51 protein-coding genes (1 of these 51 only partly in view) are annotated in these 55,581 nt (G+C 64.0%); 21 read left to right on the top strand and 30 right to left on the bottom strand.

Translation table 11 applies throughout. The features are described from left to right. The 6 genes from lpxK to AC0ZT5_RS33200 form a co-directional block, all read right to left on the bottom strand. Positions 1 to 749, bottom strand: partial view of a tetraacyldisaccharide 4'-kinase gene (gene lpxK / locus AC0ZT5_RS33225; RefSeq protein WP_488499880.1) — the 5' portion only. It extends 277 nt beyond the left edge of the window; only the first 749 of its 1,026 coding nucleotides appear in the window; its start codon is at positions 747 to 749; its stop codon lies off the left edge, out of view. 1 nt (position 750) lies between these two features. After that, entirely contained in the window at positions 751 to 2,067 is a 1,317-nt protein-coding gene (gene waaA, locus AC0ZT5_RS33220; protein ID WP_488499879.1) for a lipid IV(A) 3-deoxy-D-manno-octulosonic acid transferase, read from the bottom strand. Then, positions 2,064 to 2,855: a lysophospholipid acyltransferase family protein gene (locus AC0ZT5_RS33215; protein ID WP_477290928.1), complete on the bottom strand. Its 792-nt coding sequence runs from the start codon at positions 2,853 to 2,855 to the stop codon at positions 2,064 to 2,066. The genes waaA and AC0ZT5_RS33215 overlap by 4 nt, the downstream gene beginning before the upstream one ends. A 5-nt stretch (positions 2,856 to 2,860) precedes the next feature. After that, positions 2,861 to 3,106 carry a DUF4170 domain-containing protein gene (locus AC0ZT5_RS33210; RefSeq protein WP_457151737.1) on the bottom strand — a complete coding sequence of 82 codons (246 nt, stop codon included), beginning with the start codon at positions 3,104 to 3,106 and terminating at the stop codon, positions 2,861 to 2,863. A 76-nt stretch (positions 3,107 to 3,182) separates the two neighbouring features. Then, positions 3,183 to 3,986, bottom strand: coding sequence for a 3'(2'),5'-bisphosphate nucleotidase CysQ (locus AC0ZT5_RS33205; protein WP_488499878.1), 804 nt, complete (start codon positions 3,984 to 3,986; stop codon positions 3,183 to 3,185). Beyond that, complete coding sequence (locus AC0ZT5_RS33200; protein ID WP_488499877.1) at positions 3,973 to 5,316, bottom strand: TldD/PmbA family protein; 1,344 nt, start codon at positions 5,314 to 5,316, stop codon at positions 3,973 to 3,975. The genes AC0ZT5_RS33205 and AC0ZT5_RS33200 overlap by 14 nt, the downstream gene beginning before the upstream one ends. 165 nt (positions 5,317 to 5,481) lie before the next feature. On the opposite strand from AC0ZT5_RS33200, the gene AC0ZT5_RS33195 reads away from it, so the two are divergent. Beyond that, complete coding sequence (locus AC0ZT5_RS33195) at positions 5,482 to 5,898, top strand: VOC family protein (protein WP_488499876.1); 417 nt, start codon at positions 5,482 to 5,484, stop codon at positions 5,896 to 5,898. A gap of 33 nt (positions 5,899 to 5,931) precedes the next feature. Here the strand turns inward: AC0ZT5_RS33195 and AC0ZT5_RS33190 are convergent, their stop codons facing one another. After that, positions 5,932 to 7,185 (bottom strand): NAD(P)/FAD-dependent oxidoreductase, encoded by a 1,254-nt coding sequence (locus AC0ZT5_RS33190; protein WP_488499875.1) that lies wholly within the window; start codon positions 7,183 to 7,185, stop codon positions 5,932 to 5,934. 10 nt (positions 7,186 to 7,195) lie between these two features. After that, positions 7,196 to 8,584, bottom strand: coding sequence for an aminotransferase-like domain-containing protein (locus tag AC0ZT5_RS33185; RefSeq protein ID WP_488499874.1), 1,389 nt, complete (start codon positions 8,582 to 8,584; stop codon positions 7,196 to 7,198). A 309-nt stretch (positions 8,585 to 8,893) separates the two neighbouring features. Here AC0ZT5_RS33185 and AC0ZT5_RS33180 point away from each other — a divergent pair, with 309 nt between their 5' ends. From AC0ZT5_RS33180 to AC0ZT5_RS33165, 4 genes are read left to right on the top strand one after another with little or no spacing between them, the layout of a single operon-like run. After that, on the top strand, positions 8,894 to 10,057 hold the full coding sequence (locus tag AC0ZT5_RS33180; RefSeq protein WP_488499873.1) for an ABC transporter ATP-binding protein: 1,164 nt from the start codon (positions 8,894 to 8,896) through the stop codon (positions 10,055 to 10,057). A 6-nt stretch (positions 10,058 to 10,063) separates the two neighbouring features. Next, positions 10,064 to 11,116 carry an ABC transporter substrate-binding protein gene (locus AC0ZT5_RS33175; RefSeq protein WP_488499872.1) on the top strand — a complete coding sequence of 351 codons (1,053 nt, stop codon included), beginning with the start codon at positions 10,064 to 10,066 and terminating at the stop codon, positions 11,114 to 11,116. A 2-nt stretch (positions 11,117 to 11,118) separates the two neighbouring features. Beyond that, positions 11,119 to 12,399: an ABC transporter permease gene (locus tag AC0ZT5_RS33170; RefSeq protein WP_488499871.1), complete on the top strand. Its 1,281-nt coding sequence runs from the start codon at positions 11,119 to 11,121 to the stop codon at positions 12,397 to 12,399. A 2-nt stretch (positions 12,400 to 12,401) separates the two neighbouring features. After that, positions 12,402 to 13,229, top strand: coding sequence for an ABC transporter permease (locus tag AC0ZT5_RS33165; protein WP_488499870.1), 828 nt, complete (start codon positions 12,402 to 12,404; stop codon positions 13,227 to 13,229). Here AC0ZT5_RS33165 and epmA read toward each other — a convergent pair. Continuing rightward, complete coding sequence (gene epmA, locus AC0ZT5_RS33160) at positions 13,226 to 14,293, bottom strand: EF-P lysine aminoacylase EpmA (RefSeq protein ID WP_488499869.1); 1,068 nt, start codon at positions 14,291 to 14,293, stop codon at positions 13,226 to 13,228. The two genes, AC0ZT5_RS33165 and epmA, sit on opposite strands and share 4 nt — an antisense overlap. Positions 14,294 to 14,406: 113 nt before the next feature. Here epmA and efp point away from each other — a divergent pair, with 113 nt between their 5' ends. Further along, positions 14,407 to 14,976, top strand: coding sequence for an elongation factor P (gene efp, locus AC0ZT5_RS33155; RefSeq protein WP_095085972.1), 570 nt, complete (start codon positions 14,407 to 14,409; stop codon positions 14,974 to 14,976). Between the two features lie 36 nt (positions 14,977 to 15,012). Here efp and AC0ZT5_RS33150 read toward each other — a convergent pair whose 3' ends face one another. After that, positions 15,013 to 15,915 carry an HNH endonuclease gene (locus AC0ZT5_RS33150; RefSeq protein ID WP_488499868.1) on the bottom strand — a complete coding sequence of 301 codons (903 nt, stop codon included), beginning with the start codon at positions 15,913 to 15,915 and terminating at the stop codon, positions 15,013 to 15,015. A 220-nt stretch (positions 15,916 to 16,135) separates the two neighbouring features. Here AC0ZT5_RS33150 and AC0ZT5_RS33145 point away from each other — a divergent pair, with 220 nt between their 5' ends. Beyond that, positions 16,136 to 16,678 carry a dihydrofolate reductase family protein gene (locus AC0ZT5_RS33145; RefSeq protein WP_488499867.1) on the top strand — a complete coding sequence of 181 codons (543 nt, stop codon included), beginning with the start codon at positions 16,136 to 16,138 and terminating at the stop codon, positions 16,676 to 16,678. Between the two features lie 125 nt (positions 16,679 to 16,803). On the opposite strand, the gene AC0ZT5_RS33140 is transcribed toward AC0ZT5_RS33145, so the two are convergent. From AC0ZT5_RS33140 to AC0ZT5_RS33120, 5 genes are all read right to left on the bottom strand, one after another. Further along, the gene (locus AC0ZT5_RS33140) at positions 16,804 to 17,673 is read right to left on the bottom strand and encodes a patatin-like phospholipase family protein (RefSeq protein ID WP_488499866.1); all 870 of its coding nucleotides are present in this window, start codon (positions 17,671 to 17,673) and stop codon (positions 16,804 to 16,806) included. Next, positions 17,670 to 18,920, bottom strand: a complete 1,251-nt coding sequence (locus AC0ZT5_RS33135) for a M16 family metallopeptidase (protein WP_488499865.1) — start codon at positions 18,918 to 18,920, stop codon at positions 17,670 to 17,672. Before AC0ZT5_RS33135 ends, AC0ZT5_RS33140 begins: the two co-directional genes overlap by 4 nt. A gap of 298 nt (positions 18,921 to 19,218) precedes the next feature. After that, positions 19,219 to 20,607 carry a M16 family metallopeptidase gene (locus AC0ZT5_RS33130; RefSeq protein ID WP_488499864.1) on the bottom strand — a complete coding sequence of 463 codons (1,389 nt, stop codon included), beginning with the start codon at positions 20,605 to 20,607 and terminating at the stop codon, positions 19,219 to 19,221. Between the two features lie 119 nt (positions 20,608 to 20,726). Then, positions 20,727 to 21,281, bottom strand: coding sequence for a 16S rRNA (guanine(966)-N(2))-methyltransferase RsmD (rsmD, locus tag AC0ZT5_RS33125; RefSeq protein WP_095085986.1), 555 nt, complete (start codon positions 21,279 to 21,281; stop codon positions 20,727 to 20,729). Positions 21,282 to 21,311: 30 nt separating this feature from the next. Further along, positions 21,312 to 23,438, bottom strand: coding sequence for a pseudouridine synthase (locus tag AC0ZT5_RS33120; protein ID WP_488499863.1), 2,127 nt, complete (start codon positions 23,436 to 23,438; stop codon positions 21,312 to 21,314). Positions 23,439 to 23,718: 280 nt separating this feature from the next. Between AC0ZT5_RS33120 and AC0ZT5_RS33115 the strand changes: the two genes are divergently transcribed. Then, positions 23,719 to 24,168 (top strand): nucleoside deaminase, encoded by a 450-nt coding sequence (locus AC0ZT5_RS33115; RefSeq protein WP_477290895.1) that lies wholly within the window; start codon positions 23,719 to 23,721, stop codon positions 24,166 to 24,168. 39 nt (positions 24,169 to 24,207) lie between these two features. Here the strand turns inward: AC0ZT5_RS33115 and AC0ZT5_RS33110 are convergent, their stop codons facing one another. The 3 genes from AC0ZT5_RS33110 to AC0ZT5_RS33100 form a co-directional block, all read right to left on the bottom strand. Next, complete coding sequence (locus AC0ZT5_RS33110) at positions 24,208 to 24,888, bottom strand: hypothetical protein (protein WP_488499862.1); 681 nt, start codon at positions 24,886 to 24,888, stop codon at positions 24,208 to 24,210. A gap of 216 nt (positions 24,889 to 25,104) precedes the next feature. Next, on the bottom strand, positions 25,105 to 28,077 hold the full coding sequence (gene ileS, locus AC0ZT5_RS33105) for an isoleucine--tRNA ligase (RefSeq protein ID WP_488499861.1): 2,973 nt from the start codon (positions 28,075 to 28,077) through the stop codon (positions 25,105 to 25,107). A 292-nt stretch (positions 28,078 to 28,369) separates the two neighbouring features. Beyond that, entirely contained in the window at positions 28,370 to 29,176 is an 807-nt protein-coding gene (locus tag AC0ZT5_RS33100; protein ID WP_488499860.1) for a MipA/OmpV family protein, read from the bottom strand. Positions 29,177 to 29,372: 196 nt separating this feature from the next. Here AC0ZT5_RS33100 and AC0ZT5_RS33095 point away from each other — a divergent pair, with 196 nt between their 5' ends. After that, positions 29,373 to 29,927, top strand: a complete 555-nt coding sequence (locus AC0ZT5_RS33095; RefSeq protein ID WP_488499859.1) for an HdeD family acid-resistance protein — start codon at positions 29,373 to 29,375, stop codon at positions 29,925 to 29,927. 56 nt (positions 29,928 to 29,983) lie between these two features. On the opposite strand, the gene AC0ZT5_RS33090 is transcribed toward AC0ZT5_RS33095, so the two are convergent. Both AC0ZT5_RS33090 and AC0ZT5_RS33085 read right to left on the bottom strand, forming a co-directional pair. Then, complete coding sequence (locus AC0ZT5_RS33090) at positions 29,984 to 30,964, bottom strand: bifunctional riboflavin kinase/FAD synthetase (protein WP_488499858.1); 981 nt, start codon at positions 30,962 to 30,964, stop codon at positions 29,984 to 29,986. Positions 30,965 to 30,970: 6 nt separating this feature from the next. Beyond that, on the bottom strand, positions 30,971 to 31,831 hold the full coding sequence (locus AC0ZT5_RS33085; protein WP_488499857.1) for a TIGR01459 family HAD-type hydrolase: 861 nt from the start codon (positions 31,829 to 31,831) through the stop codon (positions 30,971 to 30,973). Between the two features lie 234 nt (positions 31,832 to 32,065). Between AC0ZT5_RS33085 and AC0ZT5_RS33080 the strand changes: the two genes are divergently transcribed. Together AC0ZT5_RS33080 and AC0ZT5_RS33075 are read left to right on the top strand one after the other, a co-directional pair. Further along, positions 32,066 to 34,051, top strand: a complete 1,986-nt coding sequence (locus AC0ZT5_RS33080; RefSeq protein ID WP_488499856.1) for a TadE/TadG family type IV pilus assembly protein — start codon at positions 32,066 to 32,068, stop codon at positions 34,049 to 34,051. A 123-nt stretch (positions 34,052 to 34,174) separates the two neighbouring features. Further along, positions 34,175 to 34,807: a LysE family translocator gene (locus AC0ZT5_RS33075; protein WP_488499855.1), complete on the top strand. Its 633-nt coding sequence runs from the start codon at positions 34,175 to 34,177 to the stop codon at positions 34,805 to 34,807. A 30-nt stretch (positions 34,808 to 34,837) separates the two neighbouring features. Here AC0ZT5_RS33075 and AC0ZT5_RS33070 read toward each other — a convergent pair whose 3' ends face one another. Together AC0ZT5_RS33070 and AC0ZT5_RS33065 are read right to left on the bottom strand one after the other, a co-directional pair. Continuing rightward, positions 34,838 to 35,704, bottom strand: coding sequence for a dienelactone hydrolase family protein (locus AC0ZT5_RS33070; protein WP_488499854.1), 867 nt, complete (start codon positions 35,702 to 35,704; stop codon positions 34,838 to 34,840). Between the two features lie 92 nt (positions 35,705 to 35,796). Beyond that, positions 35,797 to 36,621: a DUF2189 domain-containing protein gene (locus AC0ZT5_RS33065; RefSeq protein ID WP_488499853.1), complete on the bottom strand. Its 825-nt coding sequence runs from the start codon at positions 36,619 to 36,621 to the stop codon at positions 35,797 to 35,799. 295 nt (positions 36,622 to 36,916) lie between these two features. Here AC0ZT5_RS33065 and AC0ZT5_RS33060 point away from each other — a divergent pair, with 295 nt between their 5' ends. Next, positions 36,917 to 38,140: a TadE/TadG family type IV pilus assembly protein gene (locus tag AC0ZT5_RS33060; protein ID WP_488499852.1), complete on the top strand. Its 1,224-nt coding sequence runs from the start codon at positions 36,917 to 36,919 to the stop codon at positions 38,138 to 38,140. Positions 38,141 to 38,219: 79 nt separating this feature from the next. After that, positions 38,220 to 38,735, top strand: coding sequence for a CAP domain-containing protein (locus tag AC0ZT5_RS33055; RefSeq protein ID WP_488499851.1), 516 nt, complete (start codon positions 38,220 to 38,222; stop codon positions 38,733 to 38,735). A 51-nt stretch (positions 38,736 to 38,786) separates the two neighbouring features. Here the strand turns inward: AC0ZT5_RS33055 and AC0ZT5_RS33050 are convergent, their stop codons facing one another. The 3 genes from AC0ZT5_RS33050 to AC0ZT5_RS33040 form a co-directional block, all read right to left on the bottom strand. After that, entirely contained in the window at positions 38,787 to 40,319 is a 1,533-nt protein-coding gene (locus tag AC0ZT5_RS33050) for a DHA2 family efflux MFS transporter permease subunit (RefSeq protein WP_457151775.1), read from the bottom strand. A gap of 320 nt (positions 40,320 to 40,639) precedes the next feature. Continuing rightward, positions 40,640 to 41,809 (bottom strand): HlyD family secretion protein, encoded by a 1,170-nt coding sequence (locus AC0ZT5_RS33045; protein WP_488499850.1) that lies wholly within the window; start codon positions 41,807 to 41,809, stop codon positions 40,640 to 40,642. Continuing rightward, positions 41,806 to 42,285 (bottom strand): MarR family winged helix-turn-helix transcriptional regulator, encoded by a 480-nt coding sequence (locus AC0ZT5_RS33040; protein WP_457151787.1) that lies wholly within the window; start codon positions 42,283 to 42,285, stop codon positions 41,806 to 41,808. Before AC0ZT5_RS33040 ends, AC0ZT5_RS33045 begins: the two co-directional genes overlap by 4 nt. A gap of 253 nt (positions 42,286 to 42,538) precedes the next feature. On the opposite strand from AC0ZT5_RS33040, the gene AC0ZT5_RS33035 reads away from it, so the two are divergent. From AC0ZT5_RS33035 to AC0ZT5_RS33005, 7 genes are all read left to right on the top strand, one after another. Continuing rightward, complete coding sequence (locus tag AC0ZT5_RS33035; protein WP_488499849.1) at positions 42,539 to 43,144, top strand: CDP-alcohol phosphatidyltransferase family protein; 606 nt, start codon at positions 42,539 to 42,541, stop codon at positions 43,142 to 43,144. A gap of 37 nt (positions 43,145 to 43,181) precedes the next feature. After that, entirely contained in the window at positions 43,182 to 44,960 is a 1,779-nt protein-coding gene (locus AC0ZT5_RS33030; protein ID WP_488499848.1) for a bifunctional alpha/beta hydrolase/class I SAM-dependent methyltransferase, read from the top strand. Between the two features lie 5 nt (positions 44,961 to 44,965). Then, a complete protein-coding gene (locus tag AC0ZT5_RS33025; RefSeq protein ID WP_488499847.1) occupies positions 44,966 to 46,291 on the top strand; it encodes a phosphatase PAP2/dual specificity phosphatase family protein in 1,326 nt (441 codons plus the stop codon). Then, on the top strand, positions 46,288 to 46,731 hold the full coding sequence (locus AC0ZT5_RS33020) for a hypothetical protein (protein ID WP_488499846.1): 444 nt from the start codon (positions 46,288 to 46,290) through the stop codon (positions 46,729 to 46,731). Before AC0ZT5_RS33025 ends, AC0ZT5_RS33020 begins: the two co-directional genes overlap by 4 nt. Continuing rightward, positions 46,728 to 47,390: a lysophospholipid acyltransferase family protein gene (locus AC0ZT5_RS33015; protein ID WP_488499845.1), complete on the top strand. Its 663-nt coding sequence runs from the start codon at positions 46,728 to 46,730 to the stop codon at positions 47,388 to 47,390. Before AC0ZT5_RS33020 ends, AC0ZT5_RS33015 begins: the two co-directional genes overlap by 4 nt. Continuing rightward, on the top strand, positions 47,390 to 48,325 hold the full coding sequence (locus AC0ZT5_RS33010) for a phosphatidate cytidylyltransferase (RefSeq protein WP_457151782.1): 936 nt from the start codon (positions 47,390 to 47,392) through the stop codon (positions 48,323 to 48,325). Before AC0ZT5_RS33015 ends, AC0ZT5_RS33010 begins: the two co-directional genes overlap by 1 nt. Before the next feature lie 108 nt (positions 48,326 to 48,433). Next, a complete protein-coding gene (locus tag AC0ZT5_RS33005) occupies positions 48,434 to 49,408 on the top strand; it encodes a nucleoside hydrolase (RefSeq protein ID WP_488499844.1) in 975 nt (324 codons plus the stop codon). 186 nt (positions 49,409 to 49,594) lie between these two features. Here AC0ZT5_RS33005 and AC0ZT5_RS33000 read toward each other — a convergent pair whose 3' ends face one another. The 5 genes from AC0ZT5_RS33000 to AC0ZT5_RS32980 form a co-directional block, all read right to left on the bottom strand. Then, positions 49,595 to 50,578 (bottom strand): substrate-binding domain-containing protein, encoded by a 984-nt coding sequence (locus tag AC0ZT5_RS33000; protein ID WP_488499843.1) that lies wholly within the window; start codon positions 50,576 to 50,578, stop codon positions 49,595 to 49,597. Positions 50,579 to 50,645: 67 nt separating this feature from the next. Beyond that, entirely contained in the window at positions 50,646 to 51,695 is a 1,050-nt protein-coding gene (locus tag AC0ZT5_RS32995) for an ABC transporter permease (RefSeq protein WP_488499842.1), read from the bottom strand. Next, on the bottom strand, positions 51,695 to 53,212 hold the full coding sequence (locus AC0ZT5_RS32990; protein WP_488499841.1) for a sugar ABC transporter ATP-binding protein: 1,518 nt from the start codon (positions 53,210 to 53,212) through the stop codon (positions 51,695 to 51,697). Before AC0ZT5_RS32990 ends, AC0ZT5_RS32995 begins: the two co-directional genes overlap by 1 nt. Further along, complete coding sequence (locus AC0ZT5_RS32985; RefSeq protein ID WP_488499840.1) at positions 53,209 to 54,207, bottom strand: LacI family DNA-binding transcriptional regulator; 999 nt, start codon at positions 54,205 to 54,207, stop codon at positions 53,209 to 53,211. The genes AC0ZT5_RS32990 and AC0ZT5_RS32985 overlap by 4 nt, the downstream gene beginning before the upstream one ends. Beyond that, positions 54,191 to 54,493, bottom strand: a complete 303-nt coding sequence (locus AC0ZT5_RS32980) for a hypothetical protein (protein WP_488499839.1) — start codon at positions 54,491 to 54,493, stop codon at positions 54,191 to 54,193. Before AC0ZT5_RS32980 ends, AC0ZT5_RS32985 begins: the two co-directional genes overlap by 17 nt. Before the next feature lie 197 nt (positions 54,494 to 54,690). Here AC0ZT5_RS32980 and AC0ZT5_RS32975 point away from each other — a divergent pair. Beyond that, a partial coding sequence (locus AC0ZT5_RS32975; RefSeq protein ID WP_488499838.1) for an FAD-dependent monooxygenase occupies positions 54,691 to 55,581 on the top strand: 891 nt, incomplete at its 3' end.

Below are 55,581 nucleotides of genomic sequence, written 5' to 3'. Positions count from 1 at the left end.
TCGCGCACCGTGTCGAAGAATTTTTCGGGATGGCCGATGCCGGCGAAAGCGAGGAACCGCTTGCCGGCAAGCCCCTGCTTGCTGCTCGGTTCGGTGTGTGCCTCGAAGATCGGCCGGGCGGCGCGTGCCGCCTGGCGGACCACGGCGTCGGCGGCAGTGCCCTCGCCCATCTTCAACAACCCGCTGGTGAAGACCAGTTGGTCGACGATCTTGGCCCTTAGCGGACCACCCGGAATGACGCGGCCATTGCCGATGCCGTAGCGGGTATCGACGACCACCAGCGCATAATCGATATGGATGCGCGCGCTCTGGAAGCCGTCGTCCATGATCAGGAAATCGCAGCCGTGCCTTTCCAGCAGGAGCCGGGCGCCGGCGGCACGGTTCGGCGTCACCGCCACCGGGGCGTGTTCTGCCAGGAGCAGCGGCTCGTCGCCGACATGCCTGGCGCTGTCATGATGGGCGTCGACGACATGCGGCTCGGCGAACGACCCGCCATGGCCGCGCGACAGGAAACCGGGTTTGAGCTGCATGCGCTTGGCCTGTTCGGCCAAGGCGATCGCCACCGGCGTCTTGCCGGTGCCGCCAACGGTGAAATTGCCGATGCACAGAACCGGCGCCTCGATCTTCTCGCGCCGGGCGCGCCGCATGCCGCGGCCGGCGACGAGCGCATAGATGGCCGACAGCGGCGACAGTGCCAGGACCCGCCAGTCCGGCTTTTCCCACCAGAATGGTGGTGCTTCGGAAGCCACCTTAGCGCCCGTCCGCGCCCTTCAGGCGCGACTTGATGACCAGAGGCTGGATGTAGGGTTCAAGCGATTTCAGCGTGCGCGCCAGCGCGCCGCGCATCTCGTCGACGGTCGCCACGCCAGCCGCCATCATCTCGTGACGCGCCACTTCATTGGTCAGCAGGAAATTGACGGCGCCGGCCAGCATGTCGCGATCGCGCACCAGCTTGGCGCCGCCGCTGTCGAGCAGGCGCTGGTAGGCCTCACGAAAATTCTGCACATTGCGCCCGGCAAGAACCGCCGTATCGAGCATGGCCGGCTCGAGCGGGTTCTGGCCACCCTCCGAGGTCAGCGAGCGGCCGACAAAGGCGATTTCGGTCAGCCGGAGATAGAGCCCCATCTCGCCGATCGTGTCGCCGAGCAGGATATCGGTGTCGGCGGCGATCCTGTCACCCGTGCTGCGCCGCGCGACCGTCAGGCCCATGCCCGAAATCTGTGCCGCAAGCGCCTCGGCGCGATCGGGATGGCGCGGAACGACGATGGTCAGAAGACCATGATGGCGTTTGTGCAGCGTCGCATGGACCTCGGCGGCGACCACCTCTTCGCCATCATGGGTCGAGATCGCCGCCCAGGTCGGGCGGGCGCCGATCTGACGCCGCAGGGTCGCCAGCACCCGTTCGTCGACGGGCGGTGGCAAGGTATCGACCTTGAGGTTGCCCGACACGGTCACCGGGCGGGCGCCGAGCGCAAGGAAGCGCTCACCATCGACATCGGACTGGGCAACGACATGGGCGAGATTCTCGAACAGCGCCTCGGCGATGTTGGCGCGTTTCTTCCACGAGGTGAACGAACGGTCGGACAGCCTGCCGTTGACCAGCACCTGCGGCACGCGGCGCGCGCCAAGCTCAAGAATGGTCATCGGCCAGATCTCGGATTCAGCGATGATCGCCAGATCCGGCTGCCAGTGATCGAGAAACCGGCTGACCGCCGGCTTGAGGTCGAGCGGGACATATTGGTGGATGATGCGATCGCCGAGGCGCTCGTCGACGACCTGCGCCGAGGTCACCGTGCCGGTCGTCAGCACGATGTTGACGCCGTAATCGAGAATGCTTTCGACCAGCGGCACGACGGCCAGGGTCTCACCGACGCTCGCCGCATGGATCCAGATCATCGGCCCCTCGGGGCGCGGTCGGCCGGCGACGCCGTAGCGCTCCCGGCGGCGGCTGCGGTCTTCCTTGCCGCGCGAGGTGCGCCAGGCGACATAGGGCCCAACCAGCGGATAGGCGGCGGCACCGGCGAAACGGTATGCCGTCAACATGGTTCGCGCCCAGCGACCGCTCATCGCGGACCATCCACGAGACGGTAGGCCTCGGCGGTCGCCGCGTTGAGCGCGACCGTGATTTCCTGGCGCTTGCGCTCCATTTCGGCTTCGTCGGCGCCGGTCGGCACGAAGATCGGCGCGCCGATGACGATCGACGAGCGGCCGAACGGCAGGTTGATGGTGGTCTTGTCCCAGCTCTTCTCCAGCACCTTACGGCGGCTGGTGGTGATGGCGACGGGCAGCAGAGGCCGGCCGGAGAGGCGTGCCAGGAGAACGATACCAAGCCCCGCGTCACGCGGCGTGCCGTGGGGAATGTCGGCGATCATGGCGACGTTCTTGCCGGCGGCGAGCGACTTTTTCAGGGCGATGAGCGCCTTTGCCCCGCCCTTGTCGAGATGTCTGGCATTTTCACGCCCGCCCGAACCGCGCACCGCCTCGATGCCGAATTTCCCCAGCATCAGCGCGTTGAGCTCGGCATCGGCGCTGCGCGAGACCATGGCGACCAGCGGCTTGCGCCTGGGATAGTAGGCTGGGGTCAACAGGTGCTGGCCGTGCCACAGGGCGATGATGCCGGGCTCGAATTCGGCATAGGCGCTGCTCGAAAACCGCGCCGACCCATCGACGACGCGATTGGTCAGGCGCACCAACCGCACAAACTGGGCGAACAGGCTGGCGATGGCGTTCTTGACGAATCGCGACTGCGCCAGCGGTTCGCGAATCCTGCGCCAGAAGGCCTTGGTCGTGCGGCTGCGCCCCCTGCGCGCGGGCGTGGGTTCAGTGGCTGGCTCTTTCGCCAGGTCTTGCTCCATCGAGGTCAACCGACAGCCTTGTTGTCGGGGTCCAGCAGCCGGTGCAGATGAACGACGAAATAACGCATGTGGGCATTGTCCACGCTGGCTTGCGCCTTGGCTTTCCACGCCGTGTGCGCGGATTGATAGTCCGGATAGATGCCGACGATGTCGAGCCCGTCGAGATCGCGGAACTCGGAGCCGCCAAGCTTCGTCAGCTCGCCACCAAACACCAGGTGCAAAAGCTGCTTTTTTCCGTCTTCCGCGGCCATGTCGGTCCTTCACATATCGTGAGTTTGTGACAGGTCTAGACCAAAGCCGTCGACTTTGGAACCTTCGAAAACGCTTTCACCCATCCAGCCCGGCAATGACGGCGGCGAGCACGGCCAGCAGTTCACCGCTGCCGGCGGCGAGCGCGCCGTGGCGGGTCACCTCGCCGGCATAGAGCGGCGAGCGGCCATGCCGGTCGAGCAACTGGCCGCCGGCCTCGCGCAAAATGAGATCGGCGGCGGCAATATCCCAGTCATGCGCGTTCGGCTTGACGAAAGTGGCATCCAGCGCGCCATTGGCGATCATGGCCAGCCGATAGGCGAGCGACGGGCTGTAGGGCGCCCGCTTCAGTCGCGCCTGCCAGTCGGCAGGCATCAGGTCGGTCAACTGCTTCAGCCCGGAAATCTCGGCCGTATCCGCCAGCTTGCGCACCGCGATGCGCTTGCCGTTGCGGAAAGCGCCCTCTCCGGGCAGCGCCCAATAGGTCTCATCCATCGCCGGGCATTCCAGCACGCCGGCAAGCGTGCGGCCACGCTCGACGACGGCAACGCTGACGCACCAGGTGCGCTGGCCTTCCAGGAAGCCACGCGTGCCGTCGATCGGGTCGACGACGAAGGTGCGGCGCGCCGAAAGCCGAACCGGATCGTCGGCCGTTTCTTCCGACAGCCAGCCATAGTCGGGCCGCGCCGCAAGCAGCGTCTGGCGCAAATAGGCGTCGGCGGCATGGTCGGCCTCGCTGACCGGCGATGTGCCGCCCTTCATCCAGACTTGCGGGTTGTTGCCGAAGTAGCGCATGGCGATGATCCCGGCCTCGCGGGCGGCATCGCGCAGCAACGGCAAATCCTCGGTAGCACTGGCAGAGATCAGGTCATGCTCCGGCAAGGGTCATGCCTTCGATCAGGAGCGTTGGGGCGGCGGTGCCGAAATTGCGGTCGAGGTCATCAGCCGCCACCATGTTGAGGAACATGGTCTTCAGGTTCGAGGCGATGGTGACCTCGGCGACGGGATAGGCCAGCGCACCATTTTCGATCCAGAAGCCGGAGGCGCCACGACTGTATTCGCCGGTGACCATGTCGACGCCCTGGCCGAACACCTCGGTGACGTAGAAGCCGGTCTTGAGCGATTTGATCAAATCCTCGGGCGACCGTTCGCCCGGTTCGATGGCGAGATTGGTCGAGGACGGCGAGACGGACGAGCCGCCGCGCGAACCGCGCCCATTGGTGACGAGACCAAGCTCGCGCGCGGCCGATGTCGACAGGAACCAGTGGTTGAGAACGCCTTTTTCGACCATGAACAGCTTCTCACCCTCGATGCCTTCGCCATCGAACGGACGCGAGGCCTGGCCACGCTGCCTGAGCGGCTCGTCAGTGACGGTGATCGCGGAGGCGGCCACCTGCTTGCCCATCATGTCGCGCAGGAACGACGTCTTGCGCGCGACGGAGGCGCCGTTGATGGCGCCGGCAAGATGGCCAGCGATGCCGCGCGCGACGCGCGGGTCGAACACAACGTCGATCGGCCCGGTCGCCGCCTTGCGCGCGCCGATGCGGCGCACGGCACGTTCGCCGGCCTTGCGGCCGATGTCTTCAGGCGCATCGAGATCGGCAAAATGCTGGCGCGAGGAGAATTCATAGTCGCGCTCCATGCCGGTGCCTTCGCCGGCAATGACGCTGGCCGAGCGCGAGAAACGCGACCCGACATAGTGGCCGAGGAAGCCGTGCGAGGTGGCCAGCACTAAGCCGCCGAGACCGGCACCGGCACTGGCTCCGGCCGAATTGGTCACGCCCTTGACGGCAAGGGCCGCCGCTTCCGCCGCAAGTGCTGCATCCTTCATTTGATCGGCCGACACCTCGGTGGCGTCGAACAGGTCGAGATCGCGCGTCTGTTTCACCAGCAATGCCGGGTCGGCCAGCCCCTGATAGGGGTCCTGCGGCGACACTTTCGCCATCGCCACTGCACGCCCGGCCAGGCTTGCCGGATCGGATGCCGCGGTTGCCGAGACGCTGGCCACCCGCCCATCGACGAAGACGCGCAGCGAGACATCCTCGCTCTCGGCCGATTCGGTACCCTCGACCTTGCCGAGCCGCACCGACACACCGGTCGAGCGGCTGCGCACGGCGACCGCGTCGGCGGCATCGGCGCCAGCCTTCTTGGCAGCTTCGACCAAAGCCGCGACGCGATCGGTCAATTTTGCTGCATCTGTAATATCGGTCATGCGCGTGATCCTGCTGGCGCGGCGAGCTTTGGCCGCAGCCACCATCTATTGTTCCGGTCCGGCTTGTGCAATGGCATGGGCTTCAATCAAAATGCATCGGTTCACGGTTCACATCGCCAACCGAGGCATGGTAACCCGGCCCGCAGCCCGCTCGGAGCATTTTCGATGACGCCTTTCCATCTCGCCTTCCCGGTCCGTGATCTCGATGAAACCCGAGTTTTCTATGGCGAGGTGCTGGGCTGCGCGATCGGCCGCTCATCGGCGACCTGGGTCGATTTCGACCTTTTCGGCCACCAGATGTCGGCGCATCTGCGGCCACAGGCCACGCCAGCCACCAGCGACGGCAAGGTCGATGGCATCGTCGTGCCGATCCCGCATTTCGGCGCCGTGCTCTTGATGGACGACTGGCAGCGACTGGCGACGCGGCTGGAGGCGCGCGACGATATCGACTGGCTGGAACGGCCAATGGTCCGCTTCAGGGGCGAGCCCGGCGAACAGGCGACGCTGTTCATCCGCGATCCCTCCGGCAATGCGCTGGAATTCAAGGGCTTTCGCTCGCTGGAGCAGGTTTTCGCACACTAGCAGGAACCAGCAGCCGGATTCTGATCCGGTCGATCAGCGGCCGAAACGATCCGCCGCAAAGGGCGCCAAATGCGCCGGGTCGCCGCGTCCGCCGATCAACTGAGCGACCAGGCGCGCCGTGATCGGGGCGAGCGTCAAGCCGAGATGGCCATGGCCGAACGCATGGATCACGAGCGGGCTGTTCCGCGAAGAGCCGATGACTGGCCGGGAATCCGGCAGCGACGGGCGAAAGCCGAGCCATTCCGAGGAAGGTGAGCCTAGCTTGGGAAAGAATTGCCTGACGCCGCGATCGAGCAGTGCCAGCCGGCGTGGATTTGGCGGCGCGGCAAGCCCGCCGAGTTCGACGGTTCCGGCGATCCGCAGCCGGCCGGCCATCGGCGTCATGTAGAAACCGAGATCGACGGGACAGACAGGCCGGGTCAGCAACTGTGCGTCGGTCCGGAATTCCAAGTGATAGCCACGCTCGGTCTCGAGCGGGACATCGTTGCCCGCCAGAGCGGCCAGGGCGCGCGACCGTGCTCCGGCGGCGATCACCACCGTACCCGCCTTGATGCTGAAGCCGGCACCGCTGAGCCGGACAGCACCGGTCTCGACCTGCAAACCAGTAATTGTCGCTTGTGTTACCGATGCACCGCGGGCGATTGCTGCACCGAACAGCCGCTGCATCACCGCCTTCGGATCGGTGACGTTCGTGGAATCCGGGAAGAACAAGCCACGCGTCCCGCTTGCCGGCAGCCCGGGCTCGAGTGCCGCCACTTCATCTGGCGTCAGAATCTCCTGGTGGACACCAAATCCGGCGCGCATTGCCCGGCCGCCAGCCCCAGCGGCAAAATCGCTTTCGCGGCGATAGAGGTAAAGGCAGCCATTGCGGCGCAAGAGGTCCTGCAGACCGGCCTCCGTCACCATTTCTTCCCAGGCCGGCAAGGCGTCGGCGAGCAATCCAGCGAGCGCCTGCGCATTGGCACGGGTGGTCGCCGGCAGCGATTGTCTGACAAAGCTGACCAGCCATGGCGCCAGTTGCAACAGCGCCGGCCAGCGCAGCGAAAACGGGCTGTCGGGATCGAGCAGCAGTTTCGGCAGCGCGCGCAGCACGGCCGGATTGCCAACCGGCATGCAGGCGTATTCGGCGATCGTGCCGGCATTGCCGAACGAGGCGCCGGAACCGGGCTCGTTGGGATCGATGAGCAGGACTTCGCGCCCCTCGGCGGCAAGACGGAGCGCCGTCGCCAGCCCGACCACACCAGCGCCGACGATGGCGATTTCGACCGTCTCGGAAGAAGCTGACAATCTAGGGTTCCTAAACAAAGCCTGGCAGTTGCAAATGGCCGGCCGCGAGCAGATCGGCCATCGTGGTCAGCGCGGTGCGCAGATCGTCCAGCGAACGGGCGGCGCCGACATTGATGCGCACCCCGTGCTGCACCGGTTCGCGGCCGACCGCGAAGGCATCGCCCGGAAGGACGGCCACGCCGCGCTCCAGGCAGGTTTGGGCGAAGCCGGCACCGCGCCAGGGTTCGGGAAGGCGCAGCCAGGCATGGGTCGAGGTGGCATGGCTCTGGACATCGTAGCGACCGAGGATTTCGCTCAGCAGCGCCTGGCGCTGGCGCAGTTCCTGCTTCTGGGCCTCGATGATGCGGGCGGCCGCGCCTTCTTCGATCAGCCGCGTGCCGATCAGCGCCGTCAACGGACTGATGCTCCAGCAGTTGATGCGCAAGGCCGCCGCGACCTGGCCGGCTATGGTGCGTGGCGCGATTACGAAGCCGAGGCGCAGACCTGGCGCCAGGCATTTCGACAAGGCGCCGATATGAACGGTAAGTTCGGGCTCGATGCTGGCCAGCGATGGGGGCGGATTGTCCGCCAGCGGGCGATAGACGTCATCCTCGATGATGAGGACGTTGTGACGCCGGGCGACCGCCACCAGTTCGTGCCGGCGCTGTTCGCTGAGCGTGATCGTGGTCGGATTGTGCAGCGTCGGCACCAGGAACACAGCGCGCGGGCGCTGTTGCGCGCAGGCTGCCTCGAATGCGTCGGGCCGCATGCCGCCGCGGTCCATGCCGATGCCCCTGAGATCCAGTCCATGCACGCGGCACAGCGCGTTGATGCCCTGATAGGTGACCTCGTCGGCGAGAACGACCTCGCCCTGCCTGGTCACCGCGCAGAGCACGCAGTCCAGCCCATGCTGGGCGCCGGCCGCCAGCACCACGCGGCCGGGATCGCCGTCGCCGGCAACCGGCCGCATCCATTCGGCGATCGCCGCCCTCGCCCATGGCGGCCCTTCGGGCGGATGGTAGTCTTGCAGGGTCGGGTAATGGCGATCCTTCGACAGGCGCGGCATAAGCAGCGCCAGCGCGTCGAGATAGGCGGATGTGGCCGGCCGGTTGACGGAAAGGTCGATGACGCCGGTGTCGTCGCTCGGCGCCGAGACGAAGCCCGGCCTCTCGCCGGCGTCGCGGGCCGCGACCGTGGTGCCGCGCCCCGGCCGCGCTTCGAGCAGGCCGCGCTGCTGCAGCGTCGACAGCGCGCGCGTCACCGTGGTGACGTTGATGCCCAGCGCCCGAGCGATCTCGCGCTGCGGCGGCAGCCGGTCGCCGACGGCGAGCGTGCCGGCAGCGATGCGTTCGGCAATCGCATCGGCAAGGCGGCGATAGACCGGACCTTCATCCGAGGCGAGTTGGAGGTCTTGGAGCATGCGGCTTTCGGTGGGTTGATACGATCTGGCTACCGGCGCATCTAGCATAAGACAATGCTCCGGACAATAGCACTTGTCTGACCTCAATTTCAAAACATGACTGCATAAAACTCACACAATCACGTAAAAAGCCGCTTGACGGGCAAACTTGTCTGCATCTATGGTCCATCAGACATAGATTGTGTGAGCATACAAGTTCGGATAGCCGCCTTTGCGCGGCCAGCGCGATGCGAGACCCGACATGCACGACAAGCAACAGCTCCTTTCGACTCACAGCCCCTGTAGCCGTATAGGGGAAACCTGCCGGTGATGACCAAGGCGGCACCCTTGTCGGTCGAAAGCGCCGGGCCTGGCGCCGATGCCGACCGCCAGGGATTCGTTGAGTTCGTCGACGTCGAGAAATCCTATGACGGCCGCGCCTTCGCGGTGACGCGGCTGAACCTCAGTGTCGCACGCGGCGAGTTCCTCACCCTTCTCGGCCCCTCCGGCTCCGGCAAGACGACGACGCTCAACATGCTTGCCGGTTTCGAGCGGCCGACCAACGGCGTCATCACGCTGGAGGGCCGCTCGGTCGACCGGCTGCCGCCCTATGAGCGCAACATCGGCATGGTGTTCCAGAACTACGCGCTGTTCCCGCACATGAGCGTGGAAGAGAACGTCGCCTTCCCGCTCTCGGTCCGCAAGATCGACAAGCCGGACATCGCTTCCCGCGTCAGCCGCGCGCTGGACATGGTTCGGCTCAAGCAGTTCGGCGACCGGCGGCCGGCCCAGCTTTCCGGCGGCCAGCAGCAGCGCGTGGCGCTGGCACGCGCGCTGGTGTTCGAGCCGAGTCTGGTGCTGATGGACGAGCCGCTCGGCGCGCTCGACAAGAAGCTGCGCGAACACATGCAGCTCGAGATCAAGCAGTTGCACACGATGCTCGGCGTCACCATCGTCTATGTCACGCACGACCAGAGCGAGGCGCTGACCATGTCGGATCGCGTCGCCGTCTTCAACAATGGCGGCATCGCCCAGCTCGGCTCACCCGACGATCTCTACAACACGCCGCAGAGCTCGTTCGTGGCGAGCTTCATCGGCGAGAACAACACGCTGGCTGGCAAGGTCGAGCGGGTAATCGGCAAGGAATGCCGCATCGCGCTGGATGGCGGCGGTGCAATCACCGCGCAAGCCATCGGCGTCGCGGATGGTGCTGCCTGCCATGTCGCCATCCGCCCCGAGCGGCTCAGCCTCGCAGCCGGCGGGCACGCCGAAAACAGGCTGGCGGCGACGGTCGATGGCCGCATCTATCTCGGCGACCACCAAAGGCTGCTAGCCAGGCTCGAAAATGGACAAGTGCTGACCGTCAAGGTCGGTCCGGAAGCGACCATGGCGAATGGGGAGCCGGTGATGGTTTCCTGGACGCTCGGTGATTGCCGCGCCTTTCCGGCCGATGCCGGAACGGGCGGATCGAAGTCAAAAACAACAGGGGAGTAATACCAGATGAAGACCACGAAGACCCGGCTGCTCGCGCTCGCGGCGGCCATCGCCTGGATGGCGATAGGACATGCCGCCGTCGCCGACGAGTTGTCGATCATGGCCAGCGGCGGCGCCTGGCAGGATGCGCAACGCAAGGCGTGGTTCGAGCCGTTCAGCAAGGAAACCGGAACCAAGATCGTCGAGCAGGAATATCTCGGCGATCTCGGCAAGGTCAAAGCCATGGTCGACACCGGCAACGTGCCGATCGACCTGGTGACGGTGGAGACCGCGACCGTGCTGCAGGGCTGTGATGCCGGCATTCTCGAGCGTCTCGACTATTCCAAGATCGCGCCGCGCGAAAAGTTCATCGAAGGGTCGGCGCTCGACTGCGGCGTCGGCCTCGATGCCTATGGCGACATCCTGGCTTACGATCCGACCGTGCTGAAAGAGGCGCCGACCTCGGTGCTCGACCTGTTCGACACGAAGAAGTTTCCGGGCAAGCGCGCGATGCGCAAATTCCCGGCGCAGAACCTCGAATGGGCACTGATGGCCGATGGCGTCGCACCGGCCGATGTCTACAAGGTGCTGGGCACGCCCGAAGGCGTCGACCGAGCCTTCAAGAAACTCGACACGATCAAGAAGGACATCGTCTGGTGGGATGCCGGCGCGCAGCCTGCCCAGCTTCTCGCCTCGCAGGAAGTGGTGATGACGACGGCCTGGAACGGCCGCATCCAGAACGCCATCGACACCGACAAGAAGCCGTTCAAGATCGTCTGGAACAACCAGATCCTCGAATACGACATGATCGCCATTCCCAAGGGCGCCAAGAGCCCGGATCTGGCGTACAAATATCTGGCCTATATCAGCCAGCCGGAAAACAACGCCAAGCTCGCCAGCTACATCACCTACGGGCCGGTGCGCACCGATGCGGCGTCCTTCGTCGCGGCCGATGCCTTGCCGAAATTGCCCAACGCGCCCGACCATCTGGCCGGCGCCTACCTCGTCGCCGACACCGAGTTCTGGGGCGACTATGGCGAGGACCTGGTCAAGCGCTTCAACGCCTGGCTCGCGCAGTAACGATGTCGGCGCTCCAGCCCAGCGAACTCGACCGGCCTCCGCTGGCCCGTGGCCGGTCAGCCGCCGACGCCGACTTCAAGTCGGCGTCGGCGGCGCTTCGCCGGGCCGATTTCGGCGACCGGCTTCGCTCGCTGGCGCTGGCCGCGCCGCTGCTGGTGCTCCTGGCGCTGAGCTTCGGCATTCCGATCGTCCTGCTTCTGTCGCGTGCCGTCTACGACCCGACGATTGCCAATGCCTTGCCGCAGACGACGCAGGCGCTCAGCGGCTGGAACGGCCAGGGCCTGCCCGACGACGCGGCCTTCGCAGCGCTGGCGTCGGACCTCAGAGGCAGCCAGGCCAAGGGCACCGCCTATGAACTTGCCAAGAGCCTGAACGCACGCCTGCCCGGCGCGCGCAGCCAGGTCCTCAAAACCGTTCGTCAATTGGAAGGCGCCGGCGACAAGCCGCCGCTCGAGGTGATGAAATCCGTGCCGTTCTGGTCGCAGCCCGGCACCTGGCCGGCGATTGCCAACGGCACCCACAGCGTCACCTCGTTCTATCTCATGAGCGCGCTTGACCTGCGCTGGAACAATGATGGCGGCATCGAGCGCGTGCCGGTCGAACAGGCGATCTTCCTCCAGGTGTTCATGCGGACGTTCTTCGTCGCCGCCGCGGTGACGCTGGCGACGCTGATCCTGGGCTTTCCGCTGGCCTATCTCATCGCCAGCGTGCCGAAGGGCCTCGCCGCCATCCTCATCGTCGCGGTGCTTCTGCCCTTCTGGACATCGATCCTGGTGCGCACCGCAGCCTGGACGGTGCTCTTGCAGAAATTCGGCCTGGTCAACGACCTTTTGTTGTGGCTCGGCGTCGCTGACGCCCGGCTCGACCTGATGTACAGCCGCATCGGCCTGATCATCGCCATGACCCACATCCAACTGCCGTTCACACTGCTGCCGATCTACAGCGTCATGCGCACCATCCAGCCGTCGCAGATGAAGGCTGCCTATTCGCTCGGCGCAAAGCCTTTCACCGCCTTCATGCGCGTCTACCTGCCTCAGGTCTTTCCCGGCGTCATGGCCGGCTGCCTGCTGACCTTCATCCTGTGCCTCGGCTACTACATCACTCCGGCGCTGATCGGCGGCGCCAGCGACCAGCTGATCAGCAATTTCATCGCCAACTACGTCAATGTCGAGCTGAACTGGGAGATGGCAGCGGCTCTCAGCTTCATCCTGCTCGTCTTCACGCTGGCGCTGTTCGGCATCTTCGCCCGCATCCTCGGCCTCGACCGCCTCAAGCTGGTGTAGCCATGTTGTTGTCCCCCTACCCCACAGTCGGCGAACGCATCCGCATCGGCTTGCTGTGGCTGTGGTGCGGCCTGGTCATCCTGTTCCTGATCGTTCCGATCCTGATCCCCGTGCCGCTGTCGTTCAACAGCGGTACCTTCTTCATCTTTCCGCTGGAGGGGATTTCGACGCGCTGGTACGAGGTCGTGCTCGGCACCCAGCGCTGGCAGGCGGCAATCGGCAACAGCCTGATCGTCGCCTTCGGCACGACGCTGATCGCGACGGCGCTGGGCACGCTCACCGCAATCGCGCTGTCCGATGACAAATTCCCCGGCCGTCGCATCGTCATGCCGCTGCTGTTGTCGCCACTGATCGTGCCGGTGGTGATCACCGCTGTCGGATCATATCTGTTCTACGCCCGCGTCGGCCTGGCCAGCACCTATGCCGGCATCATCCTGGCGCACACCGCGCTTGCCAGCCCGTTTGTCGTCGTCACCGTGGGCGCGAGCCTGACCGGCTTCGACCGCAACCTGATGCGCGCCGCTGCCATCTCCGGGGCGAAACCGGTGACCTCCTTCTTCCGGGTGATGCTGCCGCTGATCCTGCCCGGCGTGCTTTCGGGTGCTGCATTCGCCTTCGTCACCTCGTTCGACGAGGTGGTGGTGGTGCAGTTCCTGGCCAGCGCCAACCAGCGCACCATGCCGCTCGAAATGTTCATCGGCCTGCGCGAAAAACTGTCCCCGGCGATCACCGCCGCGGCGACGCTGATGATGGGGCTTTCCATCGTGCTGCTGGTCGTCGCCAATCTTCTGTCGCGGCGCAGCCAGCGGCGGCCGGTTACGAACGCTTAAGCCTGGTCCGGGGCCGCAACAGGCGTCCAGATGACATCCTCGATTTTCTGCGCACCGGTCGCCAGCATCACCAGGCGGTCGAAGCCGAGCGCGATGCCGCTGGCCTGCGGCATGATGGCAAGGGCGGCGAGAAAATCCTCGTCCAGCGGATAACGCTCGCCATAGATGCGCTCTTTCTCGTCCATCTCGAGGATGAAACGCCGGCGCTGCTCGTCGGCATCGGTCAGCTCGCCAAAGCCGTTGGCGAGCTCGACGCCACAGCAATAAAGCTCGAAGCGCTCGGCGACGCGTGGATCCCTGGGGCTCGGCCGCGCCAATGCCGCCTCGGCCAGCGGATATTCGCACAGGATGGTCGCCCGTCCTTGCCCGAGCAACGGTTCGACCTTTTCCACCATCACCCGGCTGAACAAATCGGCCCAGCTGTCGTCGGGCGCGGTGCGCAGGCCGGCCCGGGTCAAGGCGGCATAAAGCGCGTCGCGGTCGGTGCCGCCATCGGCGGCGACCGTGGCCAACAGATCGATGCCGGAATAGTGGGTAAAAGCGTCCGCCACCGTCAGCCGTTCCGGCTCCGCAAACGGATCGCAATCGCGGCCCCGGAAGGAAAAACGCGTCGCCCCTGCCCTTGTCGCGGCCAGCGCCAGAAGGGCCGCGCAATCCTGCATCAGGCTCTCATAGGCCTCGCCCACCCGGTACCATTCGAGCATGGTGAATTCGGGATGGTGCAAGGCACCGCGCTCGCGGTTGCGGTAGACCGGACCGAGGCTGAAAATGCGCTGTTCGCCGGCGGCAAGCAGTTTCTTGCAGGCGAATTCCGGCGAGGTGTGGAGATAAAGCGGCGACCGCGCACCGTCCGGCCCGACCACCTCCGTTGCGAAAGCCGCCAGATGCGCCTCGTTGCCGGGCGAGACCTGCAAGGCCGCGGTCTCCACTTCGACGAAGTCGTGGCGGGCGAACCAGTCGCGCAGGCTGGCGGCGATGGCGTTGCGCAGCATCAGCCGCGGGCGGCGGTCGGCGTGGACATGCGGCGTCCACCAGGGCGAGGCATCGGGCGACGTATCGTTCATGGGGTTCAGATCATATGGAATGGGGCTGGCGGTTGCGGCCAAGATGCGCTAGTTCGCAGCGGACGGCTGCTGAAGCCGATTTGTACCAATCAACCATTTCAGGATTGTAAGCCGTGGTGAAAGTCATCGCCAGTTCGCTCCGTAAAGGCAATGTCGTCGACAAGGACGGCAAGCTTTATGTGATCCTCTTTGCCGAAAACATCCACCCAGGCAAGGGCACGCCGGTGACCCAGCTCGACATGCGCCGCATCGGCGACGGGGTGAAGGTTTCGGAGCGCTACCGCACCACCGAGCAGGTGGAGCGCGCCTATGTGGAGGAGCGCGAGCACACCTTCCTTTACGCCGACGGCGAAGGCTATCATTTCATGAATCCGGAAAGCTACGACCAGGTGGCGGTGTCGGAAGCCGTGGTCGGCGACATGGCGCCTTACCTGTTGGAAGGCATGGCCGTGCAGCTGTCACAGTTCAATGGCATTGCCATTTCCCTGGTGCTGCCGCAGCGAGCCACCTTCGAAGTGGTCGAAACCGAGCCGACGACCAAGGGACAGACGGCCTCGTCGTCCTACAAGCCGGCCGTGCTCTCCAACGGCGTGCGCACCCTGGTGCCGCCACACATCGCCCCCGGCACCCGCGTGGTGGTGATGACGGCGGACGGGGCTTATGTGGAGCGCGCGAAGGACTGAGGGCGGCGCCTTCGCTCATTAGCCCTTTGGGCTATCTTACTGCTTAAAGCAGTTCTCTCGGTGCCATTGCAGGAAATGAGGGTGTGGGCGTTCGAGTTGTCGACGAGGCGGAAGCGCGCGGCGCGACTTGTTTATGAACCCATGCACGCTGTCGGGGTCGTTGACCTGTCGTGAGATCAGGATTTCCAGATCATCGGACAAGCTGATTAATCCGCGATCGAACATCCAATGCGCAGTACCGGACAGTGCGATCCCATTGTTTACGACATCAGGTCCGTTCGCCTCGACCGGTCGAATGTGCGCGGCAGAAACCTCTGCCCGGCCACCGCCATTTATCAGCTTGAGACCCGTGATCGCGCAGCGCTCATCATAGGCGCGTAAGACGATACGACGGAAAATGCGGTCGCGCACGATTCGCGACCCGATGTAACTCACACGATCGCGGTTCTGCTCGAACAGAAATAGAACCTGCTCATCCTGGAAGCCGCCGACAGATGTACCAATCTCATCGACGCGCGGTAGCAAAGAGTCGCTCGTGCCTAGACCCAAATCGACAATGCGGTTGAAGTCGCTTCGGCTGAGTGGACGGACCGCCGATTGGGCGCGACCGGAAATCCGCCCTTGATCGTTGAGTAGGCCGCGCTCAACGAGACCGTCCACCCCGCTAAACGGAACATAATTGGCGAAATCGAGATAGGATCCGGGCTCGATCAATGCGAGGTACATGCCAGGCGCCACAGGGTCTGAAATAACCTGCTGGACTTTGGCTATGGCGAAATAGCCACGGGTGTCATCTACCTTGCTAGGTTCGTAGTAGATGATCCAATCGCCAAGACATGCTTCCACACGGCGCAGATACTGGCTCGGAAACTGATATTGCTCAGCGGGGCTGTCATCATAGATCGAATCCGAGCGGTGGATGAAGACCCCAAACCCCATGATCTTCCTGCAATGCGTTCTTAGGAATAACTGCTTGCGATGTACCACCAAAATCCGATCTTGGGGGTTTAGTCCAGGCCGATCGAACTTTTCCCATGGAATCGGTCTTTCGTAAGCTCGCGCTGAAAGCTGCCCTCAGACAAAGCGCCGCGATATTTTTCACGAAGCGTGTCGCAGAAGGCTCGCGCGATTCGTCCTCTGACGGAAGAAGGAGAACGCCATGCGAAAACTCATCGTCACCGAATTCATCAGCGTCGATGGCATTGCCGAGGTCGAGAAGCTGCCCGGCGTGACCTGGAACGACGAGATGAACAGGTTCAAGGCGGACGAGCTTGCCGACAGCGGCGCCATGCTTTTGGGGCGCACGACCTATGAGATCTTTGCCGGCTCGTGGCCCAAGGAAACCGGGGATTTTGCCGACCGGTTCAACGCGCTGCCGAAATATGTCGCGTCGACCAGCCTGAAGGCACTCGACTGGGAGCCGGCCGAATTGCTGAAGGGAGCCCTGCCGGAAGCGGTCAGGGCGCTGAAGCAAGGCAGCGGCGGCAACATCTATGTGCATGGCAGCCTCAGCGTAGCGCAGGAACTGCTGCGCCACGGCCTGGTCGATCGCGTCAGGCTGCTCAGCTACCCCGGCGCCGTCGGACAGGGCAAGCCGCTGTTCCCCGTCGGCGAGCCAGTGGCGCTCGAGCTGATTTCGGCGACGCCGTTCAGCAACGGCGTGGTGGCGCTGGAATATGTGCCGGTGGCGGCAAAGTCATAGTTGGCTTCGTGGATGACGACAGCGCTCGACTTTAAGTCCTTGTTTTCATGCATGTCGTTGTCCCAAAACCGGGGCCACTTTTGGGCGACATGCTTTAGACGACCAATTGCCGACGTCGCGTCGCCCTACCCGGCCTTCTTCCTCCGCCTCCCCTTAACGGCAGCGCCATTCCTAGCCTCCACCACCCGCTCCACCTCCCGCTTCAGCTGGTCCTTGATGTCGGCCGTATCGTTCATCAAAGTGTCGATCTTCAGGAAATCGAGCACGCGGTATTTCGAGACTGCCGGGCGGACCAGGATGTCGGGGCTGCACTGCTTCAGCTTGTTGGCGATGATCGATTGCATCATCAGTTGCGTGGCGCCGAACATCAGGTCGACGGAGGTCGGATGCCTGCGGTCGGCTTCTTCCGGCGCACCGACGACGTCGACGCCGATGATGATGTCGGCGTCGTTCTCGATGAGGTCGAACGGCACGGGGTTATAAATGCCGCCGTCGATCAGCAGCCTTCCGTCGCGTGTCACCGGGCGAAACACGGCGGGGATCGCCGCCGAGGCGGCCAGCGCCGAGTGCAAGTCGCCGTCGTCGAACACGGCGAGCTTGTGGCCGAAATAATCTGTCGCCGTCACCTTCAGCGGGATCTTGAGCTCGGCGAAGGTTTCGGGGATGGCCTCGGGCAAAAAAGCCTTCAGGATGCGCTCGACATTGAACTGGCTGACGCGGATACCGTTCTGCATGGCCTCGGCGATGGTGCCCGGCCGCGCCCGCCACATGCGGCTCGCCACTTCGGCGCGGCGGCCGAGGATCGAGCGGGCATAGTGGTGGATGTCCTTGCCGGTCATGCCGGAGGCCATGCCGGCGCCCATGATGGCGCCGATCGACGAGCCGGCAATTGCCACCGGCCGGATGCCGAGTTCGTCCAGCGCCTCGATGACGTGGATATGCGCCAGCCCGCGCGCGCCGCCGCCGCCGAAGGCGATGCCGAAGGTTGGGCTCATCCCTTGCCGGCCCCGGCCAGTTTCGGTCCGATGACCATGATGGTTGGTTCGGCCGACAGCAGCTTTTTCGCCGCCGCCTTGACCTGATCGAGCGTCACCGCGTTGATGTAGCCGGCGCGGCGCTGCATGTAGTCGATGCCGAGATCGTCGAGCTGCAGCTCGACCAGCGTCGAGGCAATGGAACTCGAAGAGTCCAGATTGTTGATGGCGTAGGCGCCGATCATGTATTTCTTGGTCGCCGCCAGCTCAGCCTCGGTCGGGCCTTCCTCGGCCAGCTGCTTGACCACGCCGCGGACGATGCCCAGCGTCTCGGCCGCCCGGTCCGACCGGGTCCCGGTGCTGACGACCAGTGCGTCGGCGTGATCCTGGTTGATCAGCGAGGAGTTGACGCTGTAGGCCAGCCCGCGCTTTTCACGCACCTCCTGGAACAGGCGCGAGGTGAAGGTGCCGCCGCCAAGGATCTCGTTCATCAGCACGGCAGCAAAGAAATCCGGCGCCTTGCGCTTCACGCCGGGATACGCGAGCTGCAGCGAGGTCTGCGGCAGGTCGTAATCGACCTCGACATGCTGCGCCAGCTTCGGGTCGATATCGGCCACCGGCCTCAGCGCCTGATTCTGCGGCAGGTCGCCGAACACCATGTCGAGCTTCTTCTTCAGCGTCTCGGGGTCGATGGCGCCGACCACAGCTACATGCAGGCCGCCGCGCGCGAACACCGCTTTGTGCAAGGCTTTCAAATCATCGGGCGTGATGGTGGCGATGCTCTGCCTGGTGCCCTGGTCTGAGCGGGAATAGGGATGATCGCCATAGAGTGCGCGCGCCCATTTGTCCTGCGCGACCGTATCGGGATCGTTCTCGCCGGCGATGATGCCGGACAGGATCTGGGCGCGGATGCGGTCGATCGGCGCTTGGTCGAAGCGCGGTTCATTGACCGCCAGTCGCAACAGGTCGAACGCCTCGTCGCGCTGCTCGGCCAGCATGCGCATCGAGCCGTAGATGCCGTCGCGGCTCTCGTCGAAGCTCATCTCGGCGCCGGCATCGTCGAGCCTGATCTGGAAGGCTTCGCTGTCGAGCGGGCCGGCGCCTTCGTCGAACAGGCCGGTCATTAGATTCGCCAGGCCCTCCTTGCCGACCGGATCCTGCGTCGAGCCGCCGCCGAAGACGAAGCGGATCGCGACGACCGGCACGGAATAATCCTCGACCAGCCAGGCGTTGATGCCTTTTGGCGAGGTAACGGACTGGATGTCCATCGCGCGCGCCGTGAGTGCCGGCAGGATCAGGAAGAGGATGGAGAGGAAAAGGGTCGCAAGCGCTGCGGCAGCGCGCCGGGTTTTTCCTTCTCCCCTTGCCGGAGAAGGTGGATCGGCGCGCAGCGCCGAGACGGTCGAGCGGTGTTGGACAGAGTACGGACGGTGCCAAGCGGGAGCACCCCTCATCCGACCGAGCTGCGCTCGGCCACCGCTCTGGGGCGAGCCACGGGTCTCGCTCCGTCCTTCGGACCCCACAAGGGGAGGAGGGAAAGCGTGGCGGTGCTGGTTCGTCATCAAATCAGTTCTCCGCCTTGACTTGCGGCAGCAAATAGCCGGTCGTCGACCGGTCGAGCACCAGATAGCGCGCAGCGACAGCCTTGATCTCTTCTGTTGTGACCTTGCGGATGCGCTCCGGCCATTGCTGGACGTCTTGCACGTTGCCGCCGGTGGCCAGCGTCGAGCCATAGATGTTGGCCATGGACTCCTGCTTGTCGCGGGCAAAGATCATCGAACGCACATAACGGTCCTTGGCCTTTTCCAGCTCCCCCGACGTGACGCCGTCCCTGACGATGCGCGCCACCTCGGCATCGACTGCCGCTTCGACATCGGCGAGTTTGGCGTCGCCGCGTGGGGCGCCATAGACGGTGAAATTGGTGTCGTCCAGCATGGTGCCCTGGAAATAGGCGCCGGCGTTGGACGCGATGCCTTGCTGGACGACGAGTGCCTGGTAGAGCCGGCTGCGGTTGCCGCCACCGAGGATCTCGGCCAGCAGGTCGAGCGCTTCCGCCTCGCCCGGCTTGCCGGAATGATAGGACGGCACCACCCACTGCGTGGAAAAACTCGGCACGCTGACGCGGGCGTCGGAGAGCGTGACCGTGCGCTTGGTGTTCTGCTCGGGTTCAACCGGACGGATGCGCGGCGGCAGATCGGGCCCGCGCGCCACCTTGCCATAGGTCTTCTCGGCCAGTGCCCGCACCGTGTCGGGTTCGACATCGCCGGCCACGATCAGCACGGCGTTGTTGGGCCGGTAATATTTGTCATAGAAGGCGGTGGCGTCGGTGCGGTTCAGTTGCTCCATCTCCTGCATCCAGCCGATGACCGGGATGCGGTAAGGCTGGTTCTGCCACAGCGTGGCGTCGACTTCCTCGTCCAGCACCGCCTCGGGATTGTTGTCGATGCGCGAGCGGCGCTCCTCGAGGATGACGTCGCGTTCGGTCTTGATGACGTCGTCGGTGAGGATGAGGTTGCGCATGCGGTCGGCCTCGAAACTCATCATGAGCTCGAGCGCCGACGGCGCCACCGTCTCGTGGAAGGCAGTGTAGTCGTAGGAGGTGAAGGCGTTGTTGGAGCCGCCGATGTCGGAGATGGCGCGGTCGAACTCGCCGGCCACATGGTGGGTCGTCGCCTTGAACATCAGATGCTCGAAGAAATGGGCGATGCCGGATTTGCCAGGCGGTTCGTCGGCGCTGCCGATCTTGTACCACACCATGTGGGTGACGATCGGCGCGCGATGGTCGGGGATAACGACGACCTCCATGCCGTTGTCGAGCAGGAAATCCGTCACCTTGAACGCGTTCGGCGTCGTGTTGGGCAACACGGTGCTGTCCGCCAGCACCGGGCCGGTCATGGTGAAAGCCAGCGATGTCGCCAGCAGCGTTCCGCGCAGCCACTCAACCCTAGATGTCATCAATGGCTCCGATTTCCAGGCGGGACGATAGGCAAGGTGCTGGCGACAAGCAAAGTGAATTGTTCGTCATGTTGCCGGCAAAGGCGGCGGCAAAGAGGCCGGCCTTGATGCAAGGCGTATCACGCAACCTCGATAAACCGGATCACCGTCTCGCCGTAATTGCGCTCGTCCAGTACGGAAAAGCCGGGGCCTGGTTCGAAGGGCGCCACCGCCGCCTCCTCGACCACGCACAGCGCGCCGGGACGAAGCCAGCCGCCGGCCCTGGCCGACTGCAAGGCGCGCTCGCCAAGACCCTTGCCATAGGGCGGATCGGCGAAGACCAGGCCGAACGGCGCAAGCGTGCCGGCCTCGCCAAGACCTGTGGCATCGCGGCGAAAGATCTTCGTGCGGCCGGTCAGGCCAAACGCCTCGACATTGTCGCGGATCAGGCCACGGCCTTCCGCCGATTCCTCGATGAAGACGCCGTAGGAGGCACCGCGCGACAGCGCTTCGAGGCCGAGCGCGCCAGTCCCGGCGAACAGGTCGAGCACTCGAGCCCCGTCCAATTGCTCCGCAAAGCGATGCGCCAGCACGTTGAAGACAGCCTCGCGGGTGCGATCGGTCGTCGGGCGGATAGCGCTGCTGCGGGGCGTCGCCAGGGGACGCCCGCGAAACTCACCGCCGACGATTCTCATCTTGCGCTGGGCCTCATTCCAATCCGGGCCTCATTTCGTCCTAGGACCCCTGGGGCCGCTGCGCGGCCGTTCGCCGCCACCGGCGCCGCCCGGACGCTCGCCACGCGGCTTGCCGAACGGCTTGGCGCCGGCCGGTTTGCCATAGGACGGCTTGAACGATGCCTTGCGCGCCTTGGCGTCGGCCGCCCTGGCGGCGTCGGCCTCAGCCCTGCCCTTGCCGATCGGACGCGCGCCCGGCGCCATCCAGACATTGGCCTTGCGCTGGCCGGGCGGCTCGATCGGCCGCTGCTCGCGCTCGGATTTCTTGCCACCGCCCGGCTTGCCGCCAAAGCCACCGCGCGGCTTGTCGCCAAAGCCGCCACGGGGCTTGTCGCCAAAGCTGCGTTCGGGTCGCGGACCGCGCTCGCCATAGCTCTTCTCCGGCCCGGCGCCTCTGTCGGGACTTGTCGACAGCTTGCCCAGTGCCTCGTCGCGGCTGCCTTCGCGGCGCTTGCGGTTCTTGATCAGCCCGCCCTCGCCGATCGGCCGGCGCTCGCCATCTCTGGTGAACTTCGGCCGTTCCGGCTCCGGCTCGCGGATCTCGGTGCGCCGCACTGGCTTGTTGGAAAACGGCTTTGATATCTCGACATCGAAATTGGCGCCGGATTCCTCGACCAGACGCTCGCCAAGCTGGTCGCGCAGCACCCGCCCCTTGATCTCCAGCACATGGCCCTCGGCGAGGTCATCGAGCTGGAACGGTCCGTAGGAAATGCGGATCAGCCGCGTCACATCGAGGCCAAGCGAACCGAGGATGTTCCTGACTTCGCGGTTCTTGCCCTCGCGCAGGCCGATCGTCAGCCAGGCATTGGTGCCCTGCTCACGGTCGAGCGTCGCTTCGATGGCGCCGTAAAAGACTCCGTCGACGGCAATGCCTTCACGCAGGCCGGCGAGCGCGCTTTCCTCGACCTTGCCGTGGACGCGCACCCGGTAGCGGCGCAGCCAGCCGGTGGCCGGCAGTTCGAGCACGCGCGACAAGCCGCCATCATTGGTGAGCAGCAGCAGGCCTTCGGTGTTGATGTCGAGGCGGCCGATGGTCATCAGCCGCGGCAATTCGGCCGGCAGCACGTCGAAGACGGTCTTGCGGCCCTCGGGATCACGGTTGGTGGTGACGACGCCGGCCGGCTTGTGGAACAGGAACAGGCGCGTGCGCTCGATCGGCGGGATTTCCATGCCGTCGAGATGGATGATGTCGTCGGGCATGACGTTGAAAGCCGGCGAGGTCAGCGCCCGGCCATTGACCTTGACTCGGCCGGCGGCGATCAGCTCCTCGGCATCGCGGCGCGAAGCAAGGCCGGCGCGCGCCAGCCGCTTGGCGATGCGCTCGCCTGCCTCTTCCGTCACTTCCGCCGAACGCGGACGCGGCTTGAAGCCGGCACCCGATGCCCCTTGTGGCCGATCACTGAAGTCGCGCTTGGGACGGTCGCCACCGAAGTCACGCTTGGGGCGATCGGCGAAGTCACGCTTGGGGCGGTCAGCGAAATCGCGCTTCGGACGATCGCCGGCGTCGCGCGGCGCGCGATCGCTGAAATCCCGCTTGGGACGGTCGAAGCGCCTTTCGCCGCCCTCCGCCGCCGCAACAGGACGATCGCCGCGTGGTGCGTAAGGCTTGCGCGGACCCTCGCGTTTTTCATAAGGCTTACGCTCACTTTCGGCGGGCATCGGACGGTCGCCGCGCGGCGCATAGGGCTTGCGTGGTCCTTCGCGCTTTTCATACGGCTTGCGCTCACCTTCGGCGGCCATCGGACGGTCGCCACGCGGCGCATAGGGCTTGCGTGGTCCTTCGCGCTTTTCATACGGCTTGCGCTCGCCTTCGGCCGCCATCGGGCGGTCGCCGCGCGGTGCGTAGGGCTTGCGTGGTCCCTCGCGCTTCTCATAGGGCTTGCCTTCGGGGCGCGGACCCTTGCCGAACGGCTTGTCGCCGCCCTTGAAGTCGCGCTTCGGCCGCTCGCCCTCAGTGGCCATCGGCCGATCGCCACGCGGTGCGTAAGGTTTCTTTGCGCCAAAGGACGGCTTGCCGCCCTTCCCGGCGGCTCCATCACGGCTGCGTGGTCCGGCAGCTTTCGAGCCGCTCCTGACCGGACCCTTTTTGGGTCGGAATTTCTTGTCGTTGTCGTCCATATGGCCTTTGTCCGTTTGCGCTGCTACAGCGTGGCGCATCCTTTTGGGCGCGCAACGAACGCTGTAGCACTTTTGATTTGGCGCATGATCATTTCCGAAAACCGAGTCCGATTTTCGGGGTTATGCGCTCAATAACAGGATCACCGGAGTTTGTCAGGGAAAAGTGGAGACCGGTTTTTCCGAAAGACAAACGAAAATCAAAAGCCTGGAGCAAGTGCGGTTCATTCTGAAACGGACTTGCTCCAGCGAGAGGCGAGGAGATAATCGGAATGGAGATCGCGTGAAGCGGCCGGATTTCATGGCGCTGGCGCTGAAAGAGGCTGAAGCCGCCGCCTTTCGAGGCGAAGTGCCGGTTGGCGCCGTTATCGCCAGCGGCGGCACGGTCATTGCCAGCGCCGGCAACCGCACCCGCGAGCTTGCCGACCCGACGGCGCACGCCGAGATGCTAGTCATCCGCGAGGCCTGCCGCAAGCTCTCGAGCGAGCGGCTCACCGGCCATGATCTCTATGTGACGCTGGAGCCTTGCGCCATGTGCGCCGGCGCCATTTCCTTCGCCCGGCTGCGCCGGCTCTATTTCGGCGCCGCCGACGACAAGGGGGGCGCGGTGATCAATGGCGCGCGCTTCTTCGCATCGACGACCTGCCACCACGCGCCCGACATCTATCCGGGCATGGGCGAGACCGAAGCTGCGCTGCTGCTCAAAGGATTTTTCCGGGAGCGGCGCGACTGAACCGGGCGCACCGCAAAGGCAACGAAGCGTGGCCCGTTCTTACAGGGACGGCAGCCAGTCGAACCAGCCGCTGCCCTTCTTGCCTTCCGCCTCTTTCTTCAGGCGGCGTTCCTTCTTGTACTCGTCTTCGCCAAGCTCGTTCTGCGGCGCGGTGTCGGAGGCGACGCGATATTGCACCGGCGGCTCGCTCAGATATTTACGGGTGTTCGGATCGCCCTGCTTGCTTTCGACAAGGCGGCGCTGGATCTCGGCGGCACGACCCTTGTCCGAATCCGAGGGGCTCCACGCCGGCGGGTGGCTCGAGCCTGAATCTGCCATTGCCTTCTTGACCGATGCTGGATCGGACTGCACGTCGTCGACGATCTCTGACTGATAAGCCGGATCGTTCTGATGGGCGGTAGCGTCGGCGCGCAGGCGGGCGCGACGCTGCTCCGGCGATTCGGGCCATTCGGCGCTCGCCGTCTCGATGCTGTCCTGCGGCGCCGGCAGCGCTTCCTTCTGGCCTGGTGCCGGCTTGACCAGCGTCGGGCGCGGCTTGTAGTCGATCCGTTCCTTTTGCTTCGGCGCGATCGAAAAGGCGCTTGAAATATCGCCCGCCAGCTGTTCACCGGCGGTCTTGTCGGTGCCATAGGTCGGAGAGCTCATGCAGCCGGACAGAGCGAGCCCCGATGCGACAAGCGGCGCCAGCAGCGCCAGGCGCACGTTATATCTCTCGGTCATGCCAAAAAGTCCCACTCTAGACAGCCTCTCGATTGCCACCGGCCCTGTGTCCGGTCCCCATCGTCCAAGCACTTGCGACGGAAATCCGGCGACAATTTGTCTTCCGGAGTTTCGCGTGTTTACCTCAACCACTCGTTAAGGGCAACGCGCGGGCGGTTTTCGCGCGCCCGGCGTGGCATTTGTGCACCGATAGAGCCATTCTGACCGGCCGGCCTGTCAAAGCCGGCCAAGCGCTTTCAACTCATGCAACACCGCCGCATCCCTAGCCGAAACGTCGGGAAACGCAACGTCCTGCCCGACATCGGCGGTATAGCGCCAGGAACGCGCGCACTTCACCAGGCCGCGGTCCTCGGCCTTCTCGACCACGACGGCGACACCCCTGACGTCGTCGAGCGTGAAGGCGCCAGCCGGCACCTCGCCATGCGCGATGACCAGATCGCTGGTGATCGCCATCTCGGCCATGTCGACATCGGATATCGCCGCTTCGAGCGCTGCATCGTCGATGGTGACGACCGGCACCGCTTCCAGCGACGAACCGATCACCTTCTGTGCGCGCGCGATCTCGAGCGCGCCGGTGACGACGCGTCGCACCTGCCTCACCTTGCGCCACTTTTCCGCCAGCGCCTCGTTCTTCCAGTCCGCCGGGATTTGCGGAAACTGGTCGAGATGCACCGAGACGGCGTCCGCATGAAGGTCGAGCCAGGCTTCTTCCATGGTGAAAGGCAGCATCGGCGCCAGCCATTTGACCAGACAATCAAAGAGATGTCGCACCACTTGCACCGAGGCCTTGCGCCTAACGCTCGACGGCGCGTCGCAGTACAGCGCGTCCTTGCGGATGTCGAAATAGAAGGCCGACAATTCCACCACCATGAAATCAAGCAGCATGCGCGTGATGCGCTTGAATTCGAAGGCGTCGTAGCCCGATCGCACCACCTCATCCAGCTCGGCCAGCCGATGCAGCATCAGCCGCTCCAGCTCCGGCATCTTGTCGAGCGGCACCTCCTCGCCATTGTCATGGGCAAGCGTGCCCAGCATCCAGCGGATGGTGTTGCGCAGCTTGCGATACGCGTCGATGTTGGTCTGCAGCACATTCTTGCCGAGACGCTGGTCTTCCCAATAGTCGGTCGTCACCACCCACAGGCGCAGGATGTCGGCGCCCGACTGCTTGATGACGTCCTGTGGCACGACGGTGTTGCCGAGCGACTTCGACATCTTGCGGCCGTCTTCATCCATGGTGAAGCCGTGGGTGACGACGGTGTCGTAAGGCGCCCTGCCCCTGGTGCCGCAGCTTTCCAGCAGCGACGAGTGGAACCAGCCGCGATGCTGGTCGGAGCCTTCGAGATAGACATCGGCCGGCCATTTCAAATCCGGGCGATCCTCCAGCGTGAAAGCGTGCGTCGAGCCCGAATCGAACCAGACGTCGAGGATGTCCATCACCTGCTTCCACCTGGATGCATCGTGGTTGCCCAGGAAACGCTCCTTGGCACCGGCGGCGAACCAGGCGTCGGCGCCTTCCTGCTCGAAAGCGTCCATGATGCGCTGGTTGACAGCCTCGTCCTTCAGCACATTGCCGTCGGCATCGGCGAAGACGGCGATCGGCACGCCCCAGGCGCGCTGGCGCGACAGCACCCAGTCAGGGCGCTCCTCGATCATGGCGCGGATGCGGTTCTGGCCGGCGGCAGGCACGAAACGGGTGTCGTCGATCGCCTTCAGCGCGCGGCTGCGCAACGTCGAGCCATCGCCCAGATCCTTGTCCATATAGACAAACCACTGCGGCGTGTTGCGGAAGATGATCGGTTTTTTGGACCGCCAGGAATGCGGATAGGAGTGCTTCAGCCGGCCGCGTGCGAACAGCGCGTTGCGCTTGATCAGCTCATCGATGACTGCCTGGTTGGCGTTGCCCTTCTTGCCATTGTCGTCGATGACGCGCGCGGCTCCGCCCTCGCGGTCCGGGCCAAAACCCGGCGCGTCCTTGGTGAAGAAGCCGCCATCGTCGACGGTGAACGGAATGGCGCTGTCGATGCCGCGCGCGCGCAAGTCCGCCGCAGCATCCATCCAGGCGTCAAAGTCCTCGCGGCCATGGCCGGGCGCGGTGTGGACGAAGCCGGTGCCGGCATCGTCGGTGACATGGTCGCCGGCGAGCATCGGCACGGGAAATTCGTAGCCGCCGCCAAAACCCTTGAACGGATGGCAAAGCGTAAGGCTTCCAAGCTCTTGCGCCGAAACACTGCGAAGCCGATTCAAGGTGACCTTGGCCTTGGCAGCGGACTCGTCGGCCAGCGCGTCGGCGAAGATCAGCTTTTCGCCCGGCTGGGGGCCGAACGCATTCTCGGCCGCTGTTACCTCGTAGAGGCCATAGCTGATGCGAGGCGAGTAGTTGACGGCGCGGTTGCCTGGGATCGTCCATGGCGTCGTCGTCCAGATGACGACGTGGGCCTGCAACAGATCCAGCGCCCCTTCCGTCAGTTTGGTCACGCCGTCATCGACCGGCTGGACTAGGCTGACGATTGGGAACTTCACCCAGATCGTGTCGGACTCGTAATCCTGGTACTCGACCTCGGCCTCGGCAAGTGCCGTGCGTTCGACCACACTCCACATCACCGGCTTGGAGCCGCGATAGAGTTGGCCCGACATGGCGAACTTCAGCAGCTCGCCGGCGATGCGTGACTCGGCATGGAAGGCCATCGTCGTATAGGGGTTCTTGAAGTCGCCGATGACGCCGAGCCGCTGGAACTCGCCGCCCTGCACCGTGATCCAGTGCGCGGCGAACTCGCGGCACTCCTGGCGGAACTCGTTGACCGGAACCTCGTCCTTGTTCTTGCCCTTGGCGCGATACTGCTCCTCGATCTTCCATTCGATCGGCAGGCCATGGCAGTCCCAGCCCGGCACGTAGTTCGAGTCATAGCCACGCATCTGGAACGAGCGGGTGATGACGTCCTTGAGGATCTTGTTCAGCGCGTGGCCGATATGGATGTTGCCGTTGGCGTAGGGCGGACCGTCGTGCAGCACGTATTTGGTCCGGCCGGCCGCGCTCTCACGCAGCTTGCGGTAGAGGTCCATGTCCTGCCAGCGCTGGACCAGCAGCGGCTCCTTTTCGGGCAAGCCGGCGCGCATCGGGAAATCCGTCTGCGGCAAATAGAGCGTCTTGGAATAGTCGATCGTTGAATTATTGGACGTTTTGTCGGTCATTGGTCTGCCATCTACATTACCCGGCCTCGAAGGGCTCGGGCGTGAGGTCGTTGCTTTGACGCATATCGTTTTCCCAAAACCGAAGCCACTTTTGGGCGATATGCGTTGATGATCTGGAAAAAGCGCGAGAGGCCGCGCGCAAAATTCCCGGCGGCTCCGGCGACCCCTCAGGCCGCCCGGAACACCGGGCCGGTAATTCGTATGGTCAGCGCGTGAAGGCGCGAAAAGCTCGTCATCGGTGGGCTTTTAGCGGAGATAGGCGCAGGAATAAAGTGTCTCTCGCTCGATTCCGTTACATCGTAAAATCGAAGCGGTAGCTGGTCGACACGCCGATCATGAACTGATTGCGGTCGCCGCGTTCCCTGACCAGGCTGGAATCGGCCGCCGGTCCCATCAGGCGCGAATATTCACCGAACAGGCTGGCGGTCATCGGCTCCGTCACCTTCCAGGTTATCGCGCCACCGAGGCCGGTCGACTTCAGGCCACCGCCGGGATGATATTCGCTGAGCCCGGAGGCCACGGCCTCCTGTGCGTCGACGCCATAATAGGCATCGAAATATTTTTCCGAGGCGAAGGACACACGCGGTCCCCCAGAAATCCGGACAGTTGGCGTGACATCATAAAAAGCGTCGGCGGCGATATCGGCGACAAAGCCGTTATGGGCGCGGATGCCGTGGCGCAGCTCGGCGCGTGCGCGCAGCCAGTCGGTCGGATAGAATTCGAAGAAGCCGCCGACCTCGCCGCCCCAGCGCACCGGATCGAGGCCCTTCAGTTCATCGGCATTGTCGTCATCACGGGAAAATAGGAACTTGCCGGTCAGGCCGGCGCGAACGCCGCCATCGTCGATCAAGGCCAGCGAGATGTTGTCGTTGCGCGACGTGAAGCGGGCCGCCGGTCCGGCCTTGCCCAGCGAGATGATCGGCGAGGCGCTGAGCAGGTATTTCTTGCCGCCCTCGAAGTTCGGCGCGATCATGCCGGTTGCGCCAACGGTCAGATACCAGTCACCGGACAGCCAGCTGCCCTCGCCCGCATTGGCTGTGCTCGCGCCACCCAGCAGCGCAGCGGCCAACACCACAGAGATTCTTCCGACCGGACTCATGGCCACTCCACTAACACAACGCGCACCGTTTACCGATGACAGCTTTGAAGGCCGTTTGGTAAAATTTGATTTAAATCCGAGACGTCCGATCACGGATTGCGGCGCTGCAGCTATCGGCCATCGACTGGACGTTGGCAAGCGCCGGGATTAACCTCCGCCTGGCAGTATCCCGCAGCCCCAGATGGAGACCGCGACAATGACCCTGCATGGCGACGCCTTGAGAACCGCAATGGAACAGACACGGACAAAATGGGGGTGGTTCGTCGCGCTTGGCGTGCTGCTGCTCATCTTCGGCGGCATTGCCTTCGGCAATCTGTTCATCGCCACCGTGGCTTCGGTCTATGTCGTGGGCTGGCTGATGCTGATGGCCGGCGTCATCGAGATCGTGCATGCCTTCGGCGTCAAGACCTGGAGTCGGTTCTTCTACTGGCTGCTCAGCGGACTGCTCTATGCCATCGCCGGATTTTTCGCCTTCGACAATCCGCTGCTCGCTTCAGCGGTACTGACGTTCCTGCTGGCGATCGCGCTTGTGGCTTCCGGGGTGCTCCGGGCCTGGGTCGGCTACAGCCACAGGCCGGAACCCGGCTGGGGCTGGATCGTCGCGGCCGGCATCATCAGCGCGCTTGCCGGCCTGATCATCGCCATGGGCTGGCCCGTCAACAGCCTGTGGGTGCTCGGGCTGTTTCTGGCGATCGACCTGATCTTCCAGGGCTGGACCTTCATCGCCGTCGGCCTGGCACTGAAAAAGTAAATTTTGCCTGGGCATGATCTTGCCCGAAAACCGGTTCCCACTTTTCGGGATCATGCCTAGAAGGCCATGGCCGCGTCGAGCACGGAGAGCGGCCTGACGCCGGCAAGCAGCGCGCGCGCCTCGGCTTCATCGCGCTTCATCTGCGCGACCAGCGCGTCGAGCCCTTCGAACTTCACCTCCGGGCGCAGGAAACCGAAGAAGGAAACCTGGCAGACCTCGCCGTAGAGGTCGCCTGAGAAATCAAAGACGAAGGTTTCCAGCAGCGGCGCGCCGTTGTCGTCGACGGTCGGGCGGCGGCCGAAGCTGGCGACACCGTCGTGAAGCGTGCCGTCGGCGCGACGAAAGCGGACGGCATAGATGCCCTCCTTGAGCGCGGCTTCCGTGGAAAGCCTCATGTTCGCGGTTGGAAAGCCAAGCGTGCGGCCAAGCTGCTGGCCGCCCACAACCTCGCTTTCAACGGTGAAGCGATAGCCGAGCAGTCCGGCGGCCTCGGCCACCGCGCCCTCGCTCAGCAAGACGCGGATGCGGCTCGACGACACCACCTCGTGGCCCTCGTCACGAAAGGCGTCGACGAGCGTGACGCCGAAGCCATGACGCTCGCCGGCCGCCATCAGGTAGGCCGGGCCGCCTTGACGGTCCTTGCCGAAATGGAAATCGAACCCGGTCACGGCGTGGGTAATGCCAAGGTTCCTTTCCAGCACATCGGTCACGAATGCCTCCGCCGACAGCGAGGCGAAGTCGCGCGTGAACGGCTGCTCGACAAGCGCGGCAAAACCCAGCAACGACAGCAGCCTCGCCTTCATCGGCGGCGGCGTCAGCACGAACAACGGCATGTCGGGCTTGAAGACCTTGCGCGGATGCGGCTCGAAAGTCAGCACCAGGGCCGGCACCTGGCGCCGCCCGGCTTCGGCCAGGGCTCGCTCGAGCACCGTCTGATGACCGCGGTGGACACCGTCGAAATTGCCGATCGCCACCACGCCGCCACGCAAATCGGCGGGTAGCGGCGCGGTTGCCAAAATGTGCTGGAAGGCCGCCATCGTCACCTACCGCAGTCTGGGAATGACAGCCACCGGACGATACCCATGCTTCTCCAGGAAGGTCGCCAGCCTTGCTGGATCCGGTTGCAATGCATCGCCATAGTCGCGCGCATGGATGCCGCCGGACACATAGAGAACGTCGAAACCATTGTCGACCGCGCCCTTCACGTCGGTCATCATGCCGTCGCCGATGGCCAGCACCTGCGAACGCTCGATCGGCCGGCCAAGAATCTCGGCAACTTCCTTGATCGCGAGGTCATAGATCGGCGCGTAGGGTTTACCGGCGATCAAGGTGCGGCCGCCGAGCTGGGCATAGTCGCGTGCCAGCGCACCGGCACACCAGATGATGCGTTCGCCGCGTTCGACCACGATATCGGGATTTGCACAGATGAAGGGCAGGTTCCTGGCGCGCAACCGCCGCAGAAGCTCCGTGTAATCCTCGGGCTTCTCGACCTCGTCATCGAACAGGCCGGTGCAGACGACGCCGGACGCCTCGAATTCCTCGACAAGCTCAACGTCGAGACCGTCATAGAGGGTGAAATCGCGGTCGGCGCCAATATGGAAGATCTTTCGGGGGCCCTCGGCGATCAGGTCGCGGGTCACGTCGCCTGATGTGACGACACGGTCGTAGGCTGATGGTGGGACGCCGATCGCGTTCATCTGAGCCACGACATCGGCACTTCTGCGCGGCGAATTCGTGATCAGGACGATGGGGATTTCTGCCTCGCGAGCCCTCGCCAGCGCCGAAGCCGCGACAGGAAAGTGCGCCTCGCCGTTGTGCACCACACCCCAGACATCGCACAGGATTGCCGAATAGGGCTTCGACACGTCTTCGAGCGAGCCGATGATTTCAGGCGAATCCGCCATGCCGTTTCCTTCAGTCATGATCATTGCGAGCGCCGCGGCCGACGGTTCGCCGCAGCCGGTTCCGATTAACCGAACCGCCCCGGCCTGTCACCAGCTTTCGCCCGGATGCCGGATTGGTTAGCGGTTGGTGAAGCGCGGACCAAGCAATCGAGCGGTTTCCCAAACCCGTCCTTCAGCGTTTTGTGGAAAGTTGGCGCCTGATCAAGAATCCGCCGGCGGGGGCCGCAGCAAGACATGCATGAACTCTGGCGTCGGTTCTGCCGCGACAAACGCGGCAACTATGCTCTTATGACGGTCGTTGCGCTGGTTCCGCTGATGGGCGGCCTGGCGATGGCGGTCGACTACACCGAGATGAACCGTGAAAAGCAGACGGTGTTGAATGCGCTCGATGCCGCCAACTTCGCCACTGCGCGACGGCTGACGGAAGGTGCGACCGACGACCAGTTGAGAGCCTATGCGCTCGACTTCTTCAACGCCAACCTCAACAGCGTCGATCCCGCCAACGCGACGCTCAACGTCACCTTGCCGAGCAACACCAGCGGCGGCGGCTTGCTCAAGATGAACGCGCGTCTTGACTACCAGCCCTATTTCTTTCCTGCCTTCGGCCAGCTCATCGGCAAATCCCAAACCGACGCGAACCAGAAAATCAGCTTCGACGTCTCCTCGGAAGTGCGTCTGAAGAACACGCTGGAAGTTGCCCTGGTGCTCGACAATTCCGGATCGATGACCACGACCGGAACCGGCTCGGGGCAAAGGCGCATCGATCTTCTCAAAACTGCTGCCAAGCAGCTGGTCGACACGCTGGCCCTGCAAGCGGCAATGATCAAGCAGGTGGACAGGCCGGTGCAATTCGGCCTCGTGCCCTTTGCTGCCTCGGTCAATGTCGGTGCCAGCAACGGCAACGCATCGTGGATGGACACCGAAGGCCTGTCGCCGGTATCGAACGAGAACTTCGACTGGTCGACGCTGAACACGGCCAACAAATACGCCCAGCAGACCAACGGCATATGGTACAAGCGCGGCTCCGGATGGGGTGCCGATGAAGGCCAGATGCTGACCCGGTTTTCGCTCTACCGCGACATGAAGGTCGTCACCAACCACGAGCGCATCACCAACAGCAAACGCGTGGTGTGCGACGAGTACAACTCGAACAACACCTGCAAACGAAGCCACGACGAGTACGACTACATCGATTCCTATGGCCCGTTCGCCAGTTGGCAAGGCTGCGTCGAAGCCCGACCCTACCCCTACAATGTCAACGACGCGCCGCCGTCCGGCGGCTCGGCGAACACCGGCATAGGGGTCGGCGATCCGGCGACGATGTTCGTGCCGATGTTCGCCCCGGACGAACCCGGCAACCATTGGAAGCTCACCCAGGATCCCGACGAGGCCGTGCCGACGACCTATGGCGCCGTGAACAGCTGGTGGAATGACGACCCGACGAGCAGCACAGGCCAATCCCGGCTGCGCAACATGGCCAAATATTTCCAGCCGCGGCCGATCGATGCGCCGGCGCTGCCGGCCGGCAACGGCCCGAACTACAGCTGCACCACCAACCCGATCACACCGCTGACCGACGTCAGCGTCACCGACGGACTGACCTCGATCAAGGCCGCGATCGACCTGATGCAGCCGAATGGCGGCACCAGCGTTCCCGAGGGCATGGCCTGGGGCTGGCGGGTGGTCTCGAGCGGCGAGCCGTTCACGCAAGGACGCCCGGAAACAGAAAGAGGCAACGACAAGGTCGTGATCGTGCTGACCGACGGCGCCAACACCTACTACACGCCTGCGTCGCTCGGCTATTCCGATCCCGCCGATTCGAAGTCGACCTACGCGTCCTACGGCTATCTCAACCCCGGCTACAACGGCACCTTGGTCGGCCGCATGTTTCTGGGGACATCGAGCGCCATTGGCCAGTTCGACTATTCGAACGGCAATTACACGAGCGCGCTCAACGAGCAGATGGCGACGCTTTGCAACAACGCCAAGGCAGCCAACATCATGGTGATGACCGTGGCGCTCGACCTGTCCACGACCAAAACCAGCGACCAGGCGGCGATCGCGGCGCTGAAATCCTGCTCGTCGAACTCGCGCTTCCGCAAGGATCCAACGGATCCGAGCAAGCCGGCCAAGCTGTTCTGGAATGCCACCGGCGCCACCTTGTCGAACGATTTCAAGGAGATCGGCAACGAATTGTCGAACCTGCGCGTCGTCAGCTGATCCGGAGACGCTGGCAGCCATCTGGCGCAACGGCTGGCTGCGCCATGCCCTTGCGGACGCCTGCCGGCACGGGCAGATATTGGCCGCTCGCTTCCGCACCGGGGTGCGCAGGGGAACGAACAGATGCCCGAAACCGCCAACCATCTCGCCTTCGCGCTGGTCTGCCTCGGCATGGTGCTGACGCCAGGCCCCAACATGATCTACCTGATCTCGCGTTCCCTGTCGCAAGGGCCAAAGGCGGGCCTGATCTCACTTGGCGGCGTCGCGCTCGGCTTTGTCTTCTTTGTGCTGGCGGCGGCGTTCGGCATCACCGCGCTGCTGCTTGCCGTGCCCTATGCCTATGACGCGCTGCGCTTTGCCGGCGTGCTCTATCTCCTGTGGCTGGCCTGGCAAGCGGTGAAGCCGGGCGGTCGCTCGCCATTCCAGGTGCGCGAGCTGCCGCGGGACCGGCCGCGCAAGCTGTTCGCCATGGGCCTGATGACCAATCTGCTCAATCCGAAGGTGGCCGTGCTCTATCTGTCGCTGCTGCCGCAGTTCATCAGCCTGGACAAAGGCCATGTCCTGTCGCAGCTTCTGGTGCTCGGCGCGACGCAGATATCGATCAGCCTCAGCGTCAATGCCATCATCGCGGTGACAGCGGGCTCGATAGCCACCTTCCTCGCTGGCCGGCCGCTATGGCTGGTCATCCAGCGCTGGATGATGGGCACCGTGCTGATGGCACTCGCGCTGAAGATGGCGACCGACGCACAGCGCTGAGAGTGGAAGTACAAGCGGCGATCGCCGCCGTCAGCCGCCGAAGACTTCCTTCAGAAAAGCCTGAGAATCGCGGATGGATTGGTCGGCGGCAGCCGCATCATACTCCATCCGGTGACCATAGGCCTCGGTGCCGGGCTTGTATCCTGGGGCGGCAAATGCGTGACGAGCGCCCTTGAAGACGTCAAGCTGCACGGCGCTTCCCTTGCCGCTGCGCTGCGCCATCATCTCCTGGCATTTCTTGGCGGGCGTCCAATCGTCCAGCTCACCGATGAGGACCAAGGTCGGCGCCGCCATGTCGCCATTCGTCGCCGAACAATCCGGATAGTAGGCGATCGCTGCCTTGAATTTGTGCGCCATAAGCCTCTCCGCGCCACCAGATTGCACGGCCTCAAGCGTTGCGATCCCGCCAGCGGAGAACCCCATCAACGCAATGCGCTGCGGGTCGACAAAACTGTATTTCGACAGGAATTCCAGAGCGCCGTAGGCGTCATAGACGCGATCGACAGAGTGGAGGCCATCACAGGTCTCCTTTATGCCTCTCGTGCTGAAGCTGTCGACAAAGAGGACGACGTAACCCCAGGAAGACAACCGTTCCGACCAGGCTTTCCTTACACTTGGGAACAGACCCGTGCATCCGTGGAGAACGACGATAGCCGGGAACGGCCCCTCACCCGGCGGTCGCGTCAGATACCCGTTCAGTGGCGTGCCGGGAACATCATTCAGGACTTTGCCGCTTTCTCTCGCAATGCGTTGCTGAAACGGCGTCGGCGTGACAGCCGCGCTTTCGAGTTGCACCGGCAGGTCGGCGCTTGCCAGCGCAATATTGAGATGGCCCGCAATGCCAAAGCAGATCAGCCAGACGATCTTCTTGAGCACTCCGGACAGTTTCCACGCCATGCGTCAGTCTCCGTCACCTGGCCACAGAGGGCGCCGACAAGCCAAGCATATCAGGCTTTGTCAGGCGCTCTTTGTTTGGCGTTCCGGCGTCGTCACATCGGCCGCCGGATTTGCTGCGCCCGCTCCGGCTCGACCACCTTGCGGTAGAGATGCCAGGTGGCGTGGCCGAGCACCGGCATGACCACGGCGAGCCCGGCAAACAGCGGGATCGAGCCGATCACCAGCAGCACGGCTACCATCAACCCCCACAGCGCCATCTGCAGCGGGTTTGCCATCACCGCGCGCGCCGAGGTCTCGATGGCCGAAACAGCGCCGACATCTCGGTCGAGCAACAGCGGGAAGGAAACCACAGTGGTGGCGAGCACGACAACGGCGAAGACAAAACCGGCGGCATTGCCGGCGAGGATCAGGGTCCAGCCCTTGCCGGTCGTCAGCACCTCGCGGACAAAGTCACCGATCGATGCCGGCGGCTGGTCGCCGAACAGGCCGGTGTAGATCGACTGCGCGGTGTAGAGCCACAACAGGAACAGCGCCACCAGCATGATACCGATCGCCGCGATCGACGGTATTGCCGGCGAGTGACGCACATCGAGGGCATGCCGCCAGGAGGTGTTCATGCCGAGTTCGCGGCGGCGGCTGATCTCATAAAGGCCGATGGCGGCAAACGGGCCGACCAGGGCGAAACCCGACATCAGGGGATAGATGAGCTGGATGGCATTGGCGCCGGACGTCCATCGCGTCAGGATCAGGCCGACAACGGGGTAGATCAGGCACAGGAACACGTAGTGCGATGGTTTTGCCCAGAAGTCCTCGGCGCCGAGGCGCAGCGCATCCCTGAGATCCGCCGTGGTGATGCTGCGAACCGTGGGCTGTACGTGCGCCCCGTGTGCGTCCGCCATGACATGAAAGCCGGCCATAACCTTCCTCCCGTGTGTCGGGGACGGTCACCGCCCGGATGGCCGCCCGCAGCTGCCACTAGTAGATGTAGCACCATAGCCGATTTGCCAGGGGTTGTCGCCGCGTCAATAGCTTGAAGCTGCTCCTCGTGCTCATCTCTCGCTGTCACCTCTCATATGGCCGTGCGTTGGCAGGCTTTCGTTTTGGTCGGCCATCTTGCTGCATTTAAGCATTACAAATTTTAGTAATTACTGAAATAGCGCGTAGAGACCCCCTGGCGTATCACTTGGACTTTACAGGTTTTGGCGAGGGGCGATGTTCGCATTGAAGAGCTTCTGGTCTTCGGAGCGCGGCAACTTTGCCATGGCGACCGCCATAGCAATGTTGCCGATAATGCTTGTCGTGGCCGGTACCATCGATCTGACTGGCACGAGCGACGACGCCGCGCAATTACAGAATTCGCTGGACGCGGCTGGGCTTGCCGTCGGGACAAAGTACCTACCCAGCATGACCGCGAGTGATGTGCAGGAGCTTGGGCTGGCATTCTTTACGGCCAATATGAGCGTCGCCGACCAGCAGGAGTATACGGGCAGCGTCTCCGCCTTTTCGGCAAGCGCCAGCGGCGACCCGAGTGCCTATTACATCTCGGTTTCGTCCAGCATCAGCCGTCCGAGCTTCATCAATGGCGCGGCCCCCTGGCCAGCCCACCGCTCGGCCACGGTCAAGATGCACCCCGGCGCGCAGGCCTGTGTGCTGGCGCTCGATTCACATGCGTCGGCCGCCGTGAGCCTGCAGGGCTCGACCGATGTCTCTATGAGCAGTTGCGTGATCGCGGCAAACTCGGATGCGTCCGATGCTGTCAGCAGAGGCGGTTCGGCGCAGGTGTCGGCAGGCTGCGTCTCGACCGCCGGCGGCACTTCCGGGCTTTCGCCTCCCAACGCCAATCTTACCTGCGGTGCGCCGCTCGAACATCAATATGCGTCTTTCGACCCACTGGCGGACATCGTCCCACCTCCCTACACATTGTGCCTGCCCGTGCCGAACGGCAAAACTTACACGCTGTCGCCAGGCACGTATTGCGACAAGACCTTGTCGGGGAACATCACGCTCAATCCGGGCGTCTACATCCTGCGCGGCACCACCATAAAGCCGGGCGGCAACGGCAGCCTGAACGGCCAAGGCGTGACCATATTCCTCATGGAGGACGCACAGATCTACATAAATGCAAATGAAATGGTGAACCTGTCCCCTCCCACCAGCGGTCCCTACGCTGGCATTACCATTTTCGAGAGCCACGGCAACACTTCGGCCTTGACGCTGAACGGCGGCGCAAATTCCGTGATCAGCGGGTTCGTCTATGCGCCTGACGCGCCCATTTCCTTTGCCGGCAACTCAGATATGAGCGGTCAAGGCGACTGCCTGAGGCTTGTTGGCCTGACCGTACTGATGACCGGCAACTCATCCATCAAGACCGACTGTACAGCCATGTTTGGAAATCGCGAGATGTATGCAAGCCGCCTCATCACCCTGGTGAAATGAGCGGGCAACGGCCGTTTCGATTCCAGATTTCCACCGCCCTGCCCGGCAAAAGCCATGATCGCGACTATCTCAGGCAGGCATGACCACTTCGGGAATCGAACACGAGCAGATCGCGAACTTGAACAGGCGCAAATGGCTCAAGGCAGTCGGCCTTGCAGCCCTGGCCGGGCTTGCCGCCTGCAGCACCGTTTCGCTGCCGACCGGCGAAGGCGCCGGCGTCTCCTCGTCCGCCACCGGCACGCTGGCCAGCATCCGAGCCTCGACCGGGCTTCCGCCGCTGGTCCCTGACCCACAGCTCGAGCAGGCCGCCCTGCAGCAGGCCGGCTACATGGCGCTGCGTGGCCGCATGAGCCACACCACCGGCTGGGGCAAGGATTTCGCCTCGCGCGTCAAGGACAATCGCATTGCTGGCGCCGCCGCAGAGAATATTGCCGAGGGCCGTTTCGACCTGCAGAAGCTGTTCGACATATGGGCGCATTCGCCCGACCACCGCCGCAACATGCTCGACCCGCGCTTCACCCGCTTTGGCCTCGCCTATGTGCGCGACGGCCGCGACGGCGCCCTGCGCTACTGGAGCCTTGTGCTCGGAAGGTAAGGCGGGATTCCTCTAGCTGGTCGTCGCCTTGAATTTCGAGGGTGACGACATCTAGTCCATGTGTGCGGCTGGTGCGCCACCGGCGGGCGCCTGCTTTGGCTTGCGCAGCAGGAAAACGAACGGAATGGAAATCAGCGTCATCACCATGAGTATTTTGAAGTCATTGACGTAGGAGATCATCATCGCCTGCAGATTGACCATCCGATCCACCTCCGAAAGCGCCATTGGATCGCCGCTCGCGGCCGCCGGCGATACCGCCCACAGATTGGGGTTGAACGGATTGATGAACGCCGAAAGCTCGGTGTGATTGACCTGCGTGTTGCGCACCATCAGAACCGTCACCACCGAAACGCCGATGGACGAGCCAAGATTGCGCACCAGGCTGAACAAGGCCGTGGCATCGGTGCGGAAGCGCACGTCAAGCGTGGCGAACGCCACGGTCGACAGCGGCACGAACACCATTCCCATTCCCAGGCCCTGGATCACGCCCGAACTGATGATCAGCCAGTTGTCCATCTGCGGCGTGAAGCTGGACATGGTGTAGAGTGATTGCGCGGTCAGCAGAAAGCCGATGACGACCAGGATCCTGGCGTCGATCTTGCTCATGATCCGCCCGACGACGAGCATCGAAATCATGGTGCCGATACCACGTGGCCCAAGGACAACGCCAATGGTGATGGTTGGATAGCCGAAGATGGTCGACAGCATTGGCGGCAGCAACGACATGCTCGCCAGGATGAGCACACCCATGACGAAGATGAACGCCAGCCCGGTAACGAAATTGCGGTCGAGGAAAATCTTGGGATCGATGAAGGGATGTTCGGCCGTCACCGTGTGGATAATGAACACCCAGAAGCCGGTCAGCGAAAGACCAAGCTCGATCCAGATCTCATTCGAGGAAAACCAGTCGACCTCGCCGCCGCGATCAAGCAACAGCTGAAGCGCGCCGACGCCGAGCGATATCATGGCGAAGCCGAAGAAATCGAAACCGCGCACCCGCCGGGCAACAGCCGGCAAATAGGCGGCCATGCCGAGGAAGGCGACAATGCCGACCGGCAGGTTGATGAAGAACACCCAGCGCCAGTTGAAATTCTCGGTCAGCCAGCCACCGAGCGTCGGGCCCAGAATTGGCCCCAGCATGATGCCGGCCCCCCAGATCGCCATCGCCTGGCCATGGCGTTCTCTGGGGTTGATGTCGAGCAGGAAGGTCTGCGACAACGGCACGATCGCGGCGCCGAACACGCCTTGCATCAGCCGGAAGAACACTATGCTCTCCAGGCTCCAGGCGATGCCGCACAGCATCGAGAACACGGTGAAGCCGACCACCGCCGTCAGGAACAGTTCCTTGCGGCCGAAGCGGTCGGCCAGCCAGCCGGTGACCGGCGTCATGATGGCTGCGGCAACGATGTAGGACGTCAGCACCCAGTTGATGTTGTCCGGCGAGGCGCCGAGATCGCCGGTCATGGTCGGCAGCGCAACGTTGGCGATCGTCGTGTCGAGCGCCTGCATGATCGTCGCCAGCATGAGCGCGACCGTAATCAGGCCACGATGCGGCACTTCTTTGAAGGGTTCGGGCGTGCTCATGATGCGGAACTTCCGGCAGGTAACAAAATCGTGTAGAACAGGTTTCCGGGCGGCAAGGCCTTCCGTTGAGAGACCCTCATTCGCGGTGGGACGCGATGGTCGATGTGGGGGTTACGTCGACCGAAAGTCTCTGATGAGCGGATGCCTGCCGCCCGGAAACATGAGGACCGAGGGGTCCGTGTCGAAGATTTCAGATTCCGGTCGAGTCGCGACGCGACTCCAACCAAACGCTGATGCTTCCCATCCTCCCATCAGACCAATCCTGCTACTGGCTTGCACCCGCTTGGTTCCCACGGGCTTGCGCCATTCTACTACACCGCTTAGCCCGCCGTAGCGTGGCCGAATATGGCGGGAAACCCGCGGGCAACGCCGGTGTCGACGGTAACGGTCGCGCTCATGCCGGTGCGCAACGCCATCTTGGCGTCGGCATCGGTCAGTTCCAGGCGCACCGGAATGCGCTGCGTGACCTTGACCCAGTTGCCTGTGGCATTCTGGGCCGGCAGCAGGGAGAATTCGGCTCCCGTGCCGGCGCCGATCGCCTTGACCGTCGCCTCGAAAGTTCTGCCCGGATAGGTGTCGACCATGATCTCGGCCTTCTGGCCGGGCTTCATGTGGGTCAACTGGGTTTCCTTGAAATTGGCGTCGATCCAGGTGTCGCCGGTCTCGACCAGCGAAAACAGCGGTGTGCCGGAGCCGACATACTGACCGACCTTGAACGACGAGGCCTGGCTGACGATGCCGTCGGCCGGCGCCTTGACCGTGGTCTGCGCCAGATCGTAGGCCGCCTTGTCGCGCGCGGCGAGCGCGGCCATCACGGTCGGGTGCTTGTCTGTCTCGATGTCTGGATTGCCGCCAAGGGCTGCCTTGGCGCTGATGATGCCTTGCTCGGCAACGGCAAGCTGCTGCTTTGCCTTGTCGAGATCGTTCTTGGCCTGGTCGAGCGACGACTTGGCGTTGATGCCCTTCTGGGCAAGGTCGGCGGCACGGTCGAACTGGGACTGGGCGAAGTCGACCTCACTGGCATCGGACCTTTGCTGTGCCATCGACTGCCCATAGGCCGCGCGCAGCTGCTCGACATTGAGACGCGCGCCCGCCACCGCCGCGTCGGCCTGGGCCAGCGCGATCCGGTAGGGCTCCGGGTCGATGGCAAACAGCACATCGCCCTGTTTGACCAGCTGGTTGTCGGCAATGTCGACCTGAACGATGCGGCCGGCCGTGTCGGAAGCAATCGACACCTTGGCCTGCTGCAGATTGGCGTTCTCCGTCTCCTGGTAGCGGCCGCCGGTGACCCAGACGTAACCGCCGCCGATAGCCAGCGCCGCAGGCAGCGCAACCATCAGCAGGGAGCGGCCCAGCCCGCGCTTCTTCTTCACCGGCGCCGGGGCCGGCTGCATCGGAGGAGCAACCGCCACCGGGGCCGCGGCCGGCTGCGCCGGCGCGTCCATTTCCAGCTCGGTCACCTTCTCGTCTATCTTGGCTACCGCGTTCATGCTGCTGCGCCTTCTGCACTCTTCACTTTTTCAACGGACGGCGTCTCGTCGTCAGTCAGGTTGCGGACCATCGCCTCAAGTCCCTCGATCAGGACGCGACGGGCTTCCGGTTTCACGCCGACCAGCGATTCTTCATAGACTTCTCCCGCAATGCTCTTGATTACGGCGTAGGCGTCGCTCGCCTTGGGCGTCAGGAAGATCATGCGGACGCGGCGATCGGCTGCGTCGGGGCGGCGCTCGATCCAGCCACCCTCCTCCATACGGTCAACCAGGCGCGAAACGCTGATCGGCTCGATTTCAAGAAGTTCGGCCAACCGCGCCTGCGCGACACCATCTTCCTTGGCAACACGGACCAGAAGCCGCCATTGCGCCGAAGAAAGCCCCAAGCCACTGGCCCTCGCCTCGAAGCGCTTGCGCATCAGGCGCTGCACGTCGTGGATCAAGAAGCCCAATCTGTCTATGCCATCAGAAACCATGAGCGGCATATATAATAAGCGTGCTTATTATTCAAGATGCCGGGTTGCACCAGAAACCGGCAAATGTGCATGACGGCCGTGCTTCGCAATCATGGTTAGCGGGTGGTGAACGTCTGGTCGGTGGCCATGGCAGTCGGCATGACCGCATCCACCACATCAGGATGTGCGCGCTAGAGAGGCGCCGCTTCGTGCCGCTAGTCGAGTGTGACAGATTGATGTACAGCCGCTGTCAGGATCGGGGGATCAACCAAAAATGCCGACGCTCTACGCTCTCAAGCCAGCTTTCCAGGGAAGGCTGCGGCCGCTGGTCAATCGGCTGGCGGCAATCGGGGTCACAGCAAACAGCATAACCATCCTGGCCGCCCTGATGTCGATCGCGGCCGGGACGGCCATCGCGATCTTGCATGAATGGCGCTCGCTGCTGCTCGTTCCCGTGGTGATGTTCGTGCGCATGGCGCTGAATGCAGTGGATGGCATGCTGGCGCGGGAACACGGGCAGGCTTCGACGCTCGGCATGTATCTGAACGAGCTTTGCGACGTCGTTTCGGACCTTGCGCTGATCCTGCCGTTCGCCGTCTTTCCACAGTTCAGCCCATGGGGCGTCGTCGCCTTCGCCCTCACCGCTGTGCTGACCGAATTCGCCGGCGTGCTCGGCATCGCTGCCGGGATCGGGCGAAATTATGCCGGGCCGTTCGGCAAGAGCGACAGGGCGCTGGCGCTTGGCGTGGTCGCCGTGCTGTGCGCCGCCGGCCTCTGGCCGACTTCCATCGTGCCGCTTGTGTTTCCGGCCATGGCAACGCTTTCACTGTTGACCGCCATAAACCGGATACGCGCTGGCCTTATTGGCAGCGCCAGCTAAGCATCGAGGCTTCGCCATGCCGCCCGAGGGAAAGACCATGAAGCACGAACCGATCGCCGCGGAAAGCCTTGAGCGGCAAGCGCAAGAGCGTGTCTTCCGCAGCCATGACGGGACGGAGATCTTCTACCGCTTCTGGCCGGCAGCTTCCGCCAATGCCAAGGGCGCGGTGGTGCTGTTCCACCGCGGCCACGAGCATGGCGGTCGCATGGCCCATCTCGTCGACGAACTGCAGATGCCGGACCACGCCCTCTATGCATGGGATGCCCGAGGCAATGGCCGCTCATCCGGCGAGCGCGGCTATGCCCCTTCCTTCTCGGCCCTGGTGCGTGACATCGACTGCTTCATGCGCGAGATTGCCGCCAGGGATGGCTTTGCCACGCAGGATATTGCGCTGATCGCGCAATCCTTCGGCGCCGTGCTCACTGCGGCCTGGGTCCACGACTATGCGCCGAAACTGCGTGCCATGGTGCTGGCTTCACCGGCCTTTTCGGTCAAGCTCTACGTACCGTTCGCCAAGGAAGGCATCGCGTTCTGGCAGAACATCAAGGGCCGCTTCTTCGTCAATTCCTACGTCAAGGCGAAGTTCCTGACCCATGATCCCGTGCGCATCGCCTCCTTCGAGAGCGATCCGCTGATCACGCGGCCGATCGCCTCCAACATCCTTGTGGAACTCTACCAGCACGCGGCACGCATCGTTGCGGACGCCCGCGCCATCACCGTGCCGACGCAGCTTCTGCTTTCCGGCAGCGACTGGGTGGTGCGCCACGGCCCGCAGCACGCGTTTTTCGTCAATCTCGGCAGCCGCACAAAGGAACGCCATGTGTTGCCGGGTTTCTTCCACGACACGCTGGGCGAGCGCGACCGCGCGCAGGCCCTCGACCTGATCCGGCCGTTCCTGGAAAAGCAGTTCGCCTCGCCGGATGCGCCTGTCGACCTGAAGCAGGCGGACATCGCCGGGTACACGCGCGACGAGGCCGACAGGCTTGCCTCGCCGCTCGACCTCTTGTCGCCCAAGGGCCTTTATTGGGCGTTCAGCCGCGCGTCCATCCGCATGGGCGCCTGGGTCTCGTCGGGCATGAAGGCGGGCGTCACCACCGGCTTCGATTCCGGCTCGACGCTGGATTATGTCTACGAGAACGACGCGCGGGGTCTTACGCCGCTTGGCCGCTTCGTCGACCGCATCTTCCTGGAAGCCATTGGCTGGCGCGGCATCCGCCAGCGCAAGCTGCATCTTGAAGAGCTGATCGGCTCTTGCCTGGCGACGCTCAAGGCCACCGGCCGGCCAGCGCACATTCTCGACATCGCCGCCGGCCATGGCCGCTATGTTCTCGATGCCATCGTGAAGAGCCCCGACCAGCCGGCGAGCGTGCGCCTGCAGGACTACTCCGACCTCAATGTCCAGCTTGGCCGCAGGTTGATCGCCGAGCGGCAATTGCCGGCGAGCGTGTCGTTCCAGCGCGCGGACGCTTTCGATGCCGACATGCTCGCCTCGATCGATCCGGCGCCCGACCTCGCCATCGTTTCCGGCCTCTACGAACTGTTCTCGGACAACGCCATGATCGCCCGCTCGCTCGGTGGATTGGCCAGCGCCATGCAGCCGGGCAGCTTGTTGCTCTACACCGACCAGCCCTGGCATCCACAGCTTGAGATGATCGCCCGCAGCCTGACCTCGCATCGCGGCGGCCAGGCTTGGGTGATGCGCCGGCGCACGCAAGGCGAGATGGACCAGCTCGTCGAAGCCGCCGGTTTCGAAAAGCTCGAGCAGCGCATCGACCAATGGGGCATCTTCACCGTCTCGGTCGCGCGGCGCCGCTGAGCAGGATGGTGTCATCGCTTGCATCCACGGTGCGCGCAGAACCTTATGGCCGGGTGGTCGTCAGGGCAGCGCTTTGGCTGGCCTTCCTAGCGCCGTTCTTCTACCTCAGCTACGGCTTCGCCAACTGGCTGGCGTCGCGGCGCGACGACGTCGGCAGCATCGTGTTCACCTGGGAACACAGCATCCCCTTCCTCGCCTGGACCATCGTGCCTTACTGGTCGATCAACCTGTTCTACGGCCTGTCGCTGCTGCTCAACGACAGCAGGCAAGGGGTCGACCGCCTGGCCGGGCGTTATCTCACCGCGCAGATCGTCGCCGTCGCCTGTTTCATCCTGTTCCCGCTGACACTGACGTTCGTGCGGCCCGCAACGAGCGGCCTGCCGGGCTTCCTGTTTGCCGTGCTTGGCGGTTTCGACAAACCGTTCAACCAGGCGCCCTCGCTGCACATCGCCCTGCTGGCAATCATCTGGGATCACTGGCGCCACCGGCTCGGCGGCCTCCTCCTGCCGCTCTGGCATGGCTGGTGCTTCCTGATCGGCGCCTCGGTGCTGACAACCTGGCAACATCATTTCATCGACATCCCGACCGGCGCGCTGCTCGGGTTCTTCGCCCTGTGGCTGTTTCCGCGCACTGGCGAACTGCCGTTTTCAGGCGCCCGGCTGACCAGCGATGCCAAGGCGCGCCGGCTGGCGCTGTTCTATGCGCTGGGCGCCCTCCTTGCGCTGGCCGGAGCCGCGCTCGGCGCCTTCTTTTCCGCCACGGCACTCATCCTGCTTTGGCCGGCATTGGCGCTGGCCATCGTCGCCTTCGGCTATGCCGGGGCTGGCGCAAAGGTGTTCCAGAAAACTGCGGAAGGTCATGTGTCCCTGGCAAGCCGCGTCCTGCTTTGGCCCTACCGGCTGGGCGCTGGGGTGAATGCCGCGATTTGGACGCGTAAGCTCCCGCCGTTCGTGGCCGTCAGTCACGGTGTCTTTCTCGGCCGCTTTCCGACGGCAAGCGAGGCCCGCGGCTTCGGCACCGTGATCGATCTCGCCGCCGAACTTGAAAAACCGGCGGGAGCAGATTGCCGCTGGATCAGCTTTCCGATGATCGATCTGTTGCCGCCGCCCGTGACGATGCTTGAGCAGGCAGCCAGCGCGCTGGAGAGTGCGCGCCGCGACGGCACCGTGCTGGTCTGCTGCGCGCTCGGCTTCCAGCGCAGCGCCGGCGTGGTCGCCGAATGGCTGGTGGCGACCGGCAGGGCCAGGACGCCGACGCTTGCCCGCGAGATGCTGATGGCCACCGGCCGGCCGGTTCATCTTGCCGAGGCCAAGGAGCGGGCGGCGTCATGACGGGCAATGCCGACCAGGAACGCGCCGGTCGCTTCGCCCGCACGCTGATGCAGCAGGCCGCATGGCCGGCCGCGATTGTGGTGGCCGCAAATATCCTTGCGCCTTTGGTTGCTTCGGCACGCGGCGCCTTCGAGACCTTGCCCGCAGCCATCGCGCTGTCCCTCACAGCCGCGAGCGCGGTTGCCGTGCTGGCGCTGTCGGCGCTCCTGGTGTTCGACGCGCTGTTGTTCCGGCTGATGGCCAGCCACGATGACGAGGCTTCCGGTGGTGCCGCGGTGGATGACATACTGGCGCGCATGCGCCTGAAACCATCGCCGTCCACGACACGCTCGCTTGATGACCGCATGGCCGGCACCCGTCGCCTGCTGTTCAAGCAGCGCGCCGCGCTCGCCCTGTTTGCCGCAGCGCTACTCGCCACGGGGTTTTGGGCGCCGCGATGAGCAAGCTTTCGCTCAAGACCTTCACCTTGCTGCAGACGGTAACCTCCGTTGGCCTGTCTGCGCTGGCCTGGGTGGTGACCGGGGTGCGTCCGATCTGGAATGGCAGCCTGCCGTCCGACCGGCAGCGCATCTATTTCGCCAATCACACCAGCCATGGCGACTTCATCCTGCTGTCGGCCTGCCTGAGCGAGAAGGAGCGCGCCGTCACCCACGCGGTTGCCGCCGGCGAATACTGGGGTAAGTCGCGGCTGCGCCGCTTCATCGCCGAGGACATGCTGTCGTCGGTGCTCATCAACCGGCAATGGACGAAACCTGAAGAAAACCCGATCGAGATCATGCTTTCGGTTCTCGACCAGGGCCATTCGCTGATCCTGTTTCCCGAGGGCACGCGCAATATGACCGAGGATCCGCTGCTGGCTTTCCGCTCCGGACTCTACAATCTGTCGATGGCACGGCCGGAGGTCGAGCTGATCCCATGCTGGATCGAGAACATGTCGCGTGTGCTGCCCAAGGGCCAGTTCCTGCCGGTGCCGCTGCTGTGCCGCGTCGTCTTCGGCGCGCCGGTGGCGGTGGCTCCAGGCGAAGAACGCCGCGCCTTTCTCGAGCGCGCCCACGCCATGCTTCTGGCGCTCAACCCGCGCCCCGAGCGAGACGATTGATGCGCCACGAAATCTCCATTCTGATCATCGGCCTGCTGGCGGTGCTGACCACCGCCAGCATCGTCGCGGCCATACTTTCGGCGCGGGCGCCGAAGCCGCTCAGTTCAACGCTGGTCAACCTCACCCAGCGCATCAACGCCTGGTGGGTGATGGTGGTGTTGATAACGGTCGCCTTCTTCTTCGGCCGCGACGGTATGACCATCCTGTTCGCGCTGATTTCGTTTGCGGCGCTGCGCGAATTCGTGACGTTGACGCATACAAGCCGCAGCGACCATTGGGTGCTGCTCGGCATGTTCGGCATCATCATACCGTTTCAATACTGGTTGGTGTGGACCGCCTGGTACGGGCTCTTCGTCATCTTTATTCCGGTCTATTGCTTCCTGCTGATGCCAGCCATCACCGCGCTGCATGGCGACACCGAACGGTTTCTCGAGCGGATCGCCGCCCAGCAATGGGCGGTGATGATCTCGGTCTATTGCGTCAGCCATGTCCCGGCGCTGCTGACCCTCAATGTGCCAGGCTTCGAAGGCCGCAACCTGTTGCTGATCGCCTTCCTGATCATCGTCGTGCAAGGCAGCGACGTGCTGCAATACATCTTCGGCAAGCTGTTCGGAAAACACCGTTTTTCGCCGAACGTCTCGCCGTCGAAAACCTGGGAGGGGCTGATCGGCGGGCTGGTGTCGGCGAGCCTGCTCGGCGCGCTGCTGTCGTTCGTGACGCCGTTCTCGCCGCTGCAGGCGGCAGCCGTGGCCTTCGTCGCCTGCTCGATGGGTTTTCTGGGTGGACTGGTCGCCTCGGCCATCAAGCGCGACCAGGGCGTCAAGGACTGGGGCCATCTGATCGAAGGTCATGGCGGCATGATGGACCGCACCGACAGCCTGGTGTTCGCTGCTCCGGTCTTCTTTCACATCGTGCGCTATTTCTGGACGGTGTGAGCGCCTGTTTGGAATCTCTAGGCTGGGTCGGTTGAGCGCCAGATGCTTGACGGCGTAGGTGCGGCAGTCTCTTGTCCCGACAGGCTCGGCCGGCAAAAGAGGTGCCACATGGAAAAGATCATACTGGACTGCGACCCTGGGCATGATGACGCTATCGCCATCTTGCTGGCGGCAGGCAATCCACAGATCGATCTCCTCGGCATCACCACGGTGTCGGGCAACCACAATGTCGAAAACACCACACGCAATGCCCTTTCGGTATGCACCGCCTATGGCATCAAGGTGCCGGTGGCGAAGGGCTCTCCCGGCCCGCTCCTCATCGATCAGGTGCTGGCCATCGAGATCCACGGCGAAACCGGGCTCGATGGCCCTGTGCTGCCGACCGCCTCGTTCGAGCTCGACAAGCGCCATGCCGTCGACTTCATCATCGATACGGTCATGGCGCATGAGCCGAAGACGATCACGCTGGTGCCGGTCGGTCCCTACACCAACATCGCGCTGGCCGTCCGCAAGGACCCCCGCATCGTCGAGCGGGTGAAGCGCGTCGTCGCGATGGGGGGAAGCCATACCAGAGGCAACATCACGCCCGCGGCTGAGTTCAACGTCTATGCCGACCCGGAAGCCGCCGATGTGGTGTTCCGGGCCAACTGGGACGTCACCATGGTGGGTCTCGACCTGACGCATCAGGCGCTCGCCACCAAAGAGCTTCAGGACCGGGTGCGCACCGTCGGTGGCCCGATGGCCAAGTTCATTCTCGATATCTGGGAGTTCATCGCGACCACGCATGGCGGCCTCCTGCAGATCGAGTATCCCGCGGTCCATGACGCATGCTGCGTCGCGGCCATGATCGACTCGACCGTCTTCACCACCGAGAAGGCCGACATCCGCGTCGAGCTTGCCGGACGGTGGACCAAGGGCATGACGGTCTGCAATTTCGAGAAGATGGGTGGCATGCACCATTTCGGCGGCACGGCGAGCGAGCAGGTCGACTTCCGCCACACCGTTGCGATGAAGCTCGACCATCAAAAATTCTGCGATTTGATCGTGGATGCGCTGGAGCGGCTGACGAGGCAGAAGGGGTGACGCACCCTTCCTCCGGATAGTCGTTCGTAGCGATATCGCTATCTTCGTCCGTGACGTCACGCGCCCCGTGTGATCCAGCGAACTCTTACCCACGGCGATCAGAGCCGGTCGACTTGCCGGTGAGGGTTGCGAACGCGCGCAGGGCGGGGTCTTGACCCCGCCCTGGATCTGACAATCTACAAGAGCTTACTTGCCAGCGAGCTGCTTGGCGTTCTCGGGCGTGATCGCGGTCGTGTCGACGGTGACGGTCGAATCCACCGACGTCGCACAATCGAGCAGGATCTTCTTCGACATCTCGATCGCTTCCTTGGCACCGGTCGGATAGGTGAAGGTCGCGGCCCAGTCGCCTTTCGCCACCGCCTCAATGCCGCCGGCAGGTCCCGGCAAGCCATCGGTGCCGATGATCTTGACGTCCTTGCCGGCGCCCTTGGCGGCGAGCAGCGCGCCGGCCGCCATCATGTCGTTCGAGGCATAAAGCACCTTGATATCGGGGTGCGCCTGCAGCATGGCCGAGAAGGCGGTCTGGGCTTTGTCCGGCACCCAGTCGGCGGCCTGCTCGGCGACGACCTGGATCTTGGCATTCTCCTTGACGCCATCCTTGAAGCCGTTCAGCCGTTCGACCGCGGGCGTAGAGCTTGGCAGTCCTTCGAGCACGGCTGCTTCGCCACCATCAGGCAGCAAGGTCTTGGCAGTATACTTACCCGCCTCGAGCGCGATCTTGTAATTGTCGCCGCCGATGAAAGCGGTGTAGTCCTTGCCGGGATCGCCGACCGTCTTGCGATCGAGTTCGATGACCGGGATGCCGGCATCCATGGCGCGTTTGACCGCCGGCGTCAGCGGTGCCGCCTCGAAGGGCGAGATCAGTAGCAGATCGACCTTCTGGGTGATGAAATTGTCGACCTGCGAGGTCTGCGTGTTGACGTTGCCGGCACCGTCGGCGATCTGCAGCGTGAAGCCCGGCACTTCCTTGGCCGCCGCGGTCAGCTCGTCATTGACGTGCTGACGATAGGGTTCGGCATTGTTGGCTTGCGAAAAGCCGATGATGAACTGGCCGTCCTTGGCGCAGGCCTTGACCATCGGATCGGCAGCCTGTGCGGCTCCCGCGATGCACAGGCCAGCGCCTGCCAGAAGCACAGCCTTGAGGGCACGCCTTTGTCTTGTGGTTTTCATACTCACTCTCCTCCTCGTCGGGCCGGGGCCAGACCTTGGTTGACTTCGACTTCCTGCCGCCAACCTCCTAACGACCCAAACCCTCGCGGCGGCGAACGAGGGATTGAAGCACTGCCGCCAGCACGATGATCGCGGCGGTCGCGAGCAGCTGCATGGCGGGGGTGATGTTGTTGAGCTGAAGGATGTTGGCGAGCGCGCCGAGCATAATGGTGCCGGCGACGGTGCCGACCATCGAGCCGGCGCCGCCGAACAGGCTGGTGCCGCCGATGACCACTGCGGCAATCGCGGTGAGCTCGTAGCCCATGCCGTCATTGGCACTGCCAAAATTGAACTGGCCGGCATGCACGATGCCGGCAAGTGCGGCGGCAAAGCCGGTGATGGCGTAGACCGATATCTTGACCATCGACACCGGCACGCCGGAAATACGCGCCGCGCGCTCGTTGCCGCCGACGGCAAAGACATAGCGGCCGAAACGTGTGGTGTTGAGCACGATGGTGGCGATCGCGGCAAAGACGATGAACACGATCGTCGCCACAGGCACGGTGTTGTCGAACAGCCGCTCACCCAGCACCGCGAACACCGGTGGCGCCAGCCCCGGCCCGTCGCCATAGGAAATGTTGATGTACTGATTGCCCGACACGACCAGCGCCAGTCCGCGCGCCGCCTGCAGGCCGGCGAGCGTCACGATGAACGGCTCGAGCCGGAAGCGGCTGGAGATGGTGCCCTGGATGACGCCGAAGACGATGCCCATGACGAGCACCGCGAGGATGGTGGGGATGAGCCCGAAGCCGCCCGAAATCATCATCGATGCGGTGACGACGCTGGAGAGCCCGAGCACCGCGCCGACAGAAAGGTCGATGCCGGCAGTGATGATGACGAAGGTCATGCCGATGGCGATGATGCCGGTCTCGGACACGGCGCGAACGATGTTGGCGATGTTGTCGGGGTTGAGGAACAGGATTTCGCCATGCCGGCGCGGCGAGAAGATGACGCCACCGATCGCCACGACGACGAGGCCGATCAGGCTCTGGAAGCGCACCACCAAGGCTAGCGGATCGCGATGCACCGGTGCTGTGGCCACCGGGCCGCTTGCCGCCGAAATCTTCTGCTCAGACATCAGGCCTCCCTGCCATTTGCCGCGTCAAGCACCGTGTGCTCGTCGACGCCGCCGATGAATTCCGCCACGTTGCGCCCTTGGCGCAGCACCACGATACGGTCGCACAGGCCGATCAGCTCCGGCATCTCGCTGGAAGCGACCAGGATGCCGAGGCCCTGTGCAGCCAGTTGCCGCAGCCGCGTGTAGATCTCACCCTTGGCGCCGACATCGACGCCGCGCGTCGGTTCGTCGAGCAGCAGCAGCCGGGGATTGCCGAGGATCTCCTTGGCGAGCACCACCTTCTGCTGATTGCCGCCCGAAAGCGCGCCTACGGCGATGTCGGGATTCTTCGGCCTGATATCGAACTGGCCGAAGGACTGCTTCACCGCGTCCGCCTGCCGGCGCGCCGACATCAGCCCGAAGGGTGAGATGCGCCGGATCACCGACATGACCAGGTTGAGGCCCACCGCCATCCTCAGCATCAGGCCGCTGCCGCGCCGATCGTCGGTGACGAAGGCGATGCCGGCGTCGCGGGCGGCTTTGATGGAATCGAGCTTTACCGGGCGGCCGTCGACCGCGACATCACCCTCCCAGCGGCCGGTAAGGCCGGTGCCGTAGAGCGCGCTCAAGAGTTCGGTACGCCCTGCCCCCATGATGCCGGCCAGCCCGACGATCTCACCCGCCTTGACGTCGAGTGAGATGCCTGTCGGCGGCTGCCATCCAGCGCTTTCATGGGCGAGCCTGAAGCTCGCATTGCGCAGGCTGAGCAGCGTCTTGCCAGCCTCCCGGGCGCGTTCGGGATAAAGCTCATCCAGCGGTCGCCCGACCAGAAGGCGTACCAACTCGGCCTGCGGCGCGTGCGGCTCGGTGACGCCGGCGACGCGACCGTCGCGCATCACCGTTACCCGGTCGGCGATCTGCGGCACCTCTTCCAGACGATGCGAGATATAGACGATGCCGACGCCGCTGGCGGCGAGCTTGCGCATGATGTCGAACAGCCTTTCGACCTCGCCCACCGTCAGTGCTGCCGTCGGCTCGTCCATGATCAGCACGCGCGAGGCGTAGGACAGTGCCTTGACGATCGCCACCACCTGGCGCTGGCCGATCGACAGGTTCGCCACCATGCTGGCGGGATCGATGGCAAGCTCTATGGCTTCGAGCCGCTTGCGGGCCTCGCTGCGCATCGCCGGCACGTCGAGGAAGCCGCCCGGCCGCATCAGTTCGCGGCCGAGGAAGAGGTTGGCCGCCACGTCGAGCGTTGGCACCAGGTCGAGTTCCTGGAAAATGGTGGCGATGCCAGCTGCCTGCGCTTCACGCGGGTTGTGGAAGCGCACTGGCTTCCCGTCGATCTGGATGGTGCCCTCGTCCGGCGCATAGACACCCGACAACAGGTTCATGAGGGTCGACTTGCCAGCGCCGTTTTCACCGAGCAGCGCGTGGATCTCGCCGGGCTTGAGGTCGAAGTCGACGCCACGCAGCGCCTGGACGCCGCCAAAGCGCTTGACCGCGCCGGTGACCGACAGCAGCGGCGCACTCATGCCGGCCTCGCGCAGGATTGACGGACCTGCAGCGCGGCCTGCAGCCGCACCGCCTGCGGTTCCAAATCGGTGGATGCGATGCGGGCGCAGAGCAAGGCAGCCGCCTGTCGTCCGATCTCGGTACATGGCTGCGCGACAAGCGTCAGGCGCGGCTCGAAGCAGTCTGCCCATTCGAAATCGTCGAATCCGGCGAGCGAAAGGTCCGCCGGTATCGAGAGGCCTCGTTCGCGGATCGCCCGCACCGCTCCGATCGTCGTCATGTTGTTGCCGGTAACCAATGCCGTAGGCGGCGAAGGCAATGACAGGATGGCGTGGGTCGATGCCGTTGCGCTCGCCGTGTCGACGTTCTCCGGCGAGACATAGTGCGGCAGGCACTCAAGTCCATTGGCCGCCAGCGACCCGCGAAAAGCGTCGATGCGTTCGCGCGTCGTCGCCAGGTCCGGCTGGCCGGCGATGTAGCCGATGCGTTTGTGGCCGAAGGAGGCGACGTGATCGATCAGCGCGCGCATCGACGACTGGTTCTCGACGCCGATCTGGTCGAAGCGGTCGTCGGCGAAGCGGTCGATGAGCACACAGGGCAGCTTCTTCTCCGCCAGATAGTCGATGGCCCGCTGCGGCGCGCCCGACGGCGCCAGGATGACGCCGTCGACTCGCCGCTGGTGGAAAGCGCGCACCACCGAAAGCTCGCGGTCGGGATCCTCCTGCGTGTCAGAGAGGAAGACCATGAGGCCAAGACGTGCGCATTCGGCCTCCACCGCGCAGATAATGTCGGTGAAATAGGGGTTTGAAATCGCCGAGATCGCCAGGCCCACGCTGTTGGTCGAGGCCACTTTCAACGACCGTGCCAGCTCGTTGGGCTGATAACCCATGGCGGCGATCGCATCATTGATGAGCTGAGCCTTCTGCGGCGAGACAAAGCGGGTGCGGTTGATAACATGCGAAACGGTCGAAACCGACACGCCGGCGCGGCGCGCTACCTCAGCCATTGTCGGCATGATGACTCAAACGGAGTGCTGGCAAGCGCTCCTCCCTGATGATGCGTTCCAGTCCGCTCTCATTGTTCTTGGCGGATTTTGGGAAACCATAGGACCATCGAAACGTTTGCGCAATCGCTTCGATAGCCTTTTCCGGCCCAATTCTCGTCGCCCCCGAAAGATGGGCGTCTTGCAGGATCGGCCGATCACCTTCGTTTCGATTTTGCTCGATGGGCATTCGATGAAACTGGCCGGGGTATCCCTTGGCGCTGTCAAGCGACAGCTCTGCCGAGGCTTGTCCACTCAAGGCGACAGTCCCGGCCCGCGCCGTGCCGGCATCCTTGCCGCGCCGATAGCTCCACGCGGTGGCGGCTCCCGCACAAGCAGACGTCCAACTCAACCAAACATCGGAAAATTTTCAGAAACGAATCGGGATTTTTCGGCCCCGAAATCGCAAGACCATGCGGCTGGCGAAAAAGTCCGCACTGTTCAAGGAGAAGAAAAATGAGCATGTCAAAGACCAAGGTCCTCATTGCCGGCGCCGGGCCGACCGGGCTGACGCTAGCGCTCTGGTTGACGCGGCTCGGCGTGCCGGTCCGCATCTTCGACAAGGCGTCCGCTCCGGGCGAAACCTCGCGTGCGCTGGCCGTCCAGGCACGTACGCTGGAGTTCCATCGCCAGATCGGCATCGTCGAAGACGTGCTCGCCGCCGGCGTGCGGATCGAACAGCTCACCGTGCACACGCCGGCCGGCATTGCGGCCAGGCTGCCGCTGGCCGACTTCGGCCGCGGCATCAGCCCCTACCCGTTCGCTTTCGCGTTGCCGCAGGACATCCACGAGCACGTGCTGATCACGCACCTGGAACGCGCCGGCATCGAGGTCGAGCGCAACACGGAGCTGGTCGCCTTCGAGGACAAGGGCGATGCTGTCGTCGTTACCTTGAATAGGGACGGCCGCACTGAAACGGTCAGTGCCGCCTACCTGGCCGGTTGCGATGGCGCTCGCAGCGCCGTGCGCCACGGGCTGAACATCGGCTTTCCCGGCGGCACCTACGAACAATCCTTCTACGTCGCCGACGTCGACGGTCGCGGCGACGTCACACGCAATGGCATGGACACTGTCATCAGCGCCTATGGCTTCGCCATCGTCATGCCGGTCCGGCAATCGGGCTCCCTGCGCCTGATCGGCATCGTGCCGAAAGCGCATGAGGCCGACGAGTCGATCACCTTCGAGACGATCCGCGCCGATGTCGAGCGTGACACCGGCGTCAAGGTTCATCAGGTCAACTGGTTCTCGACCTACCGCGTGCATCATCGAGTCGCCGAGAATTTCCGCATCGGCCGGGTGTTCCTCGCCGGCGATGCCGGCCACATCCACAGCCCGGCCGGCGGCCAG

Source organism: Mesorhizobium sp. CNPSo 4670 (assembly GCF_057784235.1).
The sequence above is the reverse complement of the archived record's forward strand: the minus strand, read 5'-3'. Positions and strand labels throughout refer to the sequence as shown.

What these genes read in the sequence shown, in the direction of transcription:
- waaA (WP_488499879.1), bottom strand. Translation starts at nt 2,067, where the DNA reads ATGAGCGGTCGCTGGGCGCGAACCATGTTGACGGCATACCGTTTCGCC.
- AC0ZT5_RS33215 (WP_477290928.1), bottom strand. Translation starts at nt 2,855, where the DNA reads ATGGAGCAAGACCTGGCGAAAGAGCCAGCCACTGAACCCACGCCCGCG.
- AC0ZT5_RS33210 (WP_457151737.1), bottom strand. Translation starts at nt 3,106, where the DNA reads ATGGCCGCGGAAGACGGAAAAAAGCAGCTTTTGCACCTGGTGTTTGGT.
- AC0ZT5_RS33200 (WP_488499877.1), bottom strand. Translation starts at nt 5,316, where the DNA reads ATGACCGATATTACAGATGCAGCAAAATTGACCGATCGCGTCGCGGCT.
- AC0ZT5_RS33195 (WP_488499876.1), top strand. Translation starts at nt 5,482, where the DNA reads ATGACGCCTTTCCATCTCGCCTTCCCGGTCCGTGATCTCGATGAAACC.
- AC0ZT5_RS33185 (WP_488499874.1), bottom strand. Translation starts at nt 8,584, where the DNA reads ATGCTCCAAGACCTCCAACTCGCCTCGGATGAAGGTCCGGTCTATCGC.
- AC0ZT5_RS33180 (WP_488499873.1), top strand. Translation starts at nt 8,894, where the DNA reads ATGACCAAGGCGGCACCCTTGTCGGTCGAAAGCGCCGGGCCTGGCGCC.
- AC0ZT5_RS33175 (WP_488499872.1), top strand. Translation starts at nt 10,064, where the DNA reads ATGAAGACCACGAAGACCCGGCTGCTCGCGCTCGCGGCGGCCATCGCC.
- AC0ZT5_RS33170 (WP_488499871.1), top strand. Translation starts at nt 11,119, where the DNA reads ATGTCGGCGCTCCAGCCCAGCGAACTCGACCGGCCTCCGCTGGCCCGT.
- AC0ZT5_RS33165 (WP_488499870.1), top strand. Translation starts at nt 12,402, where the DNA reads ATGTTGTTGTCCCCCTACCCCACAGTCGGCGAACGCATCCGCATCGGC.
- epmA (WP_488499869.1), bottom strand. Translation starts at nt 14,293, where the DNA reads ATGAACGATACGTCGCCCGATGCCTCGCCCTGGTGGACGCCGCATGTC.
- AC0ZT5_RS33150 (WP_488499868.1), bottom strand. Translation starts at nt 15,915, where the DNA reads ATGGGGTTTGGGGTCTTCATCCACCGCTCGGATTCGATCTATGATGAC.
- AC0ZT5_RS33145 (WP_488499867.1), top strand. Translation starts at nt 16,136, where the DNA reads ATGCGAAAACTCATCGTCACCGAATTCATCAGCGTCGATGGCATTGCC.
- AC0ZT5_RS33140 (WP_488499866.1), bottom strand. Translation starts at nt 17,673, where the DNA reads ATGAGCCCAACCTTCGGCATCGCCTTCGGCGGCGGCGGCGCGCGCGGG.
- AC0ZT5_RS33135 (WP_488499865.1), bottom strand. Translation starts at nt 18,920, where the DNA reads ATGGACATCCAGTCCGTTACCTCGCCAAAAGGCATCAACGCCTGGCTG.
- AC0ZT5_RS33130 (WP_488499864.1), bottom strand. Translation starts at nt 20,607, where the DNA reads ATGACATCTAGGGTTGAGTGGCTGCGCGGAACGCTGCTGGCGACATCG.
- rsmD (WP_095085986.1), bottom strand. Translation starts at nt 21,281, where the DNA reads ATGAGAATCGTCGGCGGTGAGTTTCGCGGGCGTCCCCTGGCGACGCCC.
- AC0ZT5_RS33120 (WP_488499863.1), bottom strand. Translation starts at nt 23,438, where the DNA reads ATGGACGACAACGACAAGAAATTCCGACCCAAAAAGGGTCCGGTCAGG.
- AC0ZT5_RS33110 (WP_488499862.1), bottom strand. Translation starts at nt 24,888, where the DNA reads ATGACCGAGAGATATAACGTGCGCCTGGCGCTGCTGGCGCCGCTTGTC.
- ileS (WP_488499861.1), bottom strand. Translation starts at nt 28,077, where the DNA reads ATGACCGACAAAACGTCCAATAATTCAACGATCGACTATTCCAAGACG.
- AC0ZT5_RS33100 (WP_488499860.1), bottom strand. Translation starts at nt 29,176, where the DNA reads ATGAGTCCGGTCGGAAGAATCTCTGTGGTGTTGGCCGCTGCGCTGCTG.
- AC0ZT5_RS33095 (WP_488499859.1), top strand. Translation starts at nt 29,373, where the DNA reads ATGACCCTGCATGGCGACGCCTTGAGAACCGCAATGGAACAGACACGG.
- AC0ZT5_RS33090 (WP_488499858.1), bottom strand. Translation starts at nt 30,964, where the DNA reads ATGGCGGCCTTCCAGCACATTTTGGCAACCGCGCCGCTACCCGCCGAT.
- AC0ZT5_RS33085 (WP_488499857.1), bottom strand. Translation starts at nt 31,831, where the DNA reads ATGGCGGATTCGCCTGAAATCATCGGCTCGCTCGAAGACGTGTCGAAG.
- AC0ZT5_RS33080 (WP_488499856.1), top strand. Translation starts at nt 32,066, where the DNA reads ATGCATGAACTCTGGCGTCGGTTCTGCCGCGACAAACGCGGCAACTAT.
- AC0ZT5_RS33075 (WP_488499855.1), top strand. Translation starts at nt 34,175, where the DNA reads ATGCCCGAAACCGCCAACCATCTCGCCTTCGCGCTGGTCTGCCTCGGC.
- AC0ZT5_RS33070 (WP_488499854.1), bottom strand. Translation starts at nt 35,704, where the DNA reads ATGGCGTGGAAACTGTCCGGAGTGCTCAAGAAGATCGTCTGGCTGATC.
- AC0ZT5_RS33065 (WP_488499853.1), bottom strand. Translation starts at nt 36,621, where the DNA reads ATGGCCGGCTTTCATGTCATGGCGGACGCACACGGGGCGCACGTACAG.
- AC0ZT5_RS33060 (WP_488499852.1), top strand. Translation starts at nt 36,917, where the DNA reads ATGTTCGCATTGAAGAGCTTCTGGTCTTCGGAGCGCGGCAACTTTGCC.
- AC0ZT5_RS33055 (WP_488499851.1), top strand. Translation starts at nt 38,220, where the DNA reads ATGACCACTTCGGGAATCGAACACGAGCAGATCGCGAACTTGAACAGG.
- AC0ZT5_RS33050 (WP_457151775.1), bottom strand. Translation starts at nt 40,319, where the DNA reads ATGAGCACGCCCGAACCCTTCAAAGAAGTGCCGCATCGTGGCCTGATT.
- AC0ZT5_RS33045 (WP_488499850.1), bottom strand. Translation starts at nt 41,809, where the DNA reads ATGAACGCGGTAGCCAAGATAGACGAGAAGGTGACCGAGCTGGAAATG.
- AC0ZT5_RS33040 (WP_457151787.1), bottom strand. Translation starts at nt 42,285, where the DNA reads ATGGTTTCTGATGGCATAGACAGATTGGGCTTCTTGATCCACGACGTG.
- AC0ZT5_RS33035 (WP_488499849.1), top strand. Translation starts at nt 42,539, where the DNA reads ATGCCGACGCTCTACGCTCTCAAGCCAGCTTTCCAGGGAAGGCTGCGG.
- AC0ZT5_RS33030 (WP_488499848.1), top strand. Translation starts at nt 43,182, where the DNA reads ATGAAGCACGAACCGATCGCCGCGGAAAGCCTTGAGCGGCAAGCGCAA.
- AC0ZT5_RS33025 (WP_488499847.1), top strand. Translation starts at nt 44,966, where the DNA reads ATGGTGTCATCGCTTGCATCCACGGTGCGCGCAGAACCTTATGGCCGG.
- AC0ZT5_RS33020 (WP_488499846.1), top strand. Translation starts at nt 46,288, where the DNA reads ATGACGGGCAATGCCGACCAGGAACGCGCCGGTCGCTTCGCCCGCACG.
- AC0ZT5_RS33015 (WP_488499845.1), top strand. Translation starts at nt 46,728, where the DNA reads ATGAGCAAGCTTTCGCTCAAGACCTTCACCTTGCTGCAGACGGTAACC.
- AC0ZT5_RS33010 (WP_457151782.1), top strand. Translation starts at nt 47,390, where the DNA reads ATGCGCCACGAAATCTCCATTCTGATCATCGGCCTGCTGGCGGTGCTG.
- AC0ZT5_RS33005 (WP_488499844.1), top strand. Translation starts at nt 48,434, where the DNA reads ATGGAAAAGATCATACTGGACTGCGACCCTGGGCATGATGACGCTATC.
- AC0ZT5_RS33000 (WP_488499843.1), bottom strand. Translation starts at nt 50,578, where the DNA reads ATGAAAACCACAAGACAAAGGCGTGCCCTCAAGGCTGTGCTTCTGGCA.
- AC0ZT5_RS32995 (WP_488499842.1), bottom strand. Translation starts at nt 51,695, where the DNA reads ATGTCTGAGCAGAAGATTTCGGCGGCAAGCGGCCCGGTGGCCACAGCA.
- AC0ZT5_RS32990 (WP_488499841.1), bottom strand. Translation starts at nt 53,212, where the DNA reads ATGAGTGCGCCGCTGCTGTCGGTCACCGGCGCGGTCAAGCGCTTTGGC.
- AC0ZT5_RS32985 (WP_488499840.1), bottom strand. Translation starts at nt 54,207, where the DNA reads ATGCCGACAATGGCTGAGGTAGCGCGCCGCGCCGGCGTGTCGGTTTCG.